The 57,671-nt window shown below is 39.8% G+C and carries 50 protein-coding genes (1 of these 50 running past the window's edge); 9 read left to right on the top strand and 41 right to left on the bottom strand.

The annotated features are described in order from the left end of the window. The 5 genes in view from PHC76_RS07850 to PHC76_RS07830 are tightly spaced (at most 9 nt apart) and all read right to left on the bottom strand, a layout consistent with a single transcriptional unit that may run on beyond the window. A protein-coding gene (locus PHC76_RS07850) for a glycogen synthase (RefSeq protein ID WP_299972632.1) crosses the window boundary here: on the bottom strand, positions 1-1,421 show its 5' portion. The gene continues 1 nt to the left of window position 1, outside the view; only the first 1,421 of its 1,422 coding nucleotides appear in the window; its start codon is at positions 1,419-1,421; its stop codon straddles the left edge of the window (only 2 of its three bases are visible, at positions 1-2). Continuing rightward, on the bottom strand, positions 1,414-2,418 hold the full coding sequence (locus tag PHC76_RS07845) for a UTP--glucose-1-phosphate uridylyltransferase (RefSeq protein WP_299972634.1): 1,005 nt from the start codon (positions 2,416-2,418) through the stop codon (positions 1,414-1,416). The genes PHC76_RS07850 and PHC76_RS07845 overlap by 8 nt, the downstream gene beginning before the upstream one ends. Further along, positions 2,411-4,441, bottom strand: a complete 2,031-nt coding sequence (locus PHC76_RS07840) for an alpha-amylase/4-alpha-glucanotransferase domain-containing protein (RefSeq protein WP_299972635.1) — start codon at positions 4,439-4,441, stop codon at positions 2,411-2,413. The genes PHC76_RS07845 and PHC76_RS07840 overlap by 8 nt, the downstream gene beginning before the upstream one ends. A gap of 9 nt (positions 4,442-4,450) precedes the next feature. Then, positions 4,451-6,430: a glycoside hydrolase family 57 protein gene (locus tag PHC76_RS07835; protein ID WP_299972637.1), complete on the bottom strand. Its 1,980-nt coding sequence runs from the start codon at positions 6,428-6,430 to the stop codon at positions 4,451-4,453. Next, positions 6,430-8,937 (bottom strand): sugar phosphate nucleotidyltransferase, encoded by a 2,508-nt coding sequence (locus tag PHC76_RS07830; protein ID WP_299972639.1) that lies wholly within the window; start codon positions 8,935-8,937, stop codon positions 6,430-6,432. Before PHC76_RS07830 ends, PHC76_RS07835 begins: the two co-directional genes overlap by 1 nt. Positions 8,938-9,164: 227 nt before the next feature. Between PHC76_RS07830 and mobB the strand changes: the two genes are divergently transcribed. The 6 genes from mobB to PHC76_RS07800 all read left to right on the top strand — a co-directional run bounded on the left by mobB (position 9,165) and on the right by PHC76_RS07800 (position 14,421). Further along, positions 9,165-9,671 carry a molybdopterin-guanine dinucleotide biosynthesis protein B gene (gene mobB, locus PHC76_RS07825; RefSeq protein WP_299972641.1) on the top strand — a complete coding sequence of 169 codons (507 nt, stop codon included), beginning with the start codon at positions 9,165-9,167 and terminating at the stop codon, positions 9,669-9,671. Further along, complete coding sequence (locus tag PHC76_RS07820; protein WP_299972643.1) at positions 9,668-10,510, top strand: class 1 fructose-bisphosphatase; 843 nt, start codon at positions 9,668-9,670, stop codon at positions 10,508-10,510. Before mobB ends, PHC76_RS07820 begins: the two co-directional genes overlap by 4 nt. Then, a complete protein-coding gene (locus PHC76_RS07815; RefSeq protein ID WP_299972644.1) occupies positions 10,497-10,691 on the top strand; it encodes a hypothetical protein in 195 nt (64 codons plus the stop codon). Before PHC76_RS07820 ends, PHC76_RS07815 begins: the two co-directional genes overlap by 14 nt. A 307-nt stretch (positions 10,692-10,998) precedes the next feature. Then, the gene (locus PHC76_RS07810) at positions 10,999-11,208 is read left to right on the top strand and encodes a hypothetical protein (RefSeq protein WP_299972646.1); all 210 of its coding nucleotides are present in this window, start codon (positions 10,999-11,001) and stop codon (positions 11,206-11,208) included. Between the two features lie 265 nt (positions 11,209-11,473). Beyond that, complete coding sequence (gene metG / locus PHC76_RS07805; protein ID WP_299972647.1) at positions 11,474-13,420, top strand: methionine--tRNA ligase; 1,947 nt, start codon at positions 11,474-11,476, stop codon at positions 13,418-13,420. Beyond that, positions 13,417-14,421, top strand: a complete 1,005-nt coding sequence (locus tag PHC76_RS07800; protein WP_299972649.1) for a hypothetical protein — start codon at positions 13,417-13,419, stop codon at positions 14,419-14,421. The genes metG and PHC76_RS07800 overlap by 4 nt, the downstream gene beginning before the upstream one ends. Here PHC76_RS07800 and PHC76_RS07795 read toward each other — a convergent pair. The 3 genes from PHC76_RS07795 to PHC76_RS07785 form a co-directional block, all read right to left on the bottom strand. Then, entirely contained in the window at positions 14,418-15,056 is a 639-nt protein-coding gene (locus PHC76_RS07795; protein WP_299972651.1) for a SprT family zinc-dependent metalloprotease, read from the bottom strand. The two genes, PHC76_RS07800 and PHC76_RS07795, sit on opposite strands and share 4 nt — an antisense overlap. Before the next feature lie 106 nt (positions 15,057-15,162). Then, the gene (gene queC / locus PHC76_RS07790; RefSeq protein ID WP_299972653.1) at positions 15,163-15,834 is read right to left on the bottom strand and encodes a 7-cyano-7-deazaguanine synthase QueC; all 672 of its coding nucleotides are present in this window, start codon (positions 15,832-15,834) and stop codon (positions 15,163-15,165) included. A gap of 348 nt (positions 15,835-16,182) precedes the next feature. Continuing rightward, entirely contained in the window at positions 16,183-17,637 is a 1,455-nt protein-coding gene (locus PHC76_RS07785; protein WP_299972655.1) for a TIR domain-containing protein, read from the bottom strand. A gap of 315 nt (positions 17,638-17,952) precedes the next feature. Here PHC76_RS07785 and ybeY point away from each other — a divergent pair, with 315 nt between their 5' ends. Continuing rightward, entirely contained in the window at positions 17,953-18,372 is a 420-nt protein-coding gene (gene ybeY, locus PHC76_RS07780; protein ID WP_299972656.1) for an rRNA maturation RNase YbeY, read from the top strand. On the opposite strand, the gene mrdA is transcribed toward ybeY, so the two are convergent. The 21 genes from mrdA to PHC76_RS07675 all read right to left on the bottom strand — a co-directional run bounded on the left by mrdA (position 18,332) and on the right by PHC76_RS07675 (position 38,087). Then, positions 18,332-20,173, bottom strand: a complete 1,842-nt coding sequence (gene mrdA / locus PHC76_RS07775; RefSeq protein WP_299972658.1) for a penicillin-binding protein 2 — start codon at positions 20,171-20,173, stop codon at positions 18,332-18,334. The genes ybeY and mrdA overlap by 41 nt on opposite strands. Continuing rightward, positions 20,170-20,643 carry a hypothetical protein gene (locus PHC76_RS07770; protein ID WP_300209923.1) on the bottom strand — a complete coding sequence of 158 codons (474 nt, stop codon included), beginning with the start codon at positions 20,641-20,643 and terminating at the stop codon, positions 20,170-20,172. The genes mrdA and PHC76_RS07770 overlap by 4 nt, the downstream gene beginning before the upstream one ends. Next, positions 20,592-21,008, bottom strand: a complete 417-nt coding sequence (locus tag PHC76_RS07765) for an N-acetyltransferase (RefSeq protein ID WP_299972675.1) — start codon at positions 21,006-21,008, stop codon at positions 20,592-20,594. Before PHC76_RS07765 ends, PHC76_RS07770 begins: the two co-directional genes overlap by 52 nt. Positions 21,009-21,052: 44 nt before the next feature. Next, positions 21,053-21,664, bottom strand: a complete 612-nt coding sequence (gene yihA, locus PHC76_RS07760) for a ribosome biogenesis GTP-binding protein YihA/YsxC (protein WP_299972662.1) — start codon at positions 21,662-21,664, stop codon at positions 21,053-21,055. After that, positions 21,661-22,152: a lipopolysaccharide transport periplasmic protein LptA gene (gene lptA / locus PHC76_RS07755; RefSeq protein ID WP_299972663.1), complete on the bottom strand. Its 492-nt coding sequence runs from the start codon at positions 22,150-22,152 to the stop codon at positions 21,661-21,663. The genes yihA and lptA overlap by 4 nt, the downstream gene beginning before the upstream one ends. A gap of 10 nt (positions 22,153-22,162) precedes the next feature. Beyond that, positions 22,163-22,672: an LPS export ABC transporter periplasmic protein LptC gene (gene lptC, locus PHC76_RS07750; protein WP_299972665.1), complete on the bottom strand. Its 510-nt coding sequence runs from the start codon at positions 22,670-22,672 to the stop codon at positions 22,163-22,165. Next, on the bottom strand, positions 22,673-23,164 hold the full coding sequence (locus PHC76_RS07745; RefSeq protein WP_299972667.1) for an HAD family hydrolase: 492 nt from the start codon (positions 23,162-23,164) through the stop codon (positions 22,673-22,675). Next, entirely contained in the window at positions 23,161-23,733 is a 573-nt protein-coding gene (gene hisB / locus PHC76_RS07740; protein WP_299972668.1) for an imidazoleglycerol-phosphate dehydratase HisB, read from the bottom strand. The genes PHC76_RS07745 and hisB overlap by 4 nt, the downstream gene beginning before the upstream one ends. Position 23,734: 1 nt before the next feature. Then, on the bottom strand, positions 23,735-24,544 hold the full coding sequence (locus PHC76_RS07735) for a septal ring lytic transglycosylase RlpA family protein (RefSeq protein ID WP_299972670.1): 810 nt from the start codon (positions 24,542-24,544) through the stop codon (positions 23,735-23,737). After that, positions 24,534-25,742: a lytic transglycosylase domain-containing protein gene (locus PHC76_RS07730; RefSeq protein WP_299972671.1), complete on the bottom strand. Its 1,209-nt coding sequence runs from the start codon at positions 25,740-25,742 to the stop codon at positions 24,534-24,536. The genes PHC76_RS07735 and PHC76_RS07730 overlap by 11 nt, the downstream gene beginning before the upstream one ends. Before the next feature lie 32 nt (positions 25,743-25,774). Then, positions 25,775-26,557 (bottom strand): TatD family hydrolase, encoded by a 783-nt coding sequence (locus tag PHC76_RS07725; protein ID WP_300209921.1) that lies wholly within the window; start codon positions 26,555-26,557, stop codon positions 25,775-25,777. Next, on the bottom strand, positions 26,554-28,101 hold the full coding sequence (locus tag PHC76_RS07720; RefSeq protein WP_299975264.1) for an AAA family ATPase: 1,548 nt from the start codon (positions 28,099-28,101) through the stop codon (positions 26,554-26,556). Before PHC76_RS07720 ends, PHC76_RS07725 begins: the two co-directional genes overlap by 4 nt. A gap of 3 nt (positions 28,102-28,104) precedes the next feature. Then, positions 28,105-28,959 (bottom strand): NAD(+)/NADH kinase, encoded by an 855-nt coding sequence (locus PHC76_RS07715; RefSeq protein WP_299975275.1) that lies wholly within the window; start codon positions 28,957-28,959, stop codon positions 28,105-28,107. Between the two features lie 83 nt (positions 28,960-29,042). Continuing rightward, positions 29,043-29,564 carry a molybdopterin adenylyltransferase gene (mog, locus tag PHC76_RS07710; protein WP_299975267.1) on the bottom strand — a complete coding sequence of 174 codons (522 nt, stop codon included), beginning with the start codon at positions 29,562-29,564 and terminating at the stop codon, positions 29,043-29,045. Between the two features lie 158 nt (positions 29,565-29,722). Beyond that, positions 29,723-30,451: a DUF3800 domain-containing protein gene (locus tag PHC76_RS07705; protein WP_299975270.1), complete on the bottom strand. Its 729-nt coding sequence runs from the start codon at positions 30,449-30,451 to the stop codon at positions 29,723-29,725. A gap of 66 nt (positions 30,452-30,517) precedes the next feature. Beyond that, a complete protein-coding gene (gene bioV, locus PHC76_RS07700) occupies positions 30,518-31,036 on the bottom strand; it encodes a pimelyl-ACP methyl ester esterase BioV (protein ID WP_299975273.1) in 519 nt (172 codons plus the stop codon). After that, entirely contained in the window at positions 31,023-32,693 is a 1,671-nt protein-coding gene (locus PHC76_RS07695) for an ATP-dependent metallopeptidase FtsH/Yme1/Tma family protein (protein ID WP_300209919.1), read from the bottom strand. The genes bioV and PHC76_RS07695 overlap by 14 nt, the downstream gene beginning before the upstream one ends. After that, positions 32,668-33,912, bottom strand: coding sequence for a tRNA (N(6)-L-threonylcarbamoyladenosine(37)-C(2))-methylthiotransferase MtaB (gene mtaB, locus PHC76_RS07690; protein WP_299974667.1), 1,245 nt, complete (start codon positions 33,910-33,912; stop codon positions 32,668-32,670). The genes PHC76_RS07695 and mtaB overlap by 26 nt, the downstream gene beginning before the upstream one ends. Beyond that, entirely contained in the window at positions 33,909-35,552 is a 1,644-nt protein-coding gene (locus tag PHC76_RS07685; RefSeq protein ID WP_299974664.1) for a mechanosensitive ion channel domain-containing protein, read from the bottom strand. Before PHC76_RS07685 ends, mtaB begins: the two co-directional genes overlap by 4 nt. Beyond that, on the bottom strand, positions 35,553-36,617 hold the full coding sequence (aroB, locus tag PHC76_RS07680) for a 3-dehydroquinate synthase (protein ID WP_299974661.1): 1,065 nt from the start codon (positions 36,615-36,617) through the stop codon (positions 35,553-35,555). A 60-nt stretch (positions 36,618-36,677) separates the two neighbouring features. Next, positions 36,678-38,087, bottom strand: coding sequence for a TrkA C-terminal domain-containing protein (locus PHC76_RS07675; protein WP_299974658.1), 1,410 nt, complete (start codon positions 38,085-38,087; stop codon positions 36,678-36,680). 121 nt (positions 38,088-38,208) lie between these two features. Here PHC76_RS07675 and PHC76_RS07670 point away from each other — a divergent pair, with 121 nt between their 5' ends. Then, entirely contained in the window at positions 38,209-40,146 is a 1,938-nt protein-coding gene (locus tag PHC76_RS07670) for an EAL domain-containing protein (protein ID WP_300209917.1), read from the top strand. Here PHC76_RS07670 and PHC76_RS07665 read toward each other — a convergent pair. Genes PHC76_RS07665 through PHC76_RS07640 form a run of 6 tightly spaced genes read right to left on the bottom strand, consistent with a single transcriptional unit; the run spans position 40,135 to position 44,509 of the window. Continuing rightward, positions 40,135-40,878, bottom strand: coding sequence for a TIGR02757 family protein (locus PHC76_RS07665; RefSeq protein ID WP_299974652.1), 744 nt, complete (start codon positions 40,876-40,878; stop codon positions 40,135-40,137). The genes PHC76_RS07670 and PHC76_RS07665 overlap by 12 nt on opposite strands. After that, a complete protein-coding gene (locus PHC76_RS07660) occupies positions 40,875-42,146 on the bottom strand; it encodes an RNA polymerase factor sigma-54 (RefSeq protein WP_299974650.1) in 1,272 nt (423 codons plus the stop codon). Before PHC76_RS07660 ends, PHC76_RS07665 begins: the two co-directional genes overlap by 4 nt. Before the next feature lie 3 nt (positions 42,147-42,149). Beyond that, on the bottom strand, positions 42,150-42,872 hold the full coding sequence (lptB, locus tag PHC76_RS07655) for an LPS export ABC transporter ATP-binding protein (protein ID WP_299974672.1): 723 nt from the start codon (positions 42,870-42,872) through the stop codon (positions 42,150-42,152). Between the two features lies 1 nt (position 42,873). Next, complete coding sequence (gene tsaE / locus PHC76_RS07650; RefSeq protein ID WP_299974648.1) at positions 42,874-43,284, bottom strand: tRNA (adenosine(37)-N6)-threonylcarbamoyltransferase complex ATPase subunit type 1 TsaE; 411 nt, start codon at positions 43,282-43,284, stop codon at positions 42,874-42,876. Continuing rightward, the gene (gene trpD, locus PHC76_RS07645) at positions 43,284-44,264 is read right to left on the bottom strand and encodes an anthranilate phosphoribosyltransferase (RefSeq protein WP_299974646.1); all 981 of its coding nucleotides are present in this window, start codon (positions 44,262-44,264) and stop codon (positions 43,284-43,286) included. The genes tsaE and trpD overlap by 1 nt, the downstream gene beginning before the upstream one ends. Beyond that, positions 44,261-44,509, bottom strand: coding sequence for an RNA-binding S4 domain-containing protein (locus tag PHC76_RS07640; RefSeq protein WP_299974669.1), 249 nt, complete (start codon positions 44,507-44,509; stop codon positions 44,261-44,263). The genes trpD and PHC76_RS07640 overlap by 4 nt, the downstream gene beginning before the upstream one ends. A gap of 168 nt (positions 44,510-44,677) precedes the next feature. Between PHC76_RS07640 and PHC76_RS07635 the strand changes: the two genes are divergently transcribed. Further along, entirely contained in the window at positions 44,678-46,477 is a 1,800-nt protein-coding gene (locus PHC76_RS07635) for a GGDEF domain-containing protein (RefSeq protein ID WP_299974644.1), read from the top strand. A gap of 45 nt (positions 46,478-46,522) precedes the next feature. Here the strand turns inward: PHC76_RS07635 and PHC76_RS07630 are convergent, their stop codons facing one another. The 6 genes from PHC76_RS07630 to PHC76_RS07605 all read right to left on the bottom strand — a co-directional run. Beyond that, positions 46,523-46,762: an addiction module protein gene (locus PHC76_RS07630; protein ID WP_299974642.1), complete on the bottom strand. Its 240-nt coding sequence runs from the start codon at positions 46,760-46,762 to the stop codon at positions 46,523-46,525. A gap of 168 nt (positions 46,763-46,930) precedes the next feature. Next, positions 46,931-47,428, bottom strand: a complete 498-nt coding sequence (locus PHC76_RS07625; protein WP_299974640.1) for a hypothetical protein — start codon at positions 47,426-47,428, stop codon at positions 46,931-46,933. 27 nt (positions 47,429-47,455) lie between these two features. Continuing rightward, positions 47,456-49,195, bottom strand: a complete 1,740-nt coding sequence (locus tag PHC76_RS07620) for a YgiQ family radical SAM protein (protein WP_300209915.1) — start codon at positions 49,193-49,195, stop codon at positions 47,456-47,458. Between the two features lie 168 nt (positions 49,196-49,363). After that, positions 49,364-51,322, bottom strand: coding sequence for a LapD/MoxY N-terminal periplasmic domain-containing protein (locus tag PHC76_RS07615; protein ID WP_300209913.1), 1,959 nt, complete (start codon positions 51,320-51,322; stop codon positions 49,364-49,366). A gap of 3 nt (positions 51,323-51,325) precedes the next feature. Then, entirely contained in the window at positions 51,326-51,970 is a 645-nt protein-coding gene (locus PHC76_RS07610; protein ID WP_300209911.1) for a transglutaminase-like cysteine peptidase, read from the bottom strand. A 20-nt stretch (positions 51,971-51,990) separates the two neighbouring features. Further along, on the bottom strand, positions 51,991-57,671 hold a 5,681-nt coding region (locus PHC76_RS07605), incomplete at its 5' end, for a cadherin-like domain-containing protein (protein ID WP_300209910.1).

The raw sequence follows: 57,671 nt of genomic DNA, 5'->3' as shown, positions 1-57,671 counted from the left end.
TATTTTTTCTCTTTCTCATACAGTTCGCCATAGGCTATGGCACTCTCTTTCCAAGAGAAATCACATCGCATATTGTGATTGATTACCCGTTCAAAATGTTTTTTATCCTCAAATAACTCACACCCTTTTTTAACGACACTAAGTAGCGAGCGACACGTTGCCGTACTAAATAATAACCCGTAACCCGAACAGCTATCTTCTTGATACGTTTCTAATCGCTTCACCGTATCGACTAATCCTCCGACACGATGGACAATCGGTAATGCACCGTAAGCAAAAGCTATCATTTGGTTTAAACCGCACGGCTCAAAGAGTGATGGCATCAATAAAAAATCCGCAGCAGCATATATCTGATGTGACAAAGCTTCATCATACCCAAAGCTAAGATGGATATTTTTATGCTCATTTGCCACAAGAGACAAAGATTGATGATAGTTCTCTTCCCCCTCACCCAACAACACAATATTGCACTCTAACAGAGCCATTTTAGGTAAGGTTTCAATCAAAAGATCCATCCCTTTTTGGGATGTAAAACGACCAACGAAGGCAAAGAGAGGTTTATTAATCCCTTTAAAACCTATTTGTTTTAGCAAGTGGGTTTTGTTTGTTTTTTTACCTTTAAACTCACTATAGGGGGCAATCAGGGCATTATCGGCGAGTGGAGAAAAATGTTCACTATCAATACCGTTGATAATTCCACTGAGTTTGTTTTGATGAAAATGTAAAAAACCTTCCAATCCACATCCAAACTCACCCGTTAAAATCTCACGTGCATAGGTTGGACTCACAGTAGTCACCTCATCGGCATAGGCAACTCCGGCTTTCATAAAATTTACTTTTCCGTAAAATTCCAAAGAACCCATCGTATAATAGTCACGCTCAATCCCAACCGATTCTAAAATAGTCGAATCAAATATCCCCTGATACGCCAAATTATGTATCGTATAAATCACTTTTGGTGAATGGTTATGATCTTTATGAACCAGTAATGCCGCTAATGCACATTGCCAATCGTTGAGGTGGAGAATATCGTACTTTCTTAGTTTCAATAATTCCGTAATAGCATACGAAAAGAGGGCAAAACGTATACCGTTATCCACATACCCCTCTTCTGGTGTACCATAGAGAAATTCTCTATCACACAGTATCGGCGAATAAATAAATATAAACGAGTAGCCATCAACACTGCACCCATACAAATCAACAAGATATTTCTCGCCCCCCATGGAGATGGTAAATGATTTACCAAGCGGTGTAATAGAATATTGCTCTTTATCGATAGAACGATACAGTGGCATCACGACAGTAACATCATAAAGGTTTTTTAATGCACGAGGGAGTGCATAGGCAACATCTGCTAACCCACCGGTTTTTGCAAAAGGATATATTTCACTTGCGGCAAACAACACTTTTTTAATCATACTCTTCTCCTCGTAATAATTTAGCGGCTAATTCAGGTAAAACAGGGTTAATCATCATATGAGAACTCATCTCAAATCCCCCTAATCGATACAATCTTGGCATTATTCGTATTCGCAAACGATGTGCTTCATACAAAGAGATATCTTCACCCAATGGAGGGGTTGAGATGGAAAGATTAAACGAAAAGCTATTTAATTCACTCTTGAGACGCAGTAATACAGACCCCAGTAACGTTGCGAGATCATCCAAATCACTTTCATTGAGGGTATCAATCTGCCCCACATGATATTTAGAGCTAATCATCACTTCAAAAGGGTAACTGCTCGCATAGGGACAAAAAGCACTGAATGCTCCGTGAGTCTCTACCATTCGAACCAATGACTCTTCTTCGTAGCTAATTATCGATTCTATCAAAGCATGATGATGTTCTTTATAATAGTCAACCGCATAACGATTCATTAGGTGAATCTCTTTGGGAATAAGGGGAAGCCCTATGAGTTGTGTATGACAATGTGCCATTGTTGACCCAGCATCAAACCCCTCGTTTTTAAACAGTGAGAGATACGAAATTCGCTGATCACGACGTAAATCACCGACACGTTGACGAAGAGTTTTGAGCCAATCACATCGCTCTTGTTGATCCCATTGCATCATTGAAGTTTTATGCATAGAGGTATCAATAATCACCTCGTGTGCTCCAAATCCATCCCAATATCCAAAATTTCCGTGATGGTATGAATGGGGAGCTTCAATAGCGACTGCTTTATAGAGATTGGGGACGACACGCGTTTTCCATCCTACGCCGTTAGCAAGAGAGTCCAAAATACGAATTGCATAAATCTCTTTGGGGGTCATCAGCTCATTCCCCTCACAAAAAGGGCAGACACTTTCTTCTTGATTAATCATCTGAATAGGAATCATGTCGGGTCGGTGGAGTCTCTCAGGGGCAATAAGGACATGGGTATCATGTAATGAATCGTAGCGTATCTCAGACACGAGTAATCTCCAATGCACCTTTGATATCACATACCTTATCCATCTCGAACACACACGCGATACTAATCCCCTGTACGCTGAGATCAAATCCATGCTCGCTTTGTGAAAGTGTTTTGAGCTGAAAATAATAGAGGCTAAAAGGTTTATCAGCTGTAAACGTCATCTTTTTTTTCAAAACAAGGTCAACAATTTCAAAATGCTCACAATTTTTGATTTCTCCACTCTCTTCTACTTTATCTCCATTAATCAAGACTTTATCATAGTCGCAAAAATGGAAATTATGTTCCATCACGTATCGATAAGATTTCTTTGCTTCACTGCTCACATTCAGATGAAATGAGATTGAATCCGTACCAAATTCAAACTCTTTTTCAATCGTTGTCGCAAATTCTCCACCATCATAAATTCCCCCATCACGTTTAAGTGTAATAGAGTTTTTACCCATTAGCCCCTCATAAGGTTGATTGGCGAAATCACCGTATTCTCGAAAATTACAATGACGGAAATTATCTCCGTTAAAATACTCATCGCTAATATGATCGATAAAGGAATTTTTGCCGTACCAGTCATAAATAATCGCATCACGCAGTGTCTCATCCGCATCGATATGAGCATGGTGGATAGTATCTATCCCCTCTTCACTCGGTGGTGTTTTCTCTTTAGGAGGGGTAAAAAGTTTCGTGTGATACGCCTCTTTTCGACGAGTTAAAGTATTTTGGAGATTAAAACATTTATCGCGAAGATCGAGCTCTACTAGCTGTCCACCTATCGCAGCATCAAAACGGGCAATCAATTTTGAACTCACCGATTTAAATTTCGGATATCCGTCAAGTTCATTGGTATCACTCACAAGTGCTTTTTTCTTACCATAACGTATATTTTCACATTCGATGAGGTAGGTATAGACATTATCACGCAGATTGGGGAGATAAAGTCCCCCGAAAACCCCATGCCATAGAGAATCATTGGTTTGAGCTTTATACAACGGTATCTCAAAATCCCCCTCGCCTCTGTGAAATGCACGAGAGAGTTCGAGAGTTCGTTTGTGCAAACGGTTAGATTCAGGATACTTGATTAAAAAGTTTTTCCAAATCCCCCCTTTGAGAAATTTTACCCCATAGGCATCATACTTCTCTACTCCCATCTCCTCTTTGTGTGATTCAAGATGCAACGCATCATCGGCGCGTAAACTCCATTCTCCCATTTCATAATACGAAACATTGGGAAGATAGGCAATTCCACGCGGTTTTTGAGAGTGATAATACTCCCCATAATGACGTGTCACAATAGACTCATCCGCCAATACTGCCTCTACAAACGTCTCTAACCATTTTTTCTCATAAACCCACTCATACGTTCCGGGCCACATACCGAATTTTTCGGCATCATCGAAAATAATCGCCGCCGAATCTTTTTCACGGTTAAATGATTTTATGGCTGATATCGCACTCTCAACGTTTAAAAACGGTATCGCGTAGCGGAGTTTTTGGCTAATCGGAAAAAGTCCAATCTCTTCTCCCCCCTCTTCGCTCATAAAAAAACCGTCCAACACCTCTTTATCAAATCCGGCACACTGAAAATGGTAATCATCCATCACCGTATAGTCTATCCCTGAATGGTGTAGGTCAGGGATTAATGACGACTCCCAAACCCGTTCAGTAAGCCATAACCCATGTGGCGTTTGTCCAAATCGCTCATGAATCGAATCGTTTAGCCGTCCGATTTGTCCTCTCCTATCTTGTGCAGGTATGACGCTCAAAATCGGCTCATAATACCCCGCACTAAAAAACTCGATACTCCCATTTTTTGCCAAAGTAACAATTTTCTCATACAACGTCGGACGAAGTTCTTCGATACGCTCCATCAACCATCCGCTGCAATGAACAGAGAATTTAAAATCAGGATAACGGCTCATCACCTCAAAAAAAGGTTCATAACACTCTTTTATCCCCATTTCAATAACCCAATCGAAATTATCGACCGGCTGATGCATATGGATTCCAAATAATAATGACGTTTTCATCTCACTCTCCTAAATATACCAGTCACTTTGATGATTAAAATCGATGTTTAAGAGTCCAAATCCCGGTAAGCTTTGAAGATTTGTTTCCCCTTCCATCAAATGAAATCGTAATGTTAACTCTGATGAATTACCCAACGATTCTCTAGGTATTCCAAATTCCAAACGTCCCATCTTGTAAAGGGGCACTATGTCGATTCTTTTACCCCATGTTTCAACATCGGCAACAATACGGTATGAGGGGGAAACTCTCCCCTCTAATGCAATATAAAGGGTAGTGTCATCATATCCATAGTACATAATATTAACAGGGCCACGCAATCTGTCCATCGTTGAAAATATCCGACGTTCATCGATACTTCCACACCCCATCCACTCAAAAAATGAATTTTTTTCTCCATTGAGCAGAGGTGATATTTTATTGGTTGGCTTAATCCAAAATGGGTAAGAAACAACATTGGATAAAATAGGCTCCAAAAGATTAAGAGGTATGTCCATCTCCATCAATCTATAGATATGGATTAAATGTTCCCGAAACAGTGCGTCAAATTCGTGTGCGAAATCGGTACTGTGATCGTCTCCGTACCACCAGAACCAATCGCTACATTCTGAGGCTAAGAGATGATATTTGATTTTCTTTTTAATATCCTCACTAAGCTGTGCGGTAGCAACATCACGCTGTGTTTGAAAAATCAGTTCCCATGCTCTATTTTTTTCACTATGCCCAACCCATGTATCAAACGTCCCATGTATCCAGCTTCCGGGAGCCAGATGGGTTAGCGTACCTTGATTTTTAAATTTGGCTACCTCATCCATCGTCACGGTTTTACACCACGAGCAATCAGAGAGTGTAGTGTAAAGTGCGCTAAAAAAATCAAATCCGTTATTATCGTAAAATTCCCAAGCATTCTCCCCATCAACAATCACAAAAACACTTGGATCAACTTCGGTTTGGGCAATTTTTTCAAGCTCAGCCATAAAATGATGAGTCGCTTCGTCCCCTTTTTGATGACGATATTCAAACCCGATAAGATCACTTAAACGATGATCACGAAACGCGATACTCACCCCATCAAAAAGATAAGGTTTGTACCGTAATGAGGGATTTTCATCGTTAAGAGATTTATACAAGATTGCCTCGTCGGTGGCTATCCAATGAATCGCATTTTCTTTATACAGTGCAACACTCTTCTCATCCACTCCCCCCTCAGCAGGCCAAAAACCGCTCGGTTCGCACCCGAACGTCTCTTTATAGAGTTCAATGGAGCGTATTATATGTTCATTAGCATCGTCTGTTAGCGAAAATGATCCTGCAGGCAATTTAGTAACACTGTTAGCACGCGCAGCATTCTCCATATCGAGCAATACCGGTAAGATAGGATGAAAATAGGGAGTTGTTGAGACGGAAATAATCCCTTGTTTTTGCAAAGAGCTGTACAAAGGGAGAATCTCTTGGACAAAACCACCTAAAGTTGCAAGCAATATTTCCTTATCCCCAGAATCATACCCTCTCTCTTTGAGCAACAGTTTTTTGACCACATCATTATGAAGTCTCAAATAGTTTCCGCACCATGCAAGGATAAAAAGAACCTCCAGCTCGATCAACTCATCATCGAGGAAATATTCTTGATAATAGAGTTCGCCATACCGCTTTAGTGGACGTACCATCGTCTCATACTGCATAGCGCACATCAACTTCACCAACCATGCTCGCTGTGAATACTCAAGCTCTTGAGGCTCTTTTGCCCAAAGGGTTAAAAAATAATCATATTGGAGAGGATTTTGATAGAGGTTTAGTTGTTCGATAAGCGATGCACTAAGATTAAACGTCGCTTTTAACCCGGAATACTTACTTAGTAACCATGGCATCTCATAATAATCTTTGATAGCATGTAAAAACACCCACGGCATCTTCATCACTCCATCACTCCCCCGATAATCGGGCTGATGCATATGCCAGAAAAAAGAGAGCTTGAGTGATGATACTTTCATTACGATTTTATCCACTCCGCGATTTTGTCCTTGTAAAGCTGGGTGTAATGTTCCCCTTTTACATCATCTTTTGCTTGGATAGTGAGATTTAAATAATCACTGTATTGATCAGGAATCATCAATACCCAGTCATCTTTATCCAACCAAATTTTTACACCATCGAGAGTTGATGACTCTTTCCCTTTTGCATCACCGAGAAAACGGCGCATCATTTTCCCTTTCAGTGCTTGGGAACAAGGGACTTGAATCGTCGCATAGAAGAAATGAGGCAGGGAGTCAATGATTTCTGAGAGTGCGACACCGTGGGTAACAATCATCTCTAATATTTTAAGGGTAGCATACATCGAATCTCGATGGGTTGCAAATTCAGTAAAGGTAAAGTTCCCCTCTCCCGTCGCTACCAAATCGTATGTTTTCATCTTAGCCGATTTAAAATTAGCGTATTGTCCTCGCTCAATCTCTAAATGATCGAAGTAGACGATATCAGCTGCCCACGTCGGTAAAAAGACCCGTTTTTTTGTTCCATGCGCTTTTGCATCCATATTGAGAAGTGTCAAGACAGCATACAATGCCGTCTGTTTCGACAGAGGTTTCCCTTCATTGCTTAAGATATCGAGTCTTTGCCCATGAGGATATAGGATAAATCCTGCATCCAATTTAAGAGCTTGGATAACAGCACCCATATCATCATACGAACGTTTTATCAATGTATTAATATTAGATAGACGATGTTCATCCGCATATGCGTTAAACATAATATGTTCTATCCCCAAATCATTTAAAATCTCTGGAAATACTTCAGATGCCAAACCATGCGTTACATCCACTGCAACACGACATTCAAGACATTTAAAACGGTGCGATTGAAGAATATCTTCCATCCCTTTTTTATACTCACCGTATTCACGTTTATGATCGAGTTGGTAAATTTGCCCTATTTGTGAATAATCAACACGCCGAAACGTCTCTTTAAAAAAAGCTTTTTCTACTTTTTTAGCAACATCGTTATTAATACGAAGTGCTTCATTGTTATAGAAGGTAATGACCGTACTGGTCGGATCATCAATTTTTTGGTGGAAATGGATTCCGGCAGTATAATTATCATGAAACGATAAACTGCAACGCATTACCGCGGCTGGGATCGCATTATAATCGACAACATCAACTCCGGCAGAGAGAAGTCCCCCTAAGAATGCCCGCTTAAGCATACGTGAGCTTTTATCGTAGTGACGTGATACCAATACGGTAGAACCGACTGGGAGTTGAGCACCGAATGCTTCAGCAAGCTTTGTTGCCATTTCACAGGAAAGTTCTACATTTGATTTTCCGATAACCATCCCATCTTCAAAAATAGAGTTTTTGTATTTACTACCCAAAATAACGCTACGACTGACGATAGCGGCATCTTCGATCACCTTATTTGGCCAGATAGTGACATCTTTTTCGATAACGACTAATTCTCCTATCTCACACCCTTGCGCTAAAATCAATCCGGACTTCGCCGTAACATTTTTACCGATATGATTGTTGCAACAGATAACACACCCATCGAGTTTCGCATTTTTACCAATCTCAACATCGTCCCAAATAACCGTATTCGCTATTTTCGAGGAAGTACCGATTGATACGTTGTTACCGATAACCACATTACTGAGTTTGGTCCCTTTTTTTACCACAACATTTTTACCGATGAGGACGATTCCAACTACTTCGACACTATCATCCAGAGTATTGTCTTCTTCACAAATCAATACACCATCAGGATATTTAACCGCTTCACCGCCGATATTAAATTTGATTTTTCCTGCCAAAATATCTTCGTAAACATCACGATAACTCTCAGGATTTCCAACATCACGCCAGTACCCTTGTGCATAACCAGCCATCAAATCGATTCCCTGACGCATCAAAAGAGGAAACAAATCTTTAGCAAAATCAAAATTCTCATTTTTAGGAATATACTCTAAAATCTCCGGTTCAATAATATAAATACCCGTATTAATCGTATCACTAAACACTTCGCCCCAGCTCGGTTTTTCGAGGAATTTTTCAATTTTCCCCTCTTCATTAGCGATTACAACACCAAATTCGAGTGGGTTTTCTACGGATGTGAGGGTAATTGTTAATTTTGATTCTTTGGCTTTATGGTAATCAAAAATTTGTTGAAAATCGAAATCGGTTACTAAATCGCCGCTAATAATAATAAAATTCTCATCCCCTATAAACTCTTGAGCCTTTTTAACCGCTCCTGCCGTCCCATAATCATCATCAGGGACAACATAAGTAATATTTATCCCCCACGCACTTCCGTCTTTAAAATAATCTTTTATCACTTCAGGTTTAAAATAGAGCAAAATAATAAATTCTTTTATCCCCAAATCACGTAAACTAACTATCGTATGTTCCATCATCGGACGGTTCATAATCGGTAACATCGGTTTAGGGATAGAGTTTGTCAGTGGTTGAATCCGAGTACCGAATCCACCTGCCATAACCACAGCTTTCATTAGGCTCCTTTATAAGTGAAAAGTATAATATCCGATGCAAAACAAATGCTTCTTTTTAATCATAACATAGGTTTTACACAATTTATCATTTTTCTTGCATGTTTTTTCATTAACATTCCTAATTTTTCACCTAATGCGAAACTATTTAAATACAAACAGAGGATTCTTAACAAAATTTCAATGATACTTGATTATAATATCCCTAATTTTATGTTTAGGGTGATTTTTTGAAAAAACGTTTAGCCGTTGCTTTTACCGGACCTTCTAATAGCGGCAAAACGACCTTAATTTTAAAAGTTGCCCGAAAACTCATCCACGATCATCAACTCCAAGTCGCTATCATCAAAAATGACCCAAAAGACAAAGCTCAATTCGACGTACCGGGAAAAGATAGCTACAAAATGAGTGATACTGGAGCAGAGGTAGTAGTTACCTCCCCTACCCGCACCACCTTTTTTTCCCAACGCCATAAAGAACTAGATGAGATTATTTCACTATTTGGTGAATTTGATATTCTTTTGGTTGAGGGGCTTAAAAATCTCCCCCTACCCCGTATCAGTATATTTCGAGATGTAATCGATACCGATTATTTCCCTTATATGAATGCACTCGCTATTGATCATACGATTACCATCACCGACTATGATTTACCCGATAATGTAGAGCTACTCGACCTCAACAACCCCGATAACGTCATCAACTGGATATTAAACAACGCAAAGGTATTAGAATGAAACTCATATTACAAGCCATCGAAAAAAGTGCAATCCGCATCAAAAACGCCATCGATGTAAAAGACATCGGCTACTCCCAAGAGCAAAACAGCTCAGGTGAAACCCAACTCCAACTCGACATCCAAAGCGATTTAATCATCGAAGAGGAGTTGAGTAAAATAGCTTCTGTCCACACCATCGCGAGTGAAGAGAAAGAGCTTCCGATGCTCCTCAACGAAAATGGTCACTACCATATCGCCTTTGATCCATTGGATGGTTCATCCCTCGTCGATGTAAACCTCAGTGTCGGTTCGATTTTCGGGATTTATGATGGTGAATTGACTGCAAGTAAGATGGTCGCCTCTTGCTATGTCGTCTACGGTCCTCGTGTCGAGCTTGTATTTGCGCATGAGGGAAAAGTAAAACTCTACCTCCTCCAAGCTGGAGAATTTGAATACGTCAAAGAGATCCATTTGAATGAAAAAGGGAAAATCATGGCACCGGGCGGAACACAGCAGTGTTGGGCACCGTACCATAAAGCAATGATTGATGCCTTCTTTGCCGATGGGTATCGCCTCCGTTATTCAGGCGGTATGGTTCCCGATTTGCACCAAATCCTCCTCAAAGGGGGCGGGTTATTCAGCTATCCAGGTGCTTCAGATAAACCGGAGGGGAAATTGCGTCAACTCTTTGAAGTATTTCCGTTTGCCTTTATTTTTGAAACGGCTGGCGGTCGCGCTATTGATGGAGCTAACCGCGTATTGGAAAAAGAGACAAAACATGTTCACGACACCAGTCCATGTTTTTTCGGTTCTAACTATGAAGTCTCAGTGGTAGCGGATGTCTATGGGAGAAACTAACGACATTTATGAAGCCAAACTCGATGAGGCAAAAAAAGTGCTTGAACAGTGTCAAGAATCCAAAGGGTTTGAGAGCTGTCTAAAATGCCCTGAAATCATCGGATGTGAGGTTCGAACCCAGTATGTACGCAGTGTCTATGAGAGTATGTCCAAAGGCTCTACGGGCGGATTTGATTTTTAACACGCCATCATTCCCTGTCTTAGTCATTCCGTACTTGATACGGAATCTAACCTTCTCTCGTCATTCCCGCGAAGGCGGGAATCCAGCTTTCACTTTCCCTCGTTCCCGACATCCTCGTTGGGAATGCAGATAGCAAATAGCTATGCACTTCCAAACTGGAGTTTGGAAGCGAGTAATCACCGTAATGTTTGTAAAAATTAACAATCATTTAAAATATGATTAAATATTTATTTTATAGCCTTAAAATGCTAATATGTTCTTTGAATAAATAGTTAGAAAACAAAATTTTAAAGATAAAGGAATTAAAATGAATAATGAAGAAACTTATCTCAAGCTACAATATAGTGAAAATACTATTGCCCATATGGCATCTCGTCTTTTAGCCGCATATGTCACATCAGCTCAACTTACACCAAGTAATGAAAGCGAACTCATTGACCGATCTGTTAGACTCGCAATCAAGCTAGCTTATACCGCAGATAAATTAATTGAAAGTGATAATGAAAATAGCGAATAAATTACCTGAAAAAAAGGATTTTTCCCTCGTTCCCGACGTCCTCGTTGGGAATGCAGATAGCAAATAGCTATACACTCCCAAAAACTGAAGTTTGGAAGCGAGGGGAAAGTAAAACAAACATGATTTTAATTTATTTTCTTAAAAGCCATATATAGATTAGACAAAATCAAACCTCAATTTAATTCTTTCAAATGTAACTCCCGATAAAATAACGATTATTATTCCATCACTACTGTATGCACGGTCAATTTGTTTAAGGATGTCAATGAAAAACTATATTACCACCCCTATCTATTACGTCAACGGTGAAGCCCATATCGGTCATGCTTATACCACTTTTATCGCCGACACCCTCGCTCGTCATTCACGCCTTTTGGGCAATGAGACCTATTTTCTCACGGGAACGGATGAGCACGGTCAAAAAATCGAAGAAGCAGCCAAAAAACTCGACAAACCGACGCAACAATTTGCCGATGAGATCAGTGCAACGTTTAAAAACTTATGGGATGAGTTTGATATCAGTTACGATCAGTTTATCCGTACCACCGATGCAAGCCATAAAAAAGGGGTACAAGCCGCTTTTTTAAAAATGGTAGAAAAAGGGGATATTTATAAAGATTTTTATGAGGGGAACTACTGCGTTAGCTGTGAGACCTTTTTTCCGGAATCTCAACTCATGGATGGGGGATACTGTCCCGATTGTGGACGTGCTACGAGTATCGTCAAAGAAGAGAGTTATTTCTTCCGCCTCAGTAAATACGAAAAGCCTCTGATGGAGTACTACGAAGCCCACAGTGATTTTATCCTCCCAAAATCACGCCGTAATGAGGTGATGAGTTTTGTACGCGGTGGGCTTAATGATCTCTCCGTCACCCGTACTAGCTTTAGCTGGGGGGTTCACCTACCCGAATCTCTCAATGAGCCGAAACACGTTATGTACGTTTGGCTCGATGCATTGATGAACTATGTCACAGCACTCGGATACGGTGATGACAATGCAAAAATGGATTTTTGGCCGGCTACAACGCAACTGGTCGGTAAAGATATTCTCCGTTTTCACGCTATCTATTGGCCGGCATTCTTGATGAGCTTGGATCTCCCATTGCCACGCCATATCGGTGCACACGGTTGGTGGACGCGCGATGGGGAAAAAATGTCAAAATCCAAAGGAAACGTTGTCGATCCACGCGAAGTTTCCAAACACTACGGAGCTGAGAATTTCCGCTATTTTATGATGCGCGAAGTACCGTTCGGTCAAGACGGTGATTTTTCCCAACGTGCTCTCATCGACCGTATGAATTCCGATCTCTCTAATGATTTAGGAAATCTCCTCAATCGTATCATCGGGATGAGCGAGAAATACTCTGATTTTAAAATTGATAGTAGTGACGTCTTGAAATACCACACCAAAGAGATCAACGATGCACACGCTATCATCGAATCACTCGAAGAGTACATGAAAGATCTTCAACTCCATCGTTACCTCGAAGAGCTATGGAAAGTATTTAGCATCGGTAATAAAGCGATTGAAGAGCATGCACCATGGGTGAAAATCAAAGAGGGACGTAATGATGAAGCGTTGGCTACGGTGGCTCTCGTTGCGAATCTCCTTGCCAAAGCAGTCGTAATGCTCCACTCTATCATGCCTCATACAACAGCTACCGTTGCCGATGCTCTTGGATTTGAAATCAATACCCAAAGCTACACATCGTTAATTCTCAATAAAGAGCTTCTCAAAGCCTTTACAATCAAAAAAATTCCTCCTCTATTCCCTCGTGTTGATGAACCGTTGATGGATGAAGCACCCAAAGCGATGATGGAGGAAAAACCTGTGGTCGTTGCACCAAAAATGGAAGATAAAAAAGAGACAACCGTAAATGACGAAGGGCTTATCACTATCGACCAATTTTTCCAAACGTCACTTAAAATCGGGTTTGTTGTTGCAGCCGAAGAGGTTCCAAAAAGTTCCAAACTCCTCAAGCTACAAGTCGATTTGGGTGAAGAGCATCATCGCCAAATCGTCGCAGGGATTCGGGAATATTACACCCCGCAATCTTTGGTTGGAACACAAGTGTGTGTTGTCGCTAACCTCAAACCCGCTAAACTGATGGGGCTTCTCTCCGAGGGGATGTTACTCGCTGCCAAAGACAGTGAAGGACTCTGCCTCATCCGTCCCGAAAAACCAAGAGCAACTGGAAGCTCTATTGGATGAGACTCGAAAATATCCTCGCACTGAGTAAAGGGACGCTTCATAGTGAACCCAATATTAGTCTTTTTGAAACCGTTGCCTTTGAGGTTTCAAAAGTAAAACGAGGATCTCTTTTTGTCGCCTATAACCCTAGCGATATTCCCGAAGCTCTCGCTAACGGAGCATACGGTATCCTCTTTGACAAACCCACTCAGATGGGTGATCCCGAAGTTGCATGGGTACAAGTAAGCTCTATCGATGATGCACTTAAACGGCTATTGCGCTTTTACCTACTAGAAAAAGACTTACTCGTCTATGCGTGTGATCCTATCACCCTCCACCTCGCCCATTCTGTCTCTACTCCACCAAATTTTTGTGCCGTTGAGGGGAGTATGGCGGAAGTATGGGAAAAACTGTGGCCATTAGAGAAAAAATCGATTGTCCTCTACTCTCCCGCCCTCACTGATTCGGAAATATTTATAGAGACAAATCAACTCATCCGTGCCCAAGCAACCACCATCACCATCATCGAACAAACCCTTTTTGAGACCTCTTTTATCCACAACGACACCTTTTATGAGCGTCAAATGCTTTCACCGTTCTTTATCCCCTATTTAGAGCACCTTCTCTTCTTTTTTACCTTTTTACGTATCCCGTTTCAGTTCAAAAGCTTTAGTAAAATGGGGCATTTTATCCCCGTCTTTACCAACCGTCGTTTAGAGATCAAAGAGTTCGGGACGAGTGATCGAGTCGTTATTTTTGAGCCGTTATTGGAGCTTATCGACGAGCAAATCGATTTTTTACGCCTCCAAGCTTCATGGTCAAAAATCCTCTATATTTTGCCTGAAACAATGAAATCTCATCTCACTATCGGCATTGAGAACATCCTCTTTTACGGCTATCCCGAAGAGATATTAGCCCTACTCCAAACCAACTCGTTCCATTTTGCACTGGTTGCCGGAGCAGATAAATCGATTCTCCACCCTGCACGCTCCATGATGACACAACTGGATTTTGAGTTTTAATCTATTCGCATCGCTTTTAGTTCGGAACGTAATTTTTTTTCATCGGTTAAAATCGTTCGCACCAATCCATGAAACTCTTTGGAATGGTTCATGTGTTTGAGATGGGCAAGTTCATGGACGATAATATAATCGATATGTTCATACGAGAGCTTCATCATCATCGTATTAAAAGTAACTATACCGCTACTACTACAGCTTCCCCACCGTCTACGCATTTTTTTATACCGTATTTCACTGGGTACTAATCCTATCTTTTTACTGTAATGATTGATACGGGAGGGGAGAGTTAAAAGTGCTTCATTTTTATAAAATTGATGGTAATATTTTTCAATATTAACACTATTTTGATCTTTTTCGACCTTTTTTTTCAAAAATTCAAATCTTTCTAATTCTACTACTTCCCCTCGAAAAAGGATAGTTTCACCCACGGTATGTTGATAGGAGACCCGCTTTGTTATCTCATGGAGTTTAGTGTTAATCCAACTCTCTTTTTCTCTCAACACTCTTCTCACACGCGAAAGCTCTTTAAACGGTGTACGAACACATACTTCACCGTTGTGGGTAATGGTAATATAGGTATTACGATTTCGAGGACGATAATGGATCGTTATCGGTGAATTTGATGCGTCAAACATATTATTTTTTAATTTGAACACCTACGGAGCAAAGCCCCGAAGGTTACGCTAGCCGCTATGGCACTAAAGCTTGCTTCTGTCGAAGCAGAATTTATTTTCATATACATTATTCCATATAGGGAATAGGATCCCTCTCTCCGGCACGTTCAAAGCCACGTAGACGCAATCGACAGCTATCACACACACCGCACGCTGCATCTTCACTTTGGTAACAACTCCACGTCAAATGCAATGGAACGTCTAATCGAAGTGACTCCTCGACGATTTGAGATTTTTGCAAATGGACGAGTGGCATCTCTATTGTAATATTCGTCGTCTCTTTAGTTCCTAGATTTGCCGCATTTTGAAATGTCTCGATAAATGCCTCACGACAATCGGGATAACCGCTACTATCCTCTTCGACCACACCGATAGCGATGGCTGAACACCCCTCTTTCTCTGCGATAGCGGTAGCGATAGAGAGAAAGATTCCGTTTCGAAACGGTACATACGTGATAGGGACACCCGCTTCTATTCCGCCAGTCGGTACATCGATACTATGATCGGTCAACGCTGAGGCACCGATAGCTTTAAAAAAATCGAGATCAATCTCATATTTTTCACTCACCCCTAAATCCTCACATATTTGACGGAAGCAAGAGAGTTCTTTTGTAACGGTACGCTGACCATAGTTAAAATGCAATGCGACGATTTCATAACCGCGTGAACGCATGATGTAGGTGACGAGGGTCGAATCCATCCCGCCGCTCATAATACACAGTGCTTTTTTTGTTTTCATATTTACTACTTTTTCTTTTTTAGTGCGTGATTATGCTATTGTTTATTTTCCCGACTTTTCGTTCCAAACGTTTTGCGTCAAAAAGTTTTAATTGTGAAAGTATAGCAACACTCGTTATATCTTTGAATAAAAGAAAAATGATAATAGAACCCTTCTCGTACCGTCTTGGTCAAGAGAATACCTAAAAAGAGTCGTGCTTTCCCCTCATTTAATTCAACCAGTCCACATTTCAACTATTTACTTGTTTGGAAGTGAGGCTTTAGCCTCGCCAAAATGCGAGATCCAAGTCCCACTTTCGATGAGTTATAGGTATCACCCGCTCCTCGTATTCCTATCTTCAAGATTTTATTAAAATGGAATTTCTGTTGTTACGTTAAAATGTCTTAATAACTTGCGACCTTCTTCACATTCATTTTGAAATTTCTTATTTTCTTCTTCTCTATTTTTTATTGTAGAAGCTAATCTATCATGAGAATATTCTGACTCATCACCAAGTTCTAAACTTTTTTTAAACGATTTAATTCCTTCTGTATAGAAGCCTTTAGCACTAAGTAAGTTTCCAATATTAGCTACAATCCATGCTTCACTACCGATAGATAATTCATCTGCCTTTTTGTATGCATTCATGGCGTTATCATTTAATTTTAAATTAACACATGTATTGCCTAGATATCCCCAATAGGCAATGTTATCAATATTTTTATCTGTTAAAAGATTATATAAATATAGAGCTTCTTTATTATGACCTTCATCATGGAGTAGTCTTGCGAACTTATAAACTAATTTTTCATTGTTTGGAAAATTTTGATATGTTGCATGTAATATTAATAATGCTTCACCTTTATTTTCTTTCATTTCTGCAAGAGCTATAGCAATATCAGGGTTATTACTAGGATCATATCCATTTAAAAGTTCTTGTGCTTCATGCACATCTCCATTCTTTTTGTAACAATTTGCAAGATTGATTAATATTGCACTTTTATTTTCAACTTTTGCCAATGAAGTTTTCCCAAACTCAATCGCTTTGTCGATATAGTTTTCCCATTCAAGCACTTTCATAATTCTACTAACTACTTCGATATTATTACTTTGTTTTTCATATAGTTCAAACAATTCCAATAGACCTTGCTTTTCATTTATTTTAAAATTTATATAAGACATCCATACTTCATCTTTAAGACGTTCATCGCCTTCGTCTGTTAATATTTGTTTTTCAAGTTTTTCTTTAGCTCCTAAAAAGTCTTTATTAGAAAAATCTTCAGTCCATACTTTTTCAGAAGTTTCTATATGATTACTAGATTCACTAGTATCTCCAAATTCTTCAATATCTCTAAGCAAACCCATCTTCTTTATTTGGATTCTAATACTGTTGCATACTGAACCAGTAGCAGCTTGTAAACTTTTATCTTGCCTATTGGGATTATATCTTCCAGGTGTAATCCCTAATAAGTCAGTTGGCATATGAATTGAATCGCCATCCGGTATAACAAAAAAAACTCTTTCTCTTCCGAGCTTTCCAATAAATAAACCAAATTCAAAAAGTACATTATCTCTTACTGCTGAAGATTCTTTCCCTCGCATTATTGTAATGTCGTCACCACTAAATACAAAGATTCCGAAATCCATTGTTTCCAATGCTTTATCCAATGATTCTATAGTAGTTTTTGACAATTCAAAAAAGCCTTGATCCCAGACTGTAGATTCAGCATCGTGAGCTAAATTTTGTTGAATTGCATATGCGGCACTTAATCCTTCAACTGATGAACCTATAAAAATTTTTGGTTTCAATTTTTTTCCTAACATTAATTTTTTATTTAATACCTAATTTTGTGACACTTTGAACTGTACCAAAATTTGTCTTAATTATAATGACTAAGGAAATATAAACAAAAATTTTACAAAGATGTAGTTAAATAACTTAAACTATATCATTATGTATTACTAAAGTCTAAAGTGAAAAATAGTGTCAGATATTGGATTTCTCATTTTTTATGATGTGTCACATAATTTATACGTTCTCAGTTTGTCAGTGACCGATTTTTTGCCTATTTTAGGTTAATATAAAGCCCTATTTTTGGCACTTTTACAAATATTCAGAGCTTATGCTACAATGTCATTATGATAGAACTCGATAACCGAACCGATAAAGAATATAACTTTCACAATTTAGAAACCATTGCTACTGCCCTGAGTCACCAAGAAATCGAACTCATCATCACCGATGATATTGAAATGCGAGAAATCAACCGTGAATTTCGCGGATTTGACAAAAGCACCGATGTCCTTAGTTTCCCAAGTGATCCATTTCCAGGTGCACCACTGGGGAGTATTATCATCAGTTGTGATAAAGTTGAAAGTGTCGCTCATGAGTTAGGTCATAGTGCGAATGATGAACTCTCTCTCCTCTTTATCCATGGGATGCTTCATCTCTTGGGGATGGATCATGAAGTTGATAACGGTGAAATGCGCCACAGAGAAGAAGAACTCGTTCGAGAGTTTAATTTGCCGTTGAGTCTGATACTGAGGAGTCAAGGGTAGAGCGTTTAGGTTGACCCAGTTTAATGTAACCCAATTCTAAAAGCTTATTGTAAATTCCCGATACCATTTCTCCTGCTACTTCTCCTCCATGACCTCCGTGTTCAACCAATACCGTCACAACAAACTGAGGGTTCTCTACTGGACCGTATGTGGTAAACCACGCATGAGAGCGTTGCAGATACGCCATACTTTTTTCATCCAGACGGTTTTTAACATTTTGAGAAATCCCTGTTGTTTGTGCCGTTCCTGTTTTACCTGCTATCGGAAAACGTGAGGTAATATGCCCTGTTGCCGTTCCCCCTTTCTCATTACACACAGCGATCATTCCCTGTTGTATAAAGGGGAGTTTTTGTTTTTCCAGCGGTGTCAAAACATCACGCGGTTTGGGTGTGAACTCTTTATCACCGATAGTTTTAGCAATATGGGGAACAGGGAGTTTACCCGTAGCGATGAGTGCTGTTAAATCTGCTATTTGAATCGGAGAAGCAAGAAAATCTCCTTGGCCGATTGAGGAATTGAGTGTATCACCATGAAACCATGGTTGTTTAAACCGTTTACGTTTCCATTCACGACTCGGAACGGTTCCAACAAATTCATTAGGTAAGTCAATCGATGTTTTTGTCCCCAATCCCATACGTGTTATGCCACGACTCATCGTATCAATCCCTACTCTCAAACTCCCCTCGTAAAAATAATCGTCGCAACTCTCTTTTATTGCTTTGACGATAGAGGTAGGTCCATGTCCTGTTTTTTTCCAATCCCGAAATGTTCGACCTCCGAGCTTCATCGAACCGGTGCTTTGAATAACCGTCGATTCATCCATTTTACCAGAACCAATATAGACAAGTCCCATCCCTATTTTAACGGTAGAGCCCGGAGGATAAAGACCATTGACGATTTTATTGGTAAAAGGAGCATACACACTGTTGATTAGATAATTCCACTGATCCGAGCTAACCCCCTCTACAAAGCCATTAAGATCATATTCAGGATAACTTCCGGCAGCATAAATCGCCCCATTGGTATCCATAACAACAATCGCTCCCACTTTGCCTACAAAAGCTGCGGTAATGTACTCTTGCAACCGCATATCCAAGTTGAGCACTAGATTACGGTTCTCTTGGGTCGCACTGCGCCCTATCTCTTCGATTTCGACATTATGGGCATTTACTTTTATACGTCGCTCCCCGGCTTCACCTTGGAGATAATTATTATAATATTTTTCGATCCCGCTTTTCCCGACATGCCCTAAAAGTTGTAATAAGGGATTATTTTCAACCTCTTTTTGATTCGCTTTGGCAACATAACCGATAATATGTGACCCCATATATCCGTGTGGATAGAGACGTTTTGTAGAAGGGGAAATTTTAATTGTTTCACGTAGATTCATCAATGCATAAAGAGGGATCATTGTCTCATGAGGGACAAAATCGACGACATCAATAAAACTATGGTTGTAATACGAATCTTCTGCACGATAAATTTTAATAATTTTTTTCCCATCAAGTGTTGGAATCATACTAAGAAGATAGTTAACTTCTTGTTCCAAAAGATGGATATCATCCCCTTTGGTTAAATGAGGAGCCAGAGATATTTTAAAACCAAGTTCATTAATGGCAATCGGTTCCAGTCGTCGATCCAAAATCTCACCGCGCACAGGGGGAGAAAGTTCTGTCTTGATACTGTTGTTTTGCGATAAGGTTTCATAGTGTTCATTGGATCTTACCGATAAATCAAATACACGGACAATCAATGCTATCCATGCAAGTATAAAAAATCCAAGTAAAAGTTTTATTTTCATCCGAATATCGCAATCACAGAAAATTCAATCCCCATATAAAAAAGGACGTGCCAATCTAATGAGGGTTGTGGTAAGAGTAAAATACCGTTCGCCATAGTAAGAAATATCCAAAATAGAAGATAGCTTGCGAGGACAAACAGTGCTTTAATACATACAGTACATCGCATATTTTGTTCTAATTTTGGGAGTAAATAATAACTTATAAGGGTAAAAAAAACGATGGAACTCCCAAACCAAAACCCTTTTTCAGCTTCAATCATTAACAACATAATCGAATACGCAATTAACGAAAAAAGATCGTGCCTACTCAATGCAAGGTAGAATAAAAATCCAACAACCGCCAGCATAGGGGGCAAAAAAAGATGAATACTACTAAGAGCACTATAAAAACTAAAAGCAACAATCCAAAAGAGTGTGCTTAGAGTGTTTTGATAAGTGATACTTCGTTGCATATAGGAAAATGTTTGCATTTTATACAATCAGCCCAAATCTTATGTTCGGGAATAGACTCTTTAGGGATTTCAATAAACCCTAAACGTTCAAAAAAAAGTTGTTGGTATGTCAGCGCTAAAACTTCATGTAATCCTAATTTTTTACCTTCTTGACACACTGTATCAACTAAAGTACTCCCAATCTTCTTTCCTCGGTATGTTTCATCAATAATCATAGAACGTATTTCGGCAAGATTAGGAGAATGGATATGAAGGGCACAAAAACCAATCAATTTTTCACCATCCATCGCCAAAGTATAAGATCGAATATTAGTGGCTATCTCATCATCACTACGGGCTAATATCACCCCATTCTCTATCTGCGGTGCTACCAATGCCTGCATCGATGGGATATCGTGAAGTGTAGGTTTTTTAAAGAATATTTCACTCACTCTTCATTCCCCTTTAACATTTTGTATAAAACAGAGACAATTTTATCAACTCCGCGACGTTTCGAATTAGAAACCATCAATGCATTCGGAAACCGTTTTTTAAGCTCATTGAGCTCTTTTTGATTAAGTTTGTCAATTTTCGTATAGACTTGGAGTATATGTTGATCTTCTGAACAAATATCTCGTAAATACTCTGCTACCGATGCATCTATCTCTAAATCGGGATGACGACAATCGATCAAATGGACAAACACTCGTATTTGTTTTCGCTCGGCAATAAAATTAGTGAGATTACTCTCCCAATCGGTTTTTAAACTTTTGGCAACTTTTGCGTATCCAAATCCCGGTAAATCGACCAATATTGCACTGATTTTCTCACCGCTATCACGATCCATAAAAACAGCATCAAAATAGTTAATCAAACGTGTTTTACCCGGTGTCGCCGATACTTTAGCCAATGATTTACGTTGCGTCAAAGTATTAAGAAGAGAGCTTTTACCTGTATTTGAGCGTGCCATAAACGCAACTTCGTTTTGAAACTCATTTTCAGGAGCTAAACGGATGGTGGGAGCAGAGGTGAGAAAAGCTGATTCAATAATCTCTATCATTTTGATGAACCTTTTTTGGTTGCATTTTTATCTTGCATCGTAAAAATCATCAACACCGGTTCACCATCAACACTGTCGGCATTTGCAAAGCCATGAACTTCGTTTACTACTACTTTGTCCCCTTTTACACGACGATAATCATCTATTCGAATCAAATCAACTTTAGTATAAAACTGATATTCACTCTCATTGGGTAGATAGACTGCCCGTTGTGATTTACCACGATATTTTTCATTATTTTCCGTAACGATATAAAATGAGACATCACCCTCAGCAATGTATTTAGTTGGTTTACGAGAGGCATCGGTGTAAATGGTCACTTTCGATGCATTTAATTCATCCAACCCTTTTGTAACTTTAACATTACCGGTAAAAACCGATAACCCTTTTGGCTGATCCCCTTTAAAGTTATCGGAGAGAACTTTAAGTTCATTAGCACTCATCGATAAAGCCGAAAATAGTAAAAAAAATATTAGTCGTTTATACATAGTTTATCCCTTATTTTAATTGATAGACACCTTGAATTCGGTCTGCCGAAACCGTATCAAGATTGAGATTATAATCAAGATGGATTCCCGAAATTGAGTTCCCCTCTTTCGTAATCTTAAAGGCTCTATCGGTTTTGATTAAGCCGTTTTTTTGATCATATTGCCCCTCTTCAGAGTAAAAATTAACTCCATCTGAGCGTACATAGTGGACACCTCCGTTGAGGGTTACAAGATCCCCCTTATATAGAGCATTGTCCGCACGAATCGATTCTAAAAGAGCTCTTTCGTTATTGGTAAATTTCCCCTCTTTAATAACGTATCGATCACTGTAATGGAGACCGTGCTTCCCTTCAAAATAACGATTAATCTTTAATGGTGAAATCTCATAAATGATAAAATTATTTAATTCAAATTGAGGAACCTCTTTCATATCTTTGTTACTTATATCATGCGGTTGAAAATATTCAAACATTCCAACAAGCAAAGCAAAAATCACAATAAAAAAGAGATTAATCGACATTTAAATCCATGCACTCACAAAGCGCTCTTCATCGCCGTTTTCTTTGAGAATAATATCAATCATTTCACGGACACACGCATCACCGCCTCGACGTTCTAAAACATGAGTTGATGATTGTATGTATTCTAATGCATCATTGGGTGAAAACGCTCTTCCTACCCATTGAAGCAGTTTAAGATCATTCAAATCATCACCGATTGCAGCTACTTCACTGGGTTCTATACCAAGAGTTTGACACAACTCTTGAGCCACTGCCCTTTTATCTTTGACCCCTTGAAAAAGGTGCGGTATATCAAGTTCACGTGCACGATTTGTGACGATTGCCGAATCACGACCGGTAATAATTGCCACTTCATATCCCATTTTCACAATCGATTTTAGTGCGAATCCATCACGAACATGAAAATTTTTTAGCTCAATTCCCTCATGGGTATAGGTAATCTTTCCATCACTCAGACATCCGTCAACATCAAGAATAATGAGACGAATCACAGCACACCTTTAGTACTTGGTGTCCCTGCACGGTCATTTTTAACCAATGCACGGCGAAGAGAGACGGCAAATGATTTAAAAGAGGCTTCGATAATATGGTGATTATTCGAACCGCGTTGCTGAACGATATGGGCACTGATTCCAGCATTAAAGATGACGGCACGAAAAAACTCATCAACCAATTCGGTATCAAAAGAGCCTACTTTTCCATTAATATCCAGCTCACAGTGTAAATAAGGGCGATTACTTAAATCCAAATCACACGATACACTTGCTTCATCCATAACGACGACGCTGTTTCCAAAACGCTCAACATTTTGAATCGGATACATCGCTTCTCTCAACGCTTGCCCTAAAACAATCCCTACATCTTCCACACTGTGGTGGTCATCAATATGAGTATCACCGACACAGGTGATTTCTAAATCCATCCACGCATGTTTTGCAAAGCTTTCCAACATATGATCCAAAAATCCAACTCCGGTAGAGATGGTACTTTTCCCCTCACCGTAGAGATTTAAAGTGAGAGAAATATCGGTCTCTTTTGTTTTACGACTTTTTTGAATCATCTCATTCCCTTGTAATAAATTGGCCACTAAAATAGCCTTGTGCTATGAAATCTCGAGCTTCAGCTTCGCTTCTAAATCCACGTAGCCATACACGGTATAGTTTATCGTTATTATACTGTGAATCTTTGATGATTGCAGAGTATCCTTTGAAACTCGCATACTTTTTCTGTGTTTCAACTGCACCATTGATGTTGGCAAATGCACCGATCTGAACGGCAAAAGAGGTAAGAATTTCCTGTTTTGGTCCTGCTGACATCACTTTATAATCGATAGTTTTAGTCCCTGTCGGTTCAAATCCTAATACCTCTAATCGGACGTTTGCATTCCCTTTTCCGACTAAATTAATCTCTTTCGCTGCAGCGTAGGAGAGATCAATAATTCGGCTCTCTACAAAAGGACCTCGATCATTTATTCGGACAACGGTATTAAGATTATTATCAAGATTCGTTACCCGAACAACGGTATTCATTGGCAACGTTTTATGAGCAGCACTCAACGCATTCATATCATACGTTTCACCACTACTGGTCATTTTTCCATGAAATTCCGATCCATACCAGCTTGCACGACCTGAAAATGTATCTCCTATTGCCACAACTGTAGGATAATATTCTTTACCCAATACTGTATAAGGACGCATTGATGCAACCGGTTCACCATTTTTTTTCATAATATCCGATGGTGCACTGTCCAAAACTGCCGATGGAGTTTTTTTTGAGGATTTTGGTTGTTTATAAGAGTAAGAACCTTTATACGTTGTACAACCGCTTAGTATCAGGATAGACAACGATAAAAATATTTTAGTTAGCAAGCTTGGATTCCTCATTCTCATTTACTTTAGGGGGGTTGAATGGATTACGCGATTTTAGATTGTCAAGATTGAAATTATACATTTTTATCGCTGAAACGGGAGGTTCTTCATAAACAATAACCTCCTTTTTAATAAATGTACGGCTAAGAGGAATTTTAAGATTACGGTTTTCTTTCATCTCATCTTTTTCGCTGAGCATATTTTCAGACATAATGGCTGAGCGCTCTACATTGTAACGCTTCGAAAGTGATACCAAACTCTCACCTGATTTGATTTTATGCATCACAAAATAATTTTTTAACCCTTTTGGATGATATTTTGCTTGAAATAAGGCAAGTTTGGATTCAGGGATATAGACCGGATAGGAGTTAACATTTGGAGGGGTAACACCCCGTTTAAGATGGGTATTAAGGAACTTTAATTTTTGTTTTGGCATCTCTAAAACAGCTGCCAAATTATCAATCTCCTCCCCTTCAGGCAAATAGACGGTTGCAATAGGATTTTTAGATGCTACACCGATTAAATGGTCATATTGAATCTGTTCTAAAAATACACGATCACTGGCTAGCAGTGCAAGAGCCAAAATACGACGGATATATCGACGGCTTTCAGGGGGGATGTACCCTTTATTGGGATTGGTTAAGACACTAAGTTCACTGCTATGGGCTTCTCTAATAGCATGGGAAAGTTTGCCGTCACCGCAATTGTAAGCAATGATAGCCAAATACCATTTTCCAAACTGCTTATGTAACTGTGAGAGATAGGTAATAGCGGCTCGCGTTGATTTAATATGATCACACCTCTCATCCACATAAGAGGTAATTTTCAGTCCGTGCACTTTTCCTGTCTCAGGCATAAATTGCCACAATCCGCTCGCCCCGCGCGAAGAGGTTGAGACGGTATCAAGTCCTGATTCTGCCAAGGCAATAAATAAAAACTCTTCAGGAAGATCCGATTGAGCAATAATAGAGGAGAGCATAGGTATCAATATATCGGCATTATCAGATGAATTAGCAAATCCGTTAAGTGAACAATCACGTTTTCGCTCACTGTACTCATCATGCAAATATGGGTCGTTTAAAAAAGAGGAAGGGACATCAAAATGTTTTAAAACTTCTGATTTTTTTGAATCGTGGGTATCAAATGCAAGAGAAAAAAGAGGATAAGGAATCATTATTAGGAAAAGTAACCAACGCAAAGTACCCTCCTCTTAAGTTAAATATGATACCACTAAACTATTAAATTTCCAAATAACCTTGTTGAATTTTGTGTTGTCAAAGATTCGATATCCTCGATTTCACTCTCTAAAAGATCGGATACTTTTTGGGCTACCAAACGAGTATAGGCACTCTCGTTACGCGCTCCTCTATGAGGATGCGGGGTTAGGTAGGGGCCATCTGTTTCGAGTATCAATTTATCTTTTGGAATGCGGGGTAGAATATTGATCAATTTTTTAGCGTTACTAAACGTTACAACACCACCAATCCCAAAATAAAAATTTTGCTCTGAAAGTGAGAGAAGTTCATCATCAGCATTGTAACAATGGAGCACTCCCCCTACTTCTCCTGCACCCTCTTCCAATAAAATCATCTTTGCATCATGAGAAGCATCACGGATATGGACGATCAAAGGTTTTTGTACTTTTTTCGCAAAACGGATTTGTGTTCGAAAGACCTCCTCTTGTCTTTGTTTTTCTCTTAATTTCTCTTCATCCGTCCCTTCAAGACGAAAATAATCCAATCCGCATTCTCCGATTGCGATACATTTGGGATGCACCGCATAAGACTCAAAATCGACCGATTCCATATGCTCCATATCGTAAGGGTGAACCCCAACCGCAAAATAGACATTAGGATAGTGTTCACAAATCTCAACTGCTCGCGGCAACGTAGCGGGGTGCGCTCCGGGGATAACAAAGGCTCGAACATCAGCTTTCAGGGCACGCTCCATCATTGCATCAAAATCGTCACGATAGCGTTCATCGTCGAGATGGACATGTGTGTCGATAATCATAATCTATACTCCAACTTAACACGTTCAAAAAGATCACGTGCGAATCCTCTGGCTTCTTCACTGATAGCATCACCGCTGATTATACGAGCAATCTCTTCGACTCTTTCCCCCTCATTCAACTCACGGACACGACTCTCATCGTCTTTATAGATCAAAAAGTGTTGTTGCCCCATCGAGGTGAGTTGCGGTTGATGGGAGATGACAAAGATTTGGTACCGTGAAGAGAGATGGCGTAAGACCCTAGCGACGCTCATCGACTCTTCACCGCTCAAATTCGCATCGATTTCATCGAGCATCAGCACTCCACCCTCATCATCCATACTCTCCACCCGTAGGGATAATAGTGCCAAACGGAGCCTATTAAACTCCCCTGAACTGAGCTTATCCAATGAAGTCCCCTCTAATCCTAAAACTATCTTATCTACCCCTGCACCATGATGTTCAGTTGTCATAATCGACAATGTTGCGGGACGTAAATAGAGCATAGAAAGATACGTATTGAGTTTTTCTAACAGCGATGGAATTGTCTCATGACGCTCTTTTGAAAGTTTTTGTGATAACTCTATCAAAAGAGTTTGGGACTCTTGGATTTTACGGAGTAAATCTTTTTTCGAGTATTCGATGTTTTCATACGATTCCAGTTCTTTGGACTTTTGTTCACGGTATTCGAGTGCTTCGGCAATACCGCCGTAACGACGTTTCAGTTCTGCAAGCGATTCGATACGGTTAAGAACCTCTTCGATAGAGACCTCTTCGAGAAGCTCTAGTTTATCCATAGCCCCCTCAAAAACACCCCGTAACTCATTCATCGCATCGTCAAAAAAACCGCTTTCAACATCTAACAGTGACAATGCCGAAGTGACCTGATTTTCAAATCGCAAAATCTCTTCGGCACTTTTTATCGCCTCTTCAATCTTCTCTTTTTTAGAGAGCTGTTTTTTAATCATCGAGAGCTCTTCATCTTCCCCTAAAGTGGGTTTGATAGTATCGATTTTAGCAATTTCGAAGGCGGCAAACTCTTTAAGTTCTGCGAGTTTTGATTCTTGGGCTTCTATAGAGCGCAACTCCTCCACCAGTGTTTTGTGTATCTCAAATATCTCTTTATGTTTTTGGAGAGTTTGAGTATATTCTGCCATACCAATCGCTATTTTTTCATCCACCATTTTGAGCAGTGACAAAGGTTCAAAATCGCTGTAATCTTTTAAACTCAAATGACGGCAATACCCTCCGCTAATCTTCTCCATAGAGGATTTTGAGGTGCGTTGGTTGTTGATAAAATAGGAGGTTTTCTCTTTTTTGACATGACGAAAAATATTGATATCATCATTTTCAATCCCATACTCTTCTTCATCAATTTGCCATTTGACCGAAGATTCACATATCGATGCTTCGACACTATCAAGCCCTACCGATGCCAAAATCGAACGCATTAAAATCGATTTTCCACTTCCGCTGGGTCCGGTAAAAACGATTAACCCGGGATTAAATTCGAGTTCAGCCTCTTTAAAACTAAGAAACTCTTTGAGATAAAAACGCTCGATCACCGATTATTTCCCCCAGCCCATTTTTTCTTTAAGTACTTCAAAATAGTTAAACTCTTTTCGATGAATCAGATGGGCTGTTCCACTCGCTAGTTTGATATTGACGGTATCTTTATGGCTGATTTTTACTAAATCTTGACCGTCTATGATAACCAATGCACTCGCGTCGGGCGTTTTCATCTCGATTTCAAAATGCCCCGGAAAAACCATAGGACGCTGTGTGAGCGAATGGGGGCATATCGGTGTCAAGGCAAATACCTGAGATAATGGGAAAAGAACCGGTCCCCCTGCGGAGAGGTTGTACGCGGTTGAACCTGTCGGAGTAGAGACGACAACTCCATCGCCATAGTAAGTGTTAAAACTTTGCCCATCAACATAAGTCTCGACATGAATCATTTTAGCAATAGAGGGGCGTGTTAATACGATATCGTTAAATGCGAATACCTCATTAACCCCCTTTTGAGTTACAATCGTCGCTTGCAATATAGCGCGCTGATCGATACGATATTCACCAAGTAACATTTTTTCGATAAAATTTTCAAGTTCTGCAAAATCCAAATCGGCTAAAAATCCAAGTTTTCCGGCATGAATTCCCAAAACAGGCAACTGATAATGGTATGAGCGTCGAACGGCGGAGATCAACGTCCCATCTCCCCCTATCGTCATTAAAAAATCGCTATTTTCACACATCATATCAAAAGGCTGACCCATTACATCAATCATACCACCACTGATATTATCAATAATAACCTCAATGCCACGGGATTCAAAAATCCGTTTTGCTTCAAAAAACATCTCTTTGAGCTCTGGTGTGGAGGGGCGTAATACAATACCGACACGTTTAATAGTTGTTAATTTCAATATTTTACTCACAAATTCATTTTGACTCTATTATAACTCACTTTTCGCTCAAGGCTAAAAATCTTGCAATTTGCCATTTTTTACTATTTGGGACGAAACGCTTTAATAACCGCTTCGTTACATTCCAAATAGGGTCCCTCAATCAAATCGATGCAATACGGCACAGCAGGAAATACCGCGTCCAAACATTCACGAATCGATTTAGGTTTCCCCGGAAGATTGATGATAAGGCTCTTGCCACGGATTCCCGCCGTCTGACGTGAAAGGATCGCTGTAGGGACGTATTTAAGGCTCACAGAACGCATTAACTCACCAAACCCCGGCATCATCTTCTCACAGACGTTCTCCGTCGCCTCAGGAGTCACATCACGACGTGCAGGACCTGTCCCTCCTGTTGTTACTACTAAACAGCACCCCTCACGATCACACAACTCCATCATCGTCTCTTCAATCGTATCTTGATTATCAGGGATACAACGGTACACAATCTCATGTTCAGATTTTAGATAATCCTTCATCGACTCTTGGATCGCAACCCCTGAAATATCTTCATAAATCCCTGCACTTGCACGGTCTGATGCGGTAATAACCCCTATTTTAATCATTATTTTCTCCTAAATTAATAAATAAAGTCACGTTTGTTCTCCTAATCTTTTGAAGTTTTCTTTACAATTTAAATAAAACTTGAGTATAATAACTACACTGGATTGCAGATTGGCGATCGGCTTCAAGCCTCAGAGGATTCTCTGGGGCTTTTTGCTTTTTATGGATATACTTTAAGCCCAACTCCTTCAACTCTCCCACTATCTGATTTATGAAATTTATCTTTTAGCACTTCAAATGCTCTATTTGTCTGTTCAGGTTTGAGAACACTCAATCCAATCGGTCGAGCCACCAAATCAGCCAGTTGCAAACCTGCTGAATTGCTCATTTTATTGGCGAGAATAATTTCAAAAGGAAACCGTATATTTTTAAAGTTATATCCGTCGCATACTCTGCGAAATTCGAGTTCCAATTCTTCGTCTTCGTTTTTCCCTCGTTGTTCTACGATGATATGTGTCATTTTAGTATGTTCATTTTTCGATTCCAAAAATCGATAGGTTCGCTCCATGCAATATTTTAGAGCGATATCGTATGGACTATTCGTATGACTGAACAGTTTGTCTTTTTGGATGACCGTAGCGATAATCGTAAAATCTTCCTCATAGATGATTTGTGTCAATTCATCTATAAAAGCCTCTTTTTTCTCTTTTGAATTAAGAATTTTGAACCAACCCTTATCTCGACGAATCTCATTTTCGTGAAGCACCACCATATCGTGACCGAAATGCTTAAATTTGAAATCTTTGAGTTTTAAAACTGCACTTTGAGAATACTTCTCTTTGTCGAAAATACAAAAAGCCAAAACAAATATCGGGAAATCTTTATTGATAGACGTCAGTGAATGGTCACCGCTTTCATCGACATAAACGATGTAGTTGCTGAAATTCATTTTGATTCCCTATCCATCATCTCTTCATAAAGTTTAAAGAGGTTTCTGATTTTAATACCATCCATTTCACAGCCCCTCCTGTAAAAAATGGTTTCCTCTTCGAATCGATGTGACAGTAGCATAAGGGAGAAAAAACTCGCGCGTGCTTGCAACATCTATCACACGATCTTCGAGTCCTAAATAGACCTCAATCCGTACCCCTTTGGAGCGTATAGCCTCCATCAACTCGTTTGTCCACTCAAAATAGAGAAGTTCTCGGAGATTTTCCTCATTATCTTCATGATTGAGTTCAACGTCATGTACGGGATAGGGGGAGAAGCAGTTGATGAGAAAACTCTCCCGATATCCTTGTGGAGAGCGGACGAATCCTTTTAGTTGCAGTTTTTTAAACGCTTCAGTTTGTGTTTGAAAAAAAGCTGGGGAAAAAAGTTGCAAGGTATCGATACGATGGGTTGCTTCGAGAGCATAGTGTGCCGCTTTGATGGAGCCGTAGCTAAATCCAGCGACGCTATAGAGACTCTTTTCTAAAAAATTATCGAAATAGTGAGTCTCGTTTTTGAGGGAAAAACCGCTATAAAATATCACGCATAGTCTCTTTGGCTAACGATTTGGAGATATGTTCATATTCGCTCAAAATCGCCTCTATTTTCTCTACCGGTTTTTCATATCGTTCCAATAAAATCTTCGTCTCTTCGAACAACCGTTTCATTAACTCTTCACTATCACTTGGCTTTGGAAAGAGTGAACTTCCCATACCGTATTCATTAACCATCGATTTTACCAGTGTTCTAGCCACCTCTAAATCATGCGATACAGATGAAGCATGTTCACCGAAACGTAACTCACACGCAGCGAGTCCGGCGAGATGTATCCGTACATGCGATTCAATCTCGTGTTTTAGCAGAGGCTCGGAGACGGGAGGGGTAATCGTATCATTACTGAGGGTGATTTTTTCATACGCTAAATCAAACCATGTAGCGGCAAACACTTTTCCCGCTTGATAACGTGCTTGATATTGACGCTGTTTATCGCTCAGCATGGTGAGACGTTTTTTACCCAACATTACTTTATCTTTGACGGCTAAAAAATGGGTCATGTTGACTTGAAATTCGCGGTTACGCAGACATAATAACGCCGCTTCATTGACTAATGCGGCTAATGAAGCACCGTTAAATCCTACCGTCATTTTCGCGACATCTTCGGTTTTTAAATCGTGCGGAATATGGTGGAGATATTTTTCCAAAATAGAGATACGTTCACTTGCTGTCGGAAGCTCCACAAAAACACGACGATCAAATCGCCCCGAACGGAGCAATGCACTGTCCATAATATCGATATTGTTGGTAGCGGCGATGACGATAATACCGCTGGTATCCTCAAACCCATCCATCTCGGTCAAGAGCTGATTAAGCGTCCCCTCCCGCTCATCATTACGCTCACCACCCCGTTTTTTACCAACCGCATCTATCTCATCGATAAAGATGATGGAGGGGGCATTTTTTTTCGCGGCGGCAAAGAGTTCATGTACCCGTTTTGCCCCCATCCCGACATAAATTTGGACAAAAGATGCACCGCTTTGGTAGAAAAAAGGGACATCCGCTTCGGCGGCAACCGCTTTGGCAATCATCGTTTTACCGACGCCCGGAGGGCCTACGAGCAATACACCGCGTGGCATACGGGCACCAAAGCTGTAGTAGCGTTTCGGATTGCGTAAAAAATCGATAATCTCTTCGAGTTCCTCTTTGACATCACCTATCCCACCGATATCGCTAAAGCGCACCGTCGATTTTACCGGAGTGGGTGAAGATGGTGACGAGGCTTCAGCTTCGAGTGATTTAGTCGGTGAAGGAGGTGGCGTTCTCTCTTCATGAACGATGGCATCGATACGGCGAGTATTATAAACCCATCCGATAGCTCCTAAAATGACCGTTACAACCAAAAATAGCCAAATCCATCCATTCGACTTTTTTTCCTCGATTTTGAGATGTGAAGTTAATTCTAAAGGGACTTGTGATGATGGAATTTTAGCAACACCCTCTTTTTCGGTAAAAAGATAGAGATATCCTCCGTCAATCACCGCTTTTTCAACTTGATTCGACTGAACAATACGGGTCGCTTCATCAAGAGATACAAGAGCACTACTCTCACGTAGAAGGGCATACAGAAGTAATAAAAGAATTATTCCCCCCGATGCTAATACAATGAGCTGATTACGATTAAACTTGAGCTGTGTTATGTTCATTTTCTACCTCGTATTTCTCTAGTGTAATCCAATTTCCCGCTAAATCTTCATCGCTTTTTATAACAATCTTATTAAAAAATTGATCCAAACCGCTGTAAAGTCCATTATCTCCTGATTCTACTAAAATATCGAGTGGAGAAGTAACGTTTCGGCGAAATCGGAGATTATTCGCATTTATTAAACTATTAAGTTCCGCAAGACGTTTACTCGATACTGCGCCGTTAATTTGATCTTTCATCAGAGCACTCGGTGTACCATCACGCTTGGAGTAGGTAAAGGGGTGTATGTGTGTCAAATGAAGCTCTTGAATATTTTTCATTGCCTCTTCCCACAACGCATCACTCTCCCCCGGATGCCCGACGATAAAATCGGTTCCCAAAGCAAATCCGCGCTCATGCAACATCCCAAAAAGTTCACGATCACTCTCAAAACGGTTACGGCGGTTCATCAGGCGAAGCATCTCATTGGAGCTGTGTTGTATCGCAATATGGAGATGTCTCTCCAACCACGATTCACCCAATATTTCTCGAAAAGAGTCATTAATCTGAATCGGTTCGAGTGAACCTACTCGGATACGACGCACACCACGGATGAGGGACATCTTTTTCATCAGTTCCGCAATATTACGCCCCTCGCCTTGACCATAACTTCCGACATTGGTCCCCGTTAGGACAAACTCCCCAAATCCATTCCCCGCCAAACGGTTCACTTGTTCTAAAATCTTAGATTCATCCATACTCCGTGCATCACCGCGAACAAAGGGGATGATACAGTAGTTACACCGAAAATTGCACCCCTCTTGGATTTTGATAAATGCTCGTGATTTTCCGATAAACTCATCCACAATCGCATCATCGATATAATTCAAATCTCCAATCTCATAAAAACGCTCTGTTGTCGATAAAAGAGTATTAATCTTCATCTTCTCCGACTGACCGAATACGCCGTGTACTTTCCCCGCACCAAAAAGCCCCTCCCCTTTGGTATGGGCACCGCAACCGGTGAGAAAAATCTTTTGTCCGCGCTTTTCGACACTATTAATATAGCCACGAACACTTACATCAGCACCGTTGGTAACCGTACAGGAATTAACGACAACGATAGAAGCTTCGGATTCATTCTCCGTCACCTCATAGTCGCTTAAACCGCTCATCATCACTTGGGAATCGAACAGATTGGTGCGACAACCGAACGTTTTAAAATAAACTTTTGGCTTCATGATTCTTCAATCGGCATAAGAGATTTTGCGGCGCTAGGAGAGGCGTAAATCATTTGTGTAGGATACGCAATCGTAATATCATCCTCTATATTAAACGCATCAACAATTTCAGCAGATATCGTACTGCGCAACGTCAAAGTAGCATACGCGTTGGTCAAATACCAAGCACTTACTTTCATCCCGTTTGGCTCGATAAAGGTAAAAATACGGGGCTCAACATTGGTATTTTTCAAACTGTAGCGATCACGCAATTTGTTGAGTTGTTTACGGGTAATATCGGTGTAGCCTTTAGAATATTTTCGGCAAATCTCTTTGGCAATGTGAGACGCTTTTTTATGGTTCGAATCAAAGGTAATAACAATATCAATCCCATCCCACACAGTTTTAAGAGAACCATGGGTATAGTTGGCGATTAGTGAGGTAAAAATATAGTTATTCGGGACAAATATAATACGTCCACCCCGACGGTTATGCATAACAGTAGTTAAGGTTATATCTTCCAGTAGTGTAATCCGTTGAAGTGAAACGTCCAAGACATCTCCTAAATAGATCATCCCGTCTTTTTCGACACGGATACGATCACCCACATGTATCGAACCACCAACGACGATAACTAGCCACCCCAATGCAGACATGAACCAGTCACGCATCGCAATAGCAAGACCCGCTGAAGCAAATCCAAGAACGGTTGCGAGATAGCCCACATTATCGATATAACTAAACATCAAAATCAAAATAATCAAGGTAAAATTGACAAAGGTTAAAATCTTATTTGCCGTGTAAAACCGCTCATTATCGAGAATGTAGCGTTTAATGACCCGTTTCAGTAAAAAAGAGAGGAAAAACAAGATAAAGATGACCAATCCGATATTAAACAACTTATAGAGCTGATCTTTTATCTCTTTGTTGATTTTTGCTTCGGTCGATTCAATCCGTTTTTCATAAACATCTGCGGTCGAGATTAAAGTATCGAGCGCAAGTTTAAACTTTTCGACTTGAAGAAGCGTCGCTTCCAGTTCTACCTCATAATCTCCTTTTGGGTTAAGGCGTATCAAGTCTTTGTATACCGTAACTTGACGTTCCAATAATGAGATAAGCTCTTGTAAATCATCTTCCCGTAAAACATAATCCTGATACTGACTATTAAGACGTTTAACATACGAAAGACCCGTAACTATTTGAAATGGATTAGTGATTGAGGGGAGTGTTCCCGCTTCATCCGGTTTAAGAAGTGAAACAAAAGGAGATGTCCCTTGAGCTTTGAGTAACTCTACTTGATCGGTCAGAATTTTTTCTTTTGCTTGCAACGCTTCCGATTCTAATTTACGCTCTACACTTGGGGTGTAATCTTGGAGCTGATCGAGCCTGGATCTAACCTCGCGAAGACTTTTACGTGCTTCTTGATACGCCATAAACGAGTTATAGCTTTTAATCCATATACTATTATCACGTGAAAGCTCTTTTTTGATTTTTGAAAGCTCATCTTGAACATTTTGAAGCTCAGCCTCTTTTGCTGAGGCATCCAGTTGAGCTTGAAGTGCTTTCTCCTCTTTGAGTTTTAATTTCTCCTGCTTTGTGGTGGCATCAAGCGTTGATGCAAGGGTAAAAATTACGAGTAAAACAGCTAAAAATAGTTTCATTTAAAACAATCCACCATCAATAGCTGAAAAAGTAGAAAGTACTTTTTTGACTATTGCCGGCTCAATACTATCGGTAATCTCAACATCACCGATTCCACGAGGAAGGATAAATGTAATGGCACTGTCGGCACTTTTTTTATCCAAGAAAAAAGCCTGATAAAATTTTTCGACATCGACTATTGTGTACGAAAGCGGAAGATCATATTTTGCTAATAAGTTCTTAACCCGCATCGCTTCATCGCTATTCATAAGCCCCGATACAACAGCCAACTCGTTTGCCATCACCATACCGATGGCAACACATTCCCCATGTAAATAGGTCTCGTATTTAGTCTCATTTTCAATAACATGCCCGAAAGTATGTCCGTAATTTAGTGCCGCACGAAGCCCCTGCTCTTTTTCATCCTCTTCAACCACACGCGCTTTTGTCTCAACCGCTTTGGTGATTGCTGTTATAAGATTATCGCCGTGTTGGAGATTATTATTCTCCAACCATTCGAAAAAATCACGATTAAACGTCACTGCCATTTTAACAATCTCAGCTACCCCTGCTCCAAATTCACGACTTGGCAACGTGGATAAAAAACTCGGATCAATATGAACGGCACGCGGTTGATGAAACGCACCGATGAGATTTTTTCCGTATTTGTTGTTGATCCCCGTTTTTCCACCGACACTCGCATCAACTTGGGATAAAAGGGTGGTCGGGATTTGAATAAAATCGATACCACGGTTATACAGGCTCGATGCAAATCCCCCCATATCACCGATAACACCACCACCAAAAGCAATCAACAGTGATTTACGGTTTAGGCGGTGATCGAACATCCGATCTAAAATAAACTCTATACTTTCCCAATTTTTGTACTGTTCACCATCAGGAATTGTAATAATATAGACCTCTTTGGCACGTAGTTGTCCAAGGAGCGTTTGCAAATGCAATCCTGCAATTTTCGGATTGGTGAGAATAGCTACTTTGCCATTAAATTCGATAAGAGAAAGTGGCCCGATATGAATCGGATAAGAGTCGTCAATGGTGCGATTAAGTGTGATGTTCAGTGTCATAAAAAGCCTGCTAAAATAAGGGTATAGAATTATACTATAATACTTTAAATGGGCTTAATCTTATATTTGTGTAGGGATAAATAACTGATGATAATTGTCCAATTTCATATATAAAATTTCAGGATCAGTTGCAAATAAACGTTTAAGTGGGCTTTGAAACATTTTTCGAGTAAAAGGGAGGCATTGTAAAAAATTATCGTACTCTCGCAAGAAACGGATTGGATTGTCTTCGGTTTTAACAACCGTAATAGATTTAGAAAAAATCGTAGAGAGGTTGCTAAAATGTTCAATCGACTGCGTAATATTCTCACGCTCCTCAATCGTATAATCGATCAATTCAAGATTAAATCCAAGCTGAGAAGCAACATCAAATACGGTAGTCGAGATATGTTCTACGTGGTTATCATCACCCAAAATAACCAATGCTTGTTGAAGCTGCGAAAATGAGCGATTTGCCAATTTTAAGACAGGTACGTTTCCTTCATATAACTTTTCTCGAATAGATGTACGAGCAAACATACTTTGAGAAACGATAAAAAGTCCGATATGGTGTTTTTTGATATCGTTTAAAATGAAATCATCATCCATAGAAATTTTATAAAGAATCTCTATCTCAACCCCTTTTGTGGCATACGATTTTATCATTCGTAAAATTTCGACGCTACTAGGATTAACAATTTTAATAAGTAACGGCTTTTTAAGTTTACGCTGTATGTAGACGCTACGACGTACCAACTCTGAAATACTATGAGCCTTTTCATGCGCCATATCGATATACAAATAAAGCTTGCTTCCAAAAGGGGCAGGAAATTGCCCTAATTCCCGTTTGATGGCACGATACACCGATTTTAAAACACTTGGTTCTCCTATTAAAACCAAAATATCATTCGGTTGAATCATCTTTTGATCACTGGGGATAATAAGTTGTCGGTTCCGATAAATCGCTGCTATTTTCCAGTTGTTTTGTTCGATTGAACCGATATGTCGGTAAACAAACGAACTCCCAAAAGGGACTAAAACTTCCATAATTTCGCCATTACCCAATCCAATATTTTGAGCCAAAACAGGGATATTTGGGAGGCGATCAATGAGATTTAATGATAATATTTGACGCATATTAATCCACTCAACACCATCATCTTGACTTTTAGAGTTCCATAAGTCGAGGGCAATAATGCGAATATTTGGCTTAAGAGCACGGATATTACTGATAGTTTGGCGAAGTTCCGTTTGATTTTCCATTGCTAAAATAGCTTGGGTAAAATCAGTTTTTAAAATATTAGAAATTTTATAGTAACTGGTCGGATCAAAATTGAAAAATTTAAAGCGTGAGGGATTGTAACCACTATATCCATCCGTATCTTTAGGAGAAATCACATAATAGACATTTTCGGTGGTGTGCGTACCGATAACCCCCTCAATAAAATGGTTACCGATTGCCCCGTCACTAACGATTAAAATTTTTTTCATTTGACTCAACTTTAAATAATTGGCGTGATTGTACCATAGAATTATTTTTGTATTATCTTGGGAGTTCTATAGAATATTAAAAAAAATGATATACTATCAATTATCACCAGTGTGGAGTGTTATGATGAAAGTGGATAGTAGAAAGTTCTTTATTGCGTTATTGCTCTTTTTCGCTGTAGTATCTGGAATAGGAATTCGAGAATATTACAGTGCTAAATCAGCTCATATTCAAAAAATTCATGATGGTTTAGTGGATGCATCTTCCACCTCTTCTGTTATTATTAATGGTAATCTCATCGATCCATTGCTTTTAAATCAAATCACTCCGGTAGAATACGCAACCTATGTTGAAAATTTGACAAAACTTGCTTATAGCCATCATATGCGCCAAATTTACACAGTTATTTTAGACAGTAATAATACTTTACGATACGGTATTGGCAATATCAGTACATCTTCTGCTAACAAACCGATACAGACTCTTGATTCGATTGTGGAAAATAAAGAGAAATTTTTATCTATTTTAAAAACCAATCAACCTTTATTTGAACTCGATAAAGAGGAAGGTGAACACACTTTTTATGTTCCTCACACCACAACATCAGGTATACACTATCTTATCATTGCCGTTTCAGAACCTGTATCCTTGCAACAGCAATCTCAAACAGCTATCTTCGATACCATAGCCAAATCAATAATCATCTTTTTAGGAAGTTTACCGCTTTTAATCCTCTATCGAAATATGTTATCAGATACCGCCGAGCGTCTAAGTGAAGAGGTAGAGACAACGAATAAGAAGCTTTATGAGACAACCTCAATCTTAGATGATCGTATTGAAGAAAAAACCAAAGAACTTGTGAAAGAGGGATTTCTCGATCCCCTCACCCATTTACCAAATCGCTATCGACTTTTTTATGATATGGATCGAAACCAATATGAAGCTCTTTTTATTATCCATCTCACCAATCTTCAAGAACTTAACCACTTTTTTGGTTCAGCGATTGCTGACTCTCTACGTCAACAGTTTGCATTATTTCTCGCAAAGCTTGGTATTGATGCCTATCGTTTAGGTCGTGATGAATTTGCTATACTTATCAAACATAAAACAGTGCCGACCGATATCAATGCATTTATTGAATCCTTATTTCAATCCCTCAATGAACACCCTTTTAATGTCTTGCATGAAAAAATAACCCTTAATATCCGAATAGGTATAGATACAAATGAGCATCTCTCACTTGCGCATGCCGATGAAGCACTTGCTATCGCTAGCGAAACCGGTGAACCATTCTTTATTTATGATGAAGAAAATGAGCTGGAAATACACCAAAAAGAGCATTTAGATATTGCTTCATCCATACGTGAAGCCTATTATGACGGACGAATTATCTGCTATTATCAACCAATCATTTCGACACAAACCGGTAAAATCCTCGGTTATGAAACATTAGCACGTCTTATTGACAAAGATGCATCAATTCTCACTCCCCATAATTTCTTGCATATTGCTAAAAAAACAGCTCTCTATCCTGAAATTTCACGCGAAGTTATCCGTCAAGCATGTGAAACATTTCAACATCGTCAAGAGGGTTTTTCAATCCATTTATGTTCCTATGATATTACCAATGCCCATACTTTACGCTACATCGAAGAAACTATCGTCATAACCAATACCGCCAAACAGATTATTTTTGAACTCTGTGAAGAGGATATCTACCGTTATTTTTCAGAAATTAGTCTCTTTATTGAACGTATGAAAAAATTAGGGGTAAGAATTTCTGTTGATAATTTCGGGGCAGGCTATTCCAATCTTATGCAACTTCTTCATTTGAATGTTGATTTTATCAAGATTGACGGGTCCTTAATCGCTAAGCTAACTAAGGATCAAAAATACATTAATGCTATTAAATCAATACACCTTTTTTCAGAGAGTTTAGGGGCAATGACCATTGCAGAGAATGTTGAAGATGACGAAACATTTGTTCTTCTCAAATCATTATCACATGTTGAGTATGCTCAAGGATTTTATATCGGTAATCCAGGACATTTAACCTTCTAATCTCTTCTCTTGCCCTAATCGATAGAGTGCGAAATCGTACTTTATCGGATCATCTGGATCGAATTTTTTCAACGCATTCGTAAGCTCTACTGCCGCTTTTAGATCACACTGTTTCCTATGCAAAAGCCCTAAGCGTTTTGAGACATTAAACGTATGAGTATCGAGAGGCATAATCAGCTCACGAGGTGACATTACTTTCCATAACCCCATATCCAAATGATCATATCGTACCATCCATCTCAGATACATCATCCACCGTTTCATCGCTGATGAGTTTTTCGTGATGGGTTTACCGATGAGAAAAGTGTATCCGCTAGAGCGATAGGGATTGAGCTCATAGAGTGTTTCGATGAGACTATTAATCCCCTCTATCACTCCACCCTTTTGGTAGCCATGAGCAAAGTGTTTTTCAACCCCACCAAGTTCTTTTAACCGTTTTAATGTAATGAACCACTGAATAATATCCTCAGAGTTTTGAAAACGGTAATATTTGTTATGCAATACTTCTTGAATAGTGGATTCGTTATGATCAATAATCCTCATATCCAGCGATTGGAGCAACGAAATGATGGCTTTTACATTTCCATACGCAAACAGTGCGCAAGTCAATGCCGAACACTCATCACCCCAATATCGCGCCACCATTAATGGATCAGGTTTATCCTCACACAGTTCATCAGCACAATTACGTAGAACTACTTCAGCTTCTAGACGCTCTTTAATAGTATTCATCGTCCAAGCTGATACAATTTTTTACGCTCGCTTGATCCGGCGATATTGGCTTGGGAACGGTATTTAGCGATAGTTCGACGCACCATCGTGATATTAAACTTTTTCTGTACTAAATCAAGCAATTTCATATCACTGAGCGGTTTTTTATGCGATTCGTTTTTAACCAGTTCTGCCACATACTCTTTGATTGCGGCATTGGAAATATCCTCATCGATGGCGGTGGTAAAAAACTCTTTCATCGCATAGATTCCGCGATCACAGGCAATGTATTTGTTCGCAATAGCACGAGAGATTGTCGATGGGTTATGCCCAAACTCATCAGCAAGCATTTTAAGAGTAAGAGGTTTAATGGCACCGCCAAGAAAAAAGTCGTATTGATATTCAACAATCATAAGCCCTACTTTATACAGCGTTGCTTTACGCATCTCCAATGCATCGACGAGACTTTTAGCCTCTTTGAATTTTTGGGAGATAAAGGAGTGATCAATCCCATAGTCGTTATCAATCGTAATACTCGGATAATATTGATCATTTAGTTTTACCTCGATACCCTCATCCGGATCGTTAAATATCATCAAATCAGGAATTACTTGCTGAGAATCTTCCAAAAAATCGATTGCAGGGGGATTTTTAAAACTTCCGATCACCCGCATCACTTCACTAAAACAGCTCTCTTTATGATAACGGTTTAACGATTCGAGATTGTGACACATCTCGAGGGCTAACGGATAGGCCTCATCACTAATAGAGGCGTGTTCGAGCTGAAATAAAAAAGACTCACTAAGATCACGCGCTCCAACTCCTACCGGTTCTACATGGCGAAATCTATCACGTATTTTTTCGAATTGCTCGATGGTTATCCCATTCGCAGCACAAAATGTTGTATCATCACCCTCGTAATATCCCCCTTCATCGAGGTTTTCACACACATGATGGGCAACAGCTTGAGAAATCGGTGTAGGAAAAAGTGGAGCTTCACACTGCTCATCGAGAACATCATACAAACTTTTATGTTGAACAGTGAGTGCTTCGATCGCTTGCGAATGGGAGTTTTGAACATAGCCATACTGTATTTTTTTTGGGATTTTAGCTTCAAAAGATTCTTCGTAGCCCGATTTGATTTCGATAAGCGGATTGCTCTCGACAAACGGAGCCATCGCTTCACCCAAATCACTTAAACTCGAATGGAGAATCGGGAGCCAATTGCGTAATGTGTTCGAGAGCTTGTTCTTCGCCTCAACCGATGTCTTTACCCGAAGTGCTGCCATGATTTAAAGTTTAAACGATTCGCCCAGATAGTGTTCACGAACATCGCTATTATGAGCAATCTCATCACTGCTCCCCGATGCGAGCAGTTCACCGCTTTTGATAACATAGGCACGATCACATACCGCCAATGTTTCACGAACATTATGATCTGTTATCAGTACCCCTATTCCATACTCGACCAGTTGTTTAATGACGTTTTGAATATCCATTACCGCGATAGGATCAACTCCTGCAAACGGCTCATCGAGGAGTAAAAAACGGGGTTTATTGACCAAAGCGCGGGCAATCTCTGCACGTCGTCGCTCACCGCCGCTGAGATTGATCCCTTTGCGATTTCGGATTGGTTCGATGTTAAACATCTCTAGCAACTCTTCGATCCTTTTTTCTCTCATCTCATTACTCAATTTTCCTGCTTGAGCGGCAATAATCAAATTCTCTTCGACACTCAAATCTTTAAAGATAGAAGCCTCTTGAGGGAGATATCCTATCCCCATTTGTGAACGTTTATGCAGTGGTAATCCAGAGACATTATTCTCGTCAATATAGACATTACCCGAAGTTGCTTCCACCAAACCACATATCATGTAGAATGTAGTCGTTTTACCCGCACCGTTTGGTCCTAAAAGACCTACAACCTCTCCGGTTTTTAACTCCATACTAATACCTCGAACAATCTCATGGTGCTTTATCGTTTTCACCAATGAATCGATCTTTAATGTATGAATTTTATTTTCCATTAACTACCTCATAACATCTAATATTATCTTCGCATTTCGATATTTTTATCACACAATACGCAAATCCTGCCTGCGACAACAGTGAAATTAATTGTTCATCTCCCCACTCGATCAAGTGATATCCCGTACGTTCTAATTCTTCCATCATCCCCAAAGAGATAAATTTTTCAAACCCATAATTGTAGAGATCATAATGAAACAAATCTCCTCCATAGATTTGTTGAAGCGAAAAAGTAGGAGATGTTACTGCATCCTCAAGATTCAAAAATCGGGCAAAATTTTGTGTAAATGTTGTTTTACCACTTGCCAAATCACCTTGCAAAATGACTACACCGCCTTGTGGCAATGTAGTGATGATCTTCTCACATAACTGCGGTAATTGATCACGAGAAAGTTTCATCATAGTTTTGACGACACCGCAATAATCTCTTCGAGTTTACGTTCCGCTTTACCACTTTGTAATCCATCACGTGCAATCTCTAAACCCTCTTGGACATCTCGTGCTTGACCATCAGCGAGAAGTGCGAATGCTGCATTAATCAGTACCATATCCCGCTGTGCATCGGTCGCTTTATTGGCGAAAATATTGCGCATAATCACGGCATTTTGTTCTGCTTCGCCACCGAGTATCGCTTCAAACGGAGCTTTTTTGATCCCATACATCTGTGGATCGATTTCGAAATACTCGATTACATCGTTATGCAAATAACCCGCAGAAGTGACATCGCTGATACTGATTTCATCCATCTTTTCACGTGAGCTCACCACTATCGCCGATTTCATCCCCAGTTCACGCGCCGCTTCCGCCATTTTCGGAACAAACACTTCATCAAAAACACCGAGTAATATTTTCGATAATCCTACCGGATTGGTTAGAGGACCCAATATATTAAAGATGGTCTTTTCAGGAATAGAGCGACGAATCGGCATAATAAATTTCATCGCCGGATGGTGGTATTGGGCAAACAAAAAAGTAAAACCCGTCTCTTGAAGCAACCGTGAACTATTGTCTAAACTCAAATCGAGCTTAACCCCCAAATACTCCAACACGTCTGCGCTTCCCGATTTTGAGGTAATCGAGCGATTACCGTGTTTAGCCACATACGCACCGCATCCCGCCAAGAGGATAGAGACGGTAGAGCTAACGTTAAAACTGCCGCTTTTATCTCCCCCAGTTCCGACGACATCAATCAGTTTCGGTTTGAGTTCAGCAGGAACTTCGAGGATGATAGAGTGTCTACGCATCACTTCAGCGGCGATTGCTATCATCGATGAAGAGGTTGATTCATTGAGTGGAAGAGTTGATAAAAACTCCCGCATCTCCTCGTCATTCATGCGATGCTCAAAAAGTGCTTCAAAATGAGCTTTAGTGGCAATCATACTAGCTCCTTGATATAGAGATTTTGTTGAGATTTAGGAGTCGATTTAAGTGTCGGAATCGCCAACACTTCATAACGAAGAGTTTTTGCCAAATAAACGAGGGTAATGATATCACCGACAGCCACATTCTTAGCGGGTTTTACCGCTTTGTCATTGAGCAGTACCACATCTTCACCAATCATATCTTGGGCAATGGTACGGCGTTTGGTCAGATTAACTGCATTAAGAAATTTATCGATACGCAAAAAGTATTCCATTTGTTGAACTTTAGAAAGTTTATTGTAGAGGAATGAAACTAAAAGAGAGGTAAGAGGGAAAATATTCTTCCTCAACAGCTAACTCTTTTTTTTAAAACTTTGCATAGAACTTTTAATGTATAGTTATAATAGTTTATGAATTATGTAAGGTGTTAGATGTCCCAAACTACAGCACATTGCCAATCATTAGAGAGTGAAGAAGAGGTTATCCTTACCCCTATTGAATACACCAAAATTCTCGACATACAAGAAAAGATTTTTGAACTTATTGCAACTGGCAAGAATGAGCAGATAGTATTATCCACCTTATGCCAAATGGCTGAAAAGTTACTTCCGAACTCTGTTGCCTCTATCATGCTATTGAATCCTGACAACGGATTAATGAGTGTGATATCAGCTCCCTCAATCCCAGAAGTTGGACATAATGCACTAGCAGGTCTTAAACCTGGCACAGGAGGGGGATCATGCGGAAATGCCGTTTTTCATAACGAACCTCAATACGTCAAAGATACCAAAACAGATGCACGCTGGAGTGACCTCAGACATATAGCGTATGATTTTAACCTCTGCTCTTGCTGGTCTATGCCTATTCGAGACAAAAATAGAAAAGCAATCGGGAGTTTTGCCCTCAGCTCTTTTGAACACCGTTCCCCTTCCGGTTTTCACAAGCGTCTTCTTGAGATTTGTGCTTTTATCGTCAATATAGTATTAACGCGTTCATTTTATGAAACTCAGATTGATTCTCATCAAGAAAAATTATTAACATTAGCCTATTACGATCAATTGACTTCCCTCCCTAACCGACAAAAAATTATTCTCGATTTAGAATCCAATAATCCAACGGGATGTGCTATTTTTAACATCGATAACTTTAAAGAGATTAACGATTTTTTCGGTATTAAAGCGGGTGATGCTATTTTGCGTCAACTCAGTGAATGGCTTCAAACTATCTATCCTCATCCTTATCGTATCGGAGGAGATGAATTCGCTGTCCTTTTCAATGATTCATTAGAATGGCATGAAGTGCGTTCACAAATGAATACTATCCTTACTAATCTCGAAGAAAAAGCATTTATCATTGATGATGAGTCCATACATATAGGATTATCAATCGGCATTTCTATTGGAGGTAATAAGCTCCTTACTCATGCTGATATTGCTCTTCATTCAGCTAAAGAGCGCAAAACACCTATTGCCCTCTACAAAGAGCATCACAACGTCGAGCAAACCTATAAAACCAATATTGCCATGGCAGGTTCTATCCGAAAAGCACTCGCTTCAGAACGGATACACTGTTATTTTCAACCTATCGTTAACATCAAGACGGGGAAAATTGATAAATACGAAGCTTTGGTACGGATGAGAGATGAAAACGGAGTACTTATCCTCCCCAATGATTTTTTATCGATTGCAAAAAAAACCAAGCTCTATCCCCAAATTACACGAGAGGTGGTCAAACACTCCTGTCATGTTTTTGAAAATCGTCATGAAGAGTTTTCCATTAATCTCTCAGACAGTGACATACGAAACCCATCCACTGTAAGTGAGATTATCCGAATCATTACCGAAACGAACACAGCTTCTCGCATTGTATTTGAAATTTTGGAGTCTGAGGGGATAGAAAATTACGATGAAGTAACCCACTTTATTACCCAAGTAAAAGCGTTAGGGGCTAAAATCGCTATTGATGATTTTGGAACAGGATACTCAAATTTTGAAAATATCTTAAAATTGGGAGTCGATTATATCAAAATCGACGGTTCACTTATTCGCGGAATAACAACCAACAACCGTCACGCTATCATTATCGATACTATCGTCGATTTTGCTCGTAAAATTGGGGCTGCAACGATTGCCGAATTTGTCAGTGATGAAGCGATTTATGTCGCTGTTCAAGAACATGGGATCGATTATTCCCAAGGATATTACACCGGAAAACCGGAACCGCTTTATTAACTCCCAAATCCGATTTTAAAATATTCCTTTTGTAACATCTAAAATTCAATCTCGAAACAATAATAAATTCTTGATGTCGCTCCATGATTTTCCAATGGAGCGATCATTGTGATACGACTCGATACGTGATGAAAGCTCTTTTTTTTGTTCAGCCGAAAGCTCGTATGAGGATTCAACATAGTCGATCTCATGTTCAACGATAAAGCGCAGTGCTTTGATCATCTCTTCTTGTGAATGTTTAAAAAAATGCTCGATTTTCGGTTCTTGAATAGATAAACTTATCATAATTCAACCCCCTTTTTTTTCTTGTTAAATATTTTATCTTATTTCGGCTAAATGAGAGTAAATTTGCATTTACTTATTTTACCCCGTTCGCCCTGAGCCTGTCGAAGGGTGTGTAGTTCATGGTTCGACAAGCTCACCACGAACGGAAAAGTAAGTTATACAAGATATTTAAGAAGATGTATTTGCATCTATAATTTTGATTCCTAATCTTCGATCAGGAGAAGCACAATCAACTCCTTCAAAACCTATATTTCGACACATCAATTGATTATTACCCATATACTGAACAATAAATTCACTATCATAGGAAATACCTACATTTCTTGAACGTTTTAAAATACATGAAGCAGTTTTTATTTCGCCAATTTCATTTTTAATGGTAATTTTAAGAGTACCAGGCGTATAGCGTCCAGACGTTAAAACATCACACCCACCAATAGAATCATGATTGAAAACGTTTTGATTATGTGGTTTTGATTCTAAAACTCCTGCGCCTATTGGAAGAATTAATTCTTTATCATCATTGACAATTTTTAATATTGTGATATTGCCATCCGAATGATTCTCAATCTCCAATCCATGCCCTTCCCGATTAAAATCATAAAAATAAAAAAATCCAATCAATAGAATTAGACCAGCAAGTATTATCAATAATTTTATTTTCATTTACAACCTCCTTTTATGATAAAACATTTAACTCCCAAACCCGCTCTTAAAATTATCTTTAGCAACAACAATCTGTTTTTGTTTCTCTTTACGCGCCGTATCTTTTTCAACGAAGATTTTTTTGCGGGTGGCAGGATCCATCTCGGTGTAGTACATCACGGCAGAATACGTTCCAGGGGTCGGGGTAAAGACCTGTGCTTGTTCAGGGTTCATCTTTAGCTCATCCGTAGTAAAGCGTTTGAGATCGTGCATATCTTTCTCGGTACATCCCGGATGGGCGGCGATGAGATAGTAGGTCAAGAACTGCTTTTTCCCCTCTTCGCGGTTGAGCTGATCATAGAGCTTTTTAAAATCGACGAGGGTTTGTTTCCCCGGTTTGTTCATGAGGTGGAGGACATGATCGGAGGTGTGTTCGGGGGCGACTTTCATCTGTCCTGAGATGTGGTGGCGCACCATCTCTTTGAGATATTCGTATCCTTGAGCTTTATCCTCGTTTATGAGATCATAACGAACACCCGAAGCGACAAATGCTTTTTTGATTCCGCGTACTTCACGAAGCCGTCGAAGGAGATTGATGACACGGGTGTGATCGACCTTCATGGATTTGCAAAGATGGGTATCATCGACACATCTCTGATGAGCACACGTACCGTGTTTGAGCTTTTTAGTACACTCATAGCCGTACATGTTTGCCGTTGGGCCTCCGACGTCGCTGATGATTCCTTTGAAATCTTTGTACTCGGTAAACTGCGTCGCCTCTTTTAGGATGGACTCCTCACTGCGGGTACGGATAGTACGCCCCTGATGAACGCCGATAGCACAAAAATTACACTCTCCCCAGCACCCTTGATGGGTCATGATAGAAAATTTGATCGTCTCCAGACACTTCACAGCACCTTTGGGTCGATGGTAAGGGTGAAGCTCACGGGTAAAGGGCAATGCAGATACCGCGTCCATTTCGTTCTCATCCAAATAATCGGCGGGAGGGTTTTGGATCGCGTAGCGTCCGTCTACCTCTTGACACAACCCTTTTGCCGAGATGGGGTCATTGTTATCGTAAAACGCATCAAAGAGATCGATGTAGCGCTCTTTATCATCTAAACACTCTTGATGGGATGGAAGTCTCAAATACTCTTCACGTGGCTCTTTCGCAATATAGCATACCCCTCGAATGTTATGGGGAGATTCACCGTTTGACAACGCTTTGGGCAGAGAAACAATCGCCCCCTCCCCCATTCCGTAAATGAGATAATCGGCTTTGGAATCAAAGAGTATCGGTTTACGCAGTTTGTTCGTCCAGTAGTCATAATGGGTAACACGGCGTAAACTCGCCTCGATACCTCCGAGGACGATAGGGACGGTGTTTTTGAAATATTTGCGGATTAGGTTGGTGTAAACCAACGTCGCACGATCGGGTCGTGCATTATTGACACCACCGGGGGTATAGTCATCGCTGTTGCGGAATTTTTTGGTCGCGGTATAGTTGGAGACCATCGAATCGACGCTCCCGCCGCTCACCCCCCAAAAGAGTTTCGGCTCACCCAAGCGCATTACATCATCGGTAGTGATATCAGGCTGTCCGATAATCCCGACACGATACCCCTCCCGCTCCAATATACGCCCCACGACCGCAACCCCGATAAAAGGTGAATCGATATAGGCATCACCACTTATAAGAATTACATCGCATTGTTCCCATCCGCGTGAGTCCATTTCGGCACGGGTGGTGGGTAGGTAACGGAGGGTTTCGGGGGTTATGGTTTTCATAATCGAAGTGTACGCTCATATCACTTACAGTGCGCTATGGTATAATCTGTAATTCATACATTTTAAAGGACACTTTATGGTCGAACAAGGCAATATTTTTATACTTCTCGCGGTTGTAGCAGTTTTCGCATTCGTCCTCACCCGTAAGAAAAAAACTGATTAATTCAATTATAACATTGCTACCGGAGCGACAAATGAGCCTTGGAAGTTATTTAGCCCTATCTGACGAAGCTCTTCCATTTGTTCTGTGTTTTCAATCATAATTGCAATGATAGAAATCCCTAAACTTTTTGCAAGATTATGAAAACTCTCTCGTGAGTTGCCGTTTTCTTTATCGATCATCATATCACTCAAATACGATCCATTGGATTTAACATAATCGGGACGAATCACTTGCAAATACCCTGCCCCACTCTCTGGAATAGCAAAATGGTCAATACCAAAACGGTGACCAAAACTTTTAACCAACATACTGATATTTTTAACCGCATCTATCTCAGAAAGTGCTATTGAATTACTCACCTCAAACCACAATGGGGTCGTATTGGTTTTAGCAAAAGCACTTAATTGTTCTTTGAGCCATTCCATATTGGTATATTTGGTAACAAAATCACTACTAAGATTAAGAGCCATAGAAACTGTTGAGCCATCATCCTTTAGATGTTTAAGCACTTTTGAGATCATATATCGATCAAGCTGTTCTACAAGTCCAAGACTGGTTGCAACCGGAATGAAATATCCTGCCGAGTGAATTACCCCCTCACGATCAAGAAGTCGTAGGAATATCTCTTCATGTAATACAGTTGACGCATCATTATGGAAACTAACAACACTTTGAAATGCCAATAACATTCGGGACTCTTCCAATGATAATAACAGTTCTTGACGCCACTCTTCACGACCGAGAACCAAAGCATATTCCTCTTCATGAGCAATATCAATCGTAAAATTTGCTCGTAATTTTGCATGAGTAACCGAATAATCAGCGCGTGAGAATAGTGATTTAAGGGTATCTTTTTCACTGTAATTTCCGAGTGCACATCCGAAAATAAGATATTCCGAAGATCCTTCATACTCTTTATACAGCTGCTCTTTTAGCTGTTCCATCACAGCACTCATACCCTTATGAATTTCGTTCAAACTTTGTGCTGGAAGAACCACAAAAAAATCACTCTCATTCAGTCGTGCAATCATCGATGAGGGACTCTGTGAAAATTGACTATTCAATTCGTTTGAAAAATCAATCATCAGATGATGATACGCTTCATAACCAAACTCTTTTTTAAAGTGATCCAACTCATCAAAACTGCACAATGCATACATACCGACACAATTAGAGGTATCGGCTTGGAGATAATCGGGGAGTTTCGAGACAACATAGCGACGATTATAGAGTTTCGTCTCGCTGTCTTTGTAGAGCAATTCATGATAACGTCGAAGTGTTTCATTTTCACGTTCAAAAATATCTTTAACCTTACCTACCATTGCATTCATAGCAACCGTTACAGAACGAAATTCCGTCGTAAACGGGATTTTCTCTTCAAAAATAAACTGATTGTCTATAATCGCTTTGGCCTGATCTTTTATCCGTTTGAGTGATTTTAAGCTAAAGCTGAGAAGGATATAGAGAAAAGCAAAAACAACGATACCCATCATACAAAAAGTTTCAATAAGGTTGATCAATGTCGAGTACAATTGACGATAAGCATTTCCCGTATGACCGCTAACGTGTAATGTCCCAAATTGACTCCAACCTATCATAATATTACTGGTTGCACTCGCATTCTCAATTTTTACTGCCGAAATAAACCATTGCGGTACATCACTCACGAGCATATCGTTATGACGTTCATACACCACTTTGCCATCCAAATCATCCAGTTCTATACTTTGATAATACCCGCTGTCGAAAATCGCATTAATCATCGTCTCCATGCTTGATGGATCATTTGGATCAGCTACTTTTGAGAGCGAAAGTCCTAATGAATGTGCCGTATTTTTAGCATCTGTATAGAGCTGATTTTGGATAAATTCACTCGCCGTTTTAAAGTTCAGTACCATAACCGAAGCGAGTATAATCCCTAAAAACAGCGTCAACATAATGGCAAGTTGTTTAAATAAGCTCATGATTTATTCCTTTTGTTGTGTGATTGTAAGTTCGTTCCACGGACGTTTTTGCTCCCCTGAAGCAGGTACGAGTTTTCCGATTTGGGCTTGTTTGGCAGAAAAAAGCTCATCGCCGCTAAAACTGTATATCGGTACCAAATCATTACGTGCCGATGCAGGGAGAATCTTGTAATTGTAGTTATCCAAGACCAAAGGGACAGATTTAGGGGTTTCATAATAGGTAAGCACTAAATGAGCAGTTCGATAACGTAACGATTTAGCATACGTCATGTAAAGCTTTTTGGGTGAAACACCCAGTTCTTTAAGGGTAAAATATTTAGCGATAACATAGTCTTCGCAATCAGCTTTATCACGACCGATAAATTCTAACCGTGTTGCCCAGTAATCACTTACCCCCCATGTTGTTTGATCCGATGCATAGGGTGTACGATTAAAAAATTCATTAACACTTTCAAGCTTATTCATCTCATCAGCATCTCTGACACTGTTCATCATAGCCACTAAAGATACCGCACGACGAAGGGCAAATGCACCATACTCTTTTTCGATTTTATCCAAAAAAGGTTTAGCAATAAAAAATTCGGGAGAGCTAATGAGGGTAGCGGTCAAAACCGCCAAAACGATGAAAAGGGTAAATCTCTTTTTCATACCCTTATTCTATCGAAATTTTACACAAGATGTTGATCGATTGTTTGTTCAACTTTAACGGTAACAGTTGGATCACTATGATTTTGGTAAATATTTACATCATGAGAAATATTATCTTTATCAAGAACCGTTCCTGTACCTGATTTATACCAATCGCTGTGTGTTGCATTCGTTTGTAACGTTACTTGATCACCCATATCACCGAGTATGACTAGTTCACTCGATGGTTGAACTGTATGCGCAGTATCTTGAGTAATATCAAGAACATCTTGCAACGTTAGATTTGTTAATTTATGATCACCATTTGGTTTAAGATCGATGATTTCAACTTGATGCATAGTATCATTAGAAGTATTAAGCAAACTGAAATCAATCGACGTTCCACTCGCAAGTAGGATTGTATCCATGCCGCTTCCACCATCGATCATTGTATCTGCTGCATCATATGTGATGGTATCATTTCCGGCACCTGCATCGATACTATCGGCTCCAGTGCCTCCATCAATGATATCGTTACCATCACCACCATAGATGCTATCTATTCCTGCACCACCGTTAATGGTATCATTGCCCGCATCTCCATAAAGAGTATCATTACCATCTCCACCGTTGATAATGTCATGACCGGTGCCGCCATGGATTGTATCATCACCAGAAAGACCAGATATGGAATCATTACCTGTACTACCTGTGATAGTATCATTTCCACTGGTTCCGGTATACTCATTCGATACAATATTAAGATGTAACATTGCCGATGATTGATCACCCGTACTGTCTGTTAACGTATAGGTAACATCCGTTCCATCGACAGCCGTTGCAGTAGCGTTATTCGTAATCGATTGAAATTTAATGCTACTAAACGTTGTACTAATAGTAGTATCCGATGCTGCTGTAACGACGATTTTCCCAATATTACTATAGGTTGGATCAGTTGTAAATGTTGCGGCTGCACTACTGGTTTGTCCTAATAACGCCCCATCAATACCATAAATGGTATAGGTAAACGTATCTGCACGTGACGCAGTCAAAGTGACATTTGTTACTCCGGCTGCATACGTTGCTTGATTAAAATTAATCACCAACGACTCTAGTGTATCAACACCAACCACATTTCCGGTAACTCCTGCACCCGCGGCTTGATAGGTTACACTCGCAGTAGTTGGATCGGCATAAGTGACACTTTTTACTTGAATAGCTGCTGTTGTTGCTTGAACAGAAACAGATCCAACATTTGAATAACCTGCTAGTGAAATCGTTTGTGTCCCTGCTGCCACTGCAACAGTAGTGTTACCTAAGAATACACCACTCGTATTGTAAACATTATAAACTACATTTCCTGCTGTAGCGACAGTCAATGTTATTACAGGATCATTCACACCCTGCACAAATTTTGCTGTACTAAAACTAATCGTCAGTGCTTCATTTTTATCAATTGCTGTTGTACTATCTGTTGTTGTTCCTGTCGAATCAATTCTAGCTCCAGCAGTAGCATAAGACAATGTTGCAGCTGTTCCACCGAGATAATCTTTTGCACTTAAAGTCACCCCTGCTGTTGAAGCAGTAGCAACGGTAGTCGTCGATGTAAAGGATTGTGTAGCAGTGGTATGAGCTACCGTATCGACTGCTGTTAAACCTTGTAATGTTAATCCTCCAGCAGTCACATTTGCCAAACTGGTTAGATTAACCGTTTGCAATGCAGCTAGCGTTTGTGTTGGAACGTCCACTGTCGGCGGTGTATATTTATAATAACCATCGGTATTGAATACCAGTTGCTGTCCACCGCTTGTCGCATTCCATGTTAACTGACCATTTGTAATAGTATATGTATATCCTGTTCCACTGCCACTACTATTTGCTGCGGTAAAGGTGCTTCCACTCCAAGACCCAAGGGTGTAATTTACTCCATGGAAGTTAATCGATGTTACCACAGCATTGTCGATAATATGGTCAACTCCAACTCCTTGCGCTGTAAACTGTGTTACTTGATTACCAAGACTCAATCCTCCATCAGTCCCTTCACCCGTTACCACATTTCCAGTAAGAGAAGTATTTTTTGCAAATAAAGTATCGCTATCATTATTCGCGATAGGTTTACCATTAACAATATCAATAGTTTGATAGGTTGATGTTGTATCACCATCATTATCAGTAACGATAAAGTTTAGATTAAATGTTGTTCCTGCTGAAGCAGTCCCTTGTGTATAAACCGTATAATCACCGGTAGTAAAGTTAAAGACAACAGAACCATGTGTAAATCCATTAGCACTTCCAAGTATCATCGAAGAAGCGGTTAAAGTGCTCCAACCGGTTATCGTACTATGATCACTCGTAATTACCCCTGTCGTTTTATTATAAGTAAATGCAACATCGGTATCAGCTATACCATCACCGTTACTATCAAGCGACAATGTCATTTTCGAAATATATCCGCCATCTGCACCGTAGGTTACTGTTTGATGTCCTGATGCTTCCAATACATTCCCTCCGAATGACGGTGGAACGGTTGAAAGCAATGTCGATTCAAGAGAACTGAGTTCTGGAACCATAATAGCCGGATCTACTACGCCATCCCCTAACGAATCAACATTATGGATTAGATTTAATTTGGATGCATCGGTAATCCCTGTCCCGATTCCCACTGCATACGATGTAATATTATTCGTTGCAGCCCATGTGTTGTATGCAACTTCCGGTGCAGTAGTCATATCACCTCTAGTGGGTGCCCCATCCGATACAAAATAAACAATATTATCTTTTCCTGCGACACCCGTTCCCATGGCAGTTTGTGCTTTTGCCAATGCCGATTGGTAATCGGTCATCATACCAAACACACTGCTATATGCAGTATTAACAGTACTCGTAGCAGCTGTAGCCGTAACCGTTGTCGTTGCGACACCATCAATGGCAGTCGAAATAGCTGCATAAGAGGTATAAGCAGCTCCACCATTAAGAAGAATACTATCATTCGCCAAACTTGCAGTGTTATTTCCTGCGAATAAAACAACTTTAATTGCTATATCCGATGTTTGTGAAAAATATTCGGCTGCAAGCGATTTGAGTGCACTTTGTGCCATTTGCATACGAGTACTGTAGTTACCATTTCCATCTTTTACCTCACCACCGTTTACTGCATTTAACATACTTCCTGAACAATCTAGGACAAGGACAATATTATAAGACGGCAATGTACTTTCTGGGATAATGACTGTCCCTGGTGTTGCTGATGGTGTATCATCATGGATAACCATGTTAAGTATTGCGCTCCCCCCTGCTGTTTTCGTTGCTGTAAATATTTCTGTATAATCGGTAGATGTTGCGCCAGCTTGCGTACTATTATTAACTGCATGATCCAATGTATAGGTATAAGAACCTGTATTATTAACAACTAAATGACCGTACGTGGTTGTAATCGTCGTATTACTTGCTGTAAGTGTATAGGTTATTCCATTCACAACGATATTTGTGATAGAACCCAATGCACCCGTTTGTACTATCGGAGTGTATGCATCACTTGCCATTGAGCCGGAAGACAAGCCAGATTCATAAACATTTTGAATAACCGTGCCTGCTGCGTATGAGCCTAAGGTTACTGTTCCTGTTGACGTATCGCCATTATCATCAGTCAAGGTATATTGGAAAGTTCCTGTTCCAACCGATGATGGGGTAAAGGTATAGGTACCATTACCATTATCGACTAATGTTCCATTTGGAGTAGTAATATTTGTGATACCTGTCAATTTAGCATGGTCAATGAGAGTATCATTAGACAACAACTGTGCCGCTGTAATAGTAATTGGTGTACCAATCGTTGTATAGAAAGCATCATTAATGGTAATCGATGTTCCATCATTCACTGGTGCGACATTAATAGTTCCTAAAACTGTCGAAGAAGATGCCCCTTCATTATCTACTGCATTAAAATTAAAAGTAGTAGCACCATTCCAATTACTATCAGGCATAAAATACAATGTCAATGCATTGCCGGTTGCCGTTAATGCAGTATTGCCTGGTGCAAGTTGTGTCATAGCAGCATCTAAATAGAGTAAACCGTTAAGTGGCTGACTGTTAAGTACAAAACTTGCTACTGTACCATTGGCATCATTAGCAGTTAACGTAATTGGGATTACACTATCTTCATTTCCGCTAACAGTCACAGGAAGAGTTGTTGGTACACTATTTTTATGAACAACAACAATATCAAAAGTTGCTGAAGCTGAAGCATTAGAGCTATTAGATGTTTCTGTAGCCGTAGCCGTAGCCGTCAATGTCACAGTACCGCTACTACTATTCATAGGTACATCTAATTGTAATGCAGCTAAATTCCAACCTGTTACGGTGGCAGTTGTTGAACCCGTAGTTGCTGTAAAGGTATTAGTTCCATCCGTAATTGTATATCCAGCAGGAATTCCACTAATTTTTGTAACCAATGTTTCTGATAAATCAGTATCAGTCAATGCAGATGCAACATTCAAGCTAACTGTACTGTTGTCGTTTGTTGTCACCGTTGAAGTTGAGGCTGACAATTTTTCAAACGAAATTGAGTGAATCAAATAGTCATCACCCACAGCAGGAGTAGTAAATACAACTTCGTTAAAAGATACGCCGCTAGATGGAGATAGAGTCTTGGCTGGATCAGCACCGTCAAAACCTCCGTAATAAGTACTTGTTCCGACCAACACATGATTCCCGCTGTAGAATTGAACTTCTACTGTTTCGTGATTATTTTGCCATGCAAATGAAACATCAATAGAGGATACAGAATTACTAAATTTTACATCAATAGATTCTGCTTTATTAAGAGTAGTATCATATTGAATTTCAGTAGAATCACCTTTAGCATTTGCTCCTGTAGCTACACCATTTACATCCCCTGCTACCCCAAATCCTGATGGATCGGTTGTATGAGTACTGATTCCATTAACCAAAGCAGTTCCATTAGCATCATATGCCGTTATTGTAAAGCCGTTATTGGTAGTTGATGCATTTGTAACATCGATGGTTTGCGTTATGTATGCACTTCCATTAATACTGACTGTCGGTGTATCGGCAACAGCAGTCACAGAAACATTTAATGTACTTGTTGCAGTCATGGTACCATCAGAAACAGTGTATGTTGCTGTCGGCACGGTACCACTCCAGTTTGTAACCGGAGTAAAAGTATAGTCACCTGTACTATTTATGACAAGTTTTCCAACACCAGCTAAATCCGCAGTTGCACCAGCAGTATAAGTTAAACCATTGATAATAAATTGAGTAACACTTAGTGTAGTACCACTATCTGGGTCAGTATCATTCGTTAAAACGTTACCGGTAGCTGAATTATCTTCCAATACTGTATTTGAATCAGCAAACGGAGTAGGAACATGATCAACATTGGTAATAGTTCCTGTTCCTCCTTTTGATACACTGTTAGCTGTTGCAGTCAATGTATAAGTTTCTGTAGATTCATTCACATAATCAGCAACCGTACTCACTTGTACCAAGAACGAGGTTGCGTTTGCAGGGACGGTTGCGGTTGATCCTGCAAGGGTTGTATAGGTCACTCCTCCATCATAGCTGACGCTGTACGTTGTACCGGTATCGGTTCCAACGGTTGCGGTGCCATTAGAGAGAGCAAGGTTTACGGTTGTTGCTGTGGTGCTTGCGTTAGAGAGGTTGATCGTAAAGGTATTAGCACTACCTTCTGCGATGCTATCGC

It is taken from the genome of Sulfuricurvum sp., assembly GCF_028710345.1.
Classification (GTDB): Bacteria; Campylobacterota; Campylobacteria; order Campylobacterales; family Sulfurimonadaceae; genus Sulfuricurvum.
Note: the sequence above shows the minus strand (reverse complement) of the source record. Positions and strands in the feature narration are given on the sequence as shown.

Bases quoted from the DNA above. Each gene is read 5' to 3' on its own strand.
- PHC76_RS07840 (WP_299972635.1), bottom strand. From the start codon at position 4,441: ATGAAAACGTCATTATTATTTGGAATCCATATGCATCAGCCGGTCGAT.
- PHC76_RS07835 (WP_299972637.1), bottom strand. From the start codon at position 6,430: ATGAAAGTATCATCACTCAAGCTCTCTTTTTTCTGGCATATGCATCAG.
- PHC76_RS07830 (WP_299972639.1), bottom strand. From the start codon at position 8,937: ATGAAAGCTGTGGTTATGGCAGGTGGATTCGGTACTCGGATTCAACCA.
- PHC76_RS07820 (WP_299972643.1), top strand. From the start codon at position 9,668: ATGAAACTCATATTACAAGCCATCGAAAAAAGTGCAATCCGCATCAAA.
- PHC76_RS07815 (WP_299972644.1), top strand. From the start codon at position 10,497: ATGGGAGAAACTAACGACATTTATGAAGCCAAACTCGATGAGGCAAAA.
- PHC76_RS07810 (WP_299972646.1), top strand. From the start codon at position 10,999: ATGAATAATGAAGAAACTTATCTCAAGCTACAATATAGTGAAAATACT.
- metG (WP_299972647.1), top strand. From the start codon at position 11,474: ATGAAAAACTATATTACCACCCCTATCTATTACGTCAACGGTGAAGCC.
- PHC76_RS07800 (WP_299972649.1), top strand. From the start codon at position 13,417: ATGAGACTCGAAAATATCCTCGCACTGAGTAAAGGGACGCTTCATAGT.
- PHC76_RS07795 (WP_299972651.1), bottom strand. From the start codon at position 15,056: ATGTTTGACGCATCAAATTCACCGATAACGATCCATTATCGTCCTCGA.
- queC (WP_299972653.1), bottom strand. From the start codon at position 15,834: ATGAAAACAAAAAAAGCACTGTGTATTATGAGCGGCGGGATGGATTCG.
- PHC76_RS07785 (WP_299972655.1), bottom strand. From the start codon at position 17,637: ATGTTAGGAAAAAAATTGAAACCAAAAATTTTTATAGGTTCATCAGTT.
- ybeY (WP_299972656.1), top strand. From the start codon at position 17,953: ATGATAGAACTCGATAACCGAACCGATAAAGAATATAACTTTCACAAT.
- mrdA (WP_299972658.1), bottom strand. From the start codon at position 20,173: ATGAAAATAAAACTTTTACTTGGATTTTTTATACTTGCATGGATAGCA.
- PHC76_RS07770 (WP_300209923.1), bottom strand. From the start codon at position 20,643: ATGCAAACATTTTCCTATATGCAACGAAGTATCACTTATCAAAACACT.
- PHC76_RS07765 (WP_299972675.1), bottom strand. From the start codon at position 21,008: ATGCAGGCATTGGTAGCACCGCAGATAGAGAATGGGGTGATATTAGCC.
- yihA (WP_299972662.1), bottom strand. From the start codon at position 21,664: ATGATAGAGATTATTGAATCAGCTTTTCTCACCTCTGCTCCCACCATC.
- lptA (WP_299972663.1), bottom strand. From the start codon at position 22,152: ATGTATAAACGACTAATATTTTTTTTACTATTTTCGGCTTTATCGATG.
- lptC (WP_299972665.1), bottom strand. From the start codon at position 22,672: ATGTCGATTAATCTCTTTTTTATTGTGATTTTTGCTTTGCTTGTTGGA.
- hisB (WP_299972668.1), bottom strand. From the start codon at position 23,733: ATGATTCAAAAAAGTCGTAAAACAAAAGAGACCGATATTTCTCTCACT.
- PHC76_RS07725 (WP_300209921.1), bottom strand. From the start codon at position 26,557: ATGATTATCGACACACATGTCCATCTCGACGATGAACGCTATCGTGAC.
- mog (WP_299975267.1), bottom strand. From the start codon at position 29,564: ATGATTAAAATAGGGGTTATTACCGCATCAGACCGTGCAAGTGCAGGG.
- PHC76_RS07705 (WP_299975270.1), bottom strand. From the start codon at position 30,451: ATGAATTTCAGCAACTACATCGTTTATGTCGATGAAAGCGGTGACCAT.
- PHC76_RS07695 (WP_300209919.1), bottom strand. From the start codon at position 32,693: ATGAACATAACACAGCTCAAGTTTAATCGTAATCAGCTCATTGTATTA.
- mtaB (WP_299974667.1), bottom strand. From the start codon at position 33,912: ATGAAGCCAAAAGTTTATTTTAAAACGTTCGGTTGTCGCACCAATCTG.
- PHC76_RS07685 (WP_299974664.1), bottom strand. From the start codon at position 35,552: ATGAAACTATTTTTAGCTGTTTTACTCGTAATTTTTACCCTTGCATCA.
- aroB (WP_299974661.1), bottom strand. From the start codon at position 36,617: ATGACACTGAACATCACACTTAATCGCACCATTGACGACTCTTATCCG.
- PHC76_RS07675 (WP_299974658.1), bottom strand. From the start codon at position 38,087: ATGAAAAAAATTTTAATCGTTAGTGACGGGGCAATCGGTAACCATTTT.
- PHC76_RS07670 (WP_300209917.1), top strand. From the start codon at position 38,209: ATGATGAAAGTGGATAGTAGAAAGTTCTTTATTGCGTTATTGCTCTTT.
- PHC76_RS07665 (WP_299974652.1), bottom strand. From the start codon at position 40,878: ATGAATACTATTAAAGAGCGTCTAGAAGCTGAAGTAGTTCTACGTAAT.
- PHC76_RS07660 (WP_299974650.1), bottom strand. From the start codon at position 42,146: ATGGCAGCACTTCGGGTAAAGACATCGGTTGAGGCGAAGAACAAGCTC.
- tsaE (WP_299974648.1), bottom strand. From the start codon at position 43,284: ATGAAACTTTCTCGTGATCAATTACCGCAGTTATGTGAGAAGATCATC.
- trpD (WP_299974646.1), bottom strand. From the start codon at position 44,264: ATGATTGCCACTAAAGCTCATTTTGAAGCACTTTTTGAGCATCGCATG.
- PHC76_RS07635 (WP_299974644.1), top strand. From the start codon at position 44,678: ATGTCCCAAACTACAGCACATTGCCAATCATTAGAGAGTGAAGAAGAG.
- PHC76_RS07630 (WP_299974642.1), bottom strand. From the start codon at position 46,762: ATGATAAGTTTATCTATTCAAGAACCGAAAATCGAGCATTTTTTTAAA.
- PHC76_RS07625 (WP_299974640.1), bottom strand. From the start codon at position 47,428: ATGAAAATAAAATTATTGATAATACTTGCTGGTCTAATTCTATTGATT.
- PHC76_RS07620 (WP_300209915.1), bottom strand. From the start codon at position 49,195: ATGAAAACCATAACCCCCGAAACCCTCCGTTACCTACCCACCACCCGT.
- PHC76_RS07615 (WP_300209913.1), bottom strand. From the start codon at position 51,322: ATGAGCTTATTTAAACAACTTGCCATTATGTTGACGCTGTTTTTAGGG.
- PHC76_RS07610 (WP_300209911.1), bottom strand. From the start codon at position 51,970: ATGAAAAAGAGATTTACCCTTTTCATCGTTTTGGCGGTTTTGACCGCT.